The sequence below is a fragment of the Staphylococcus sp. GW823-FHT05F06 genome (genome assembly GCF_058795495.1).
The window spans coordinates 1-57,671 of the sequence record NZ_JBXAHW010000006.1 but is presented as its reverse complement, the minus strand read 5'-3'; the positions used below and the strand labels follow the sequence as shown (position 1 = coordinate 57,671).

Sequence of the window (57,671 nt, the reverse complement as noted above, 5' to 3'; positions counted from 1 at the left end):
GTAAGCCCAACTAGGCAAAACCATTGCTGGCAATCTCTTAACTAGTCGTTTAAGAATTGGATAAGAACTTCCTTTTGCACCAATAATTAAACCTGCACGTAATGTGCTAACTGGTATACCGTAATCACCAAGAATTTTTTCACATTCAAGTCGACTTCTTAAATGTGCAGATAGCTCATCATTTTCTGGTATTAAACCACTCATGTAGACAATATGCTTAACACCCTGCTTTTGCGCCGCACGCGCAAAATTATCTGCTAACAATGCATCCATATCTTCAAAGCTAGCCTGCGTTAATTTTGCTGATGGCATCATAGAGTGTACTAAATATATCGCTGTATCTACATCTTTCATTACTTTTGTAATTTCGTCCAAATCAAATAAGTCTGCTGACTTCCACGTGACATTTTCTTCATCCGTTTTATTATGAGTATTTCTGGATATAGCTATCACTTCATGATCTTTTTTTAATTTATTCTTGAGATGGCTACCAATATAACCTGATGCACCAGTTAGTAAAATTTTAGACATGCACTCCCCCCTAGAATGTGTTTTAATGTTCTATAAAAATAGTTAGATTGTATACTTATTAAATTTGTATTGGTTATCATTGCTATATGTTAAATGTTTACCCAAAAATATGAAACTGAGACAAGAGTCACATGATTCTTGTCTCAAAGTACCCATAATTATATTATTTCCCGGTAAATAACAACTTTCTTTAAGAAATCTGTTGTTTGCAGTTTGATGAACTTGGATATTCTGGTTCCCCAAGAATTTCGGCCATTAACTTTTCACTGCTTTTCGAACTATCTTGTTTCATCAAACGATGAACCACTTTTGAATAATTTATATAATCAGTGCTACAAATTTGTTTAGCTAACATGCGTTCATTTAAAGAGGCTTTAAGAAAATCACCCACTTCAAACAAATCAAAATAAAAACCAACACTTTGTTTATATTGTTGCTCGTCTTCTTGAAGAATAAAGACTGGCTTGTTTAAATGTATATAGTCAAAAATGGTCGACGAGTAATCTGTAATCATACATTCACTCAGAATATACAGTTCTTGAATATCAACAAGTTCATTGAAATAACAGTGAATTCGATTATCTATTTGATTATATCTGGTTCTTAAATGACTTTCATTAGGATGAAGTTTCACAATAATCTCATAATTCTCTGGTAAATATTTAAGTAAATCTTTTAAATTAATCTGAGTGACTTCTTTTCTTTGATTTTCCCTCCAAGTGGGACAATATAATATATATTTTTTATCATCATCTATCTTATACATATATTTAAGCTGTAACTGCTGGCGCTCTTGTAAATTATTATTATTTATTAAATATTCATTCTTAGGTGCGCCGTATTCTAGAACTTTAAGATTTGGATTTTTATTTAGCATAAAAGCAGATTCCAACAACGTCGTATTAATATCTGATGATGTCAAAATGTAATCCCATTTTTTCATGCGTGGTATGAATGCCTCTAGTTGTTGTTGTCTTTCATGTTGTTCATTTAAATCATTAACCATTTTCTTTAATGGAAAACCGTGCCATGTTTGAATAAATATCTGATCTGAAGACTTGTACACTTTATCCCACGAGTTACCATTGATAAAAACATACTTACACTTTCTAAACGTTTTAATATATTTCTCGCTTCCAAATCGAACAGGTGTAAAACCGTAACGTTTGATTTCCATATCAACAAGTGAATTGGTTGAACTCACATATATTTTTTTATGATCATACTGTCTCTTAATAGCAAGAGCAATATATTTAGGATCTCCACTAAAATTCTTGCCATGGAAAGACTCTATAAATATTGAATCGTCGTCTACAGGTATTTGATTTAAATTTTTGATATAGCTCATATGCGTTCTTTTTTCATAGTACGTTTTACATTTATTAAATAAATATTTATTTTTTCTAATTAAATTCATCCAACGACTCTCTTTTAAACGACTTGCTATATCTATTTGTTTTTCACTACCGAGATGTCGATGAATTTTCTTCACTTTTACATGTTGAGATGAAGAGAAAGTTTCAACATTATTTAAAAATTCCTGTCCATAATTAATGCATTTAAACGTACTTTTCAACTGTCGATAATCTTTTTGTCGATCACAGTGACTATATTTATAGTTTAGAAAGTCTTTAATTATTTTACTATCTTTAATCATATCTTTGGTTAAAAAACGTATCGCTTCATATGGTGCATAGATATCCTTTAACACGTTATCATCACCATAGTAAACTAGAGCTTTATTACCCTGTGCAATCGTTTCTAATATAGAATAGCCGAGCGTTTCATATGGCGAACTAGATACATAAATATAACTCTGTGGTTCTTTTTCATTAATATGAATATAATCATTAAGATGATAGTAATTTATCAAATTTTTGTAAAGCATTTCTGAAGGACCATATCCTATTAAATAAAGTTGAGCATCATCAACAATTTGGTTTTTAATGATGTAATTAAACAATTTAATAATATATGAAATATCTTTAACTTCATCCTCAAAACGTGCTTTAATTAAAAAATTTCGTTTAGTATTTATCGGCTCTGATTTTAAATCGATATGTTGTGCATTTACGTATTGATTAAAAACCCGATGATAGTCATATTTAGCTATAAATTCATTTTTAATTCTAGCTGTACTCACTCGAACACAATCAATACAGTCTAATGCTAAATCTATATTCTCATTAATATATTCCAATGGACCATGTATTTCACCAACAATCTTAATCTTGCTATTTAATTTTTTAACTAGATATGCATGATTAAAAAAGGTTTCTCTAGTAATTATAAGTAGGTCTCCATGAGCAAGTTCTTTTCCACTATTAAATTGATGAATATGAAGATGCTTTGTGCTCAAACCTTCGTAAATAATTAGTTTTGTGATATCACTTTTATTATAGTCCTGATAATTAAAGTAGTGTACCTCATGTCCAATTTCTAATAAGCTTTTCACTAAGTTAATATTACTTCTTGATGTTCCGCCCTTGGCGAAGATATTATATCCAAATATGTTAATCTTCATTTAATATCTCACTTCCCAAATACATTAAATTATTTCATCTTTAATATGTAGAACTCGCGAAAGATATTATACTTAATATTTGGAATTTTATCTACTTTGTATATAATTAAAATAATTTTGAATTTTAAAAATAAAAAAGACACGACATGGTCGCAATCGACCTAGTCGTGTCTTCATATAATTATCATTAGTGAATCTTAATATTCAATGTTTGGAGCTTGGTTTACATGATTTTGGTATTTTTTGAAACCATAGAACGCTGCACCAGCTAATGCTAAAATAACTGCTAATTTTTTCATCTTAATAACACTCCTTTCAAAGATGCGGTTCTTGAACAAACAAAATGTTCAATAGTTAGTTACTATTATACACGTTTTATAGTTGTTTTTAAAAACTTGAATTTCAAATTATCGTAATTTTTTCCTTATTTTCTAAAATTCATTATTAATTTTGAAACTACATAGATTTATTTTACAACTTAAATTACGATTTATTCTTATACTATTTCACCACAAAATATATATATCGTAAATTCATACCGCATATTCATTTAAATGTAGTCAACATAGAAACACTATTTTAAGTCAAATTGTTACTTTCACCATAAATTAAGAACTATAAAATATAACATAATCTTAAAACATCTCGTCCTTATCAAGATTTTTTAAGTAAGATATTGTTGTTTATCATTTATTAAAAATGTTTTATGAATACGTTTGATTGATACCTTCATATAATGCATTAATAAATTCTTCCATTGTTGGTGTCCAATTTTCTTTATTGGTACGATTTTTTGTACTAGTATCTCCATTTTTAAAGAATGCTTTTCTTAAAGCAGTCGTTAATTCTAACTGAACGCCAGTGTTATTGTCTTCTCTATTAATGAAGTTTTTATTATTTTGACCACCAAGATACTCTGGTGGAACTTTAACTGTAAATCCACGTGCAACAAGTTGCTTCTCTATAGCATTTCTTAAATCTGAACGGGGCCCACCAAGATAGATAATCTCCTCACTACCTGATGCGCCATGAATCGAAATAGTTGCAGTACGGTTTTTAATCATTTGATTTAATGTCGGATCATCATAATGTGTAGACGTCACATGTAATTCAGAGTTATTTTTAGGTCGAATGCCTTCAAATGAATAATAATCATAATTACCTTTATCCGCTAATGCTTTAGTTAATTCTCTTGTACCTTGTTCAATACTTCCACCATGTGGAGCCACAATGAGTACTTGATTCCCTGTATTTTTTGTGTCTTTTCTCCAATCTACACCTTCAGTTGTTTCTTTTTCTAACTGAGTCATCGATTGGTATTTATCTATTTTACGTTCTGTAGATGCTAAACTTACTAAAGATTTACTGCTATCAGTTTTAGAAGTAGTTGGCGTTGAAAATTGCTTTGCTTTAGTAGTTGTACTAACTTGAGTCGATAAAGTAGGTTGTGCCTTTGTCGTAGAGGATTGAACTGTTTTAGATTTTGTTGACGTTGACGGAGATTTTGTTTTACTTAGTTGTGTAGTGTTTTTCTTAACTGAAGTTGTATGACTTTTAGTTGATTGTTGTGTCTTTGTTGATATTTTAGCTTTAGAAGTTGGCGACACAGTAGTTGCTTTATGAGAAGTTGTGCGTTTCACAGAAGTAGGCATTGTTTTTGAACGTGTTGAAGTTGTTGAACTCTTACGAATGGTAGGCTGAGTCTTGGTTGTTGTGCGCGTTTTATTTACTGTGGTAGATTTTTTTGCTATTGTAGTTTTTTTAGTTGATGACGTTTTGGGTGATATAGCTTGTTTGGTTGATGTAGCTCTTTTTATTGATGTAGCTCTAGATTTAACAGACGTATCTTTAACTGAACGTTTAAAATTGGACGTCGTCTTTTGAGTTGGAGATGACTTAGTTACATGTGTTTGTTGCGTTTTCATACTTGCATCAGCATACTGATTGTATGAACCTATTGTCCCTACTCCAATAAATAAAGTAACGAAACTTAGCGTCACTTTCTTCATTGAAAAGAACCGTGAAATACTTTTGACTTTCATATCAATTCTCCTTATGAATTATTAATATAAAAATTATACTAACTTATTTTTGCAAAAAACAATATTTTTATTAAGTCGCGGAATGTTTTTTATATTATATCAATATTTTTAAAACATTGATATTACTAAATATTTTCACTAAAAAAATTTTTTAAACAATAACAAAGAGTTTAAGATATAAATCCTTAAAAAATAAGACACCTTCATATATTTTAATAAACACCACCAAATTAAATTAACAGAGGGCTTACATATAAAAATTATAACAAGCCTCAACTTAAAAGCTTATGCTATCAATGGGAAGTTATGTTAGAACTGCTCAAAAATATATCGCGATATGTTAATAAAATTTTTGGAACGAAACCCAATGGTGATTTTAACTAATCTCTATGTCTTAATAGTAAAAGAATAGATTTTAATCATATGTATATCGAAATGGTGGAAATGGCTTTAAATGTGATTTTAATATAAATAAATGTGATGATTGTTCAGCATGTTCTTTGAAACGGCTATACATAAAACCGTGTTCATAATAAATAAGAAAATCATGAAAAATGATAATTAGAAATACTTTAAAATTCAAACTAATTAAAACCTTTCTTAACTAGAAATGAAAAACTATAGTCATAGAAAATTGGCTGTAGAACCTATTTGGGGATTTATGAAGGTTATTTTGGGTTTCACTCAAGTGTCAGCTCGATCTATAAATAAAGTCAAAGGGAAAAAATTTTTATTAATGGTGCTTAATATTAAGAAAAATAGCGACTCAGAGATTTGAATACTTATAAAGTATCTCTTTTGTCTCTGAATATCAAAGAAATAAACCTCACTATCATTACATAAAATAACTTATCGGAAGTTACCTATTATCGAATATTCTGAGATGATATAATATACAGGTCGCCTATCTCTCAGGCGTCAATTTCGACGCAGAGAGGAGGTGTTATTCATGCTAGAAATTCTTGTTCACATCACGACCACAGTCATCAATGGTTGTATTGTTGCGTTATTTACGCATTGGCTACGTAATCGCAACAATAAATAGGCGACTATAGCCACACCTAAAAAATCCCCTCACTACTGCAATAGTGAGGGGATTGGTGTATTCACACTAGAATTCTTGTTAACCATATTATAACACTGATTAATAGAGGAATGCAAAAACATAAGAAAAGTAAGTGCAATTCTATAATTAGAATTATTGATTTTCTTTGATACTATAAAATTGCTAATATTAAGGCTAATTAGTTGAATACAAAATCAAGGTGGGAGTATTAAATGGAAAAGGTTAAATCATATTTAAAAGACATTCAAAACAACGAAAAGTATCAAAAAGATATAGAATTTCTTGAAAAGAAAAGTAATGGAAGGGAAGACAGAAAATTTATATTAGATATATTCTTTTTATAGATAATTCCCTTGATTTCAATTTATATTACATATTTTTTAAGTTTTTCCAATCCATTTGCAATTTTTATATTAATAATTACAGCTGTGTCAGTTTCTTATAAAATTGCTAAAAATCTATTGGATCACATGTACAAAAATGAGGATAGATTTCTAGCATTACATAGAAACTACGAAAAGGAAAAACTATTATTTCTTACTTTACCTATTATTGGACTCATAACTATAATAGGAAGTTCATTTCTCTTCGATTATTTAATATTTAAACTGAATAATACGTCTGTAGAAATATTAGGGTCCATTCCTACTGTTATATATCAAATTATTATTTGTTTTATTCAGTTTATGTTCACGGCTATGTTTTTAATAATATTTATTTATACCATTTGGTTTTTTATATATGGAAGGTTTACAAAATAAATGATTAGAGTACACCCTAATCATACTGATATAGTAGTTGAATTTATAATGACTCAAACGTATGATTTGGGTGTATATTAATTATGGAGTGAAAATAAATGTCGGCTATGCGAGGGTATTATCCATGGATCAAAATTTAAAAAGACAACTGGATAATTTGAAAACGTTTGGTGTGAAAAACATTTACAGAAAAACAGTCTGGGGAATCTATTAAAAATAGATTGTTATTTCAATAATTTCTTAGTTTTGTGAGGGTGGAAGATGAGGTTGTAGTGTAGTCATTTGATCGTTTAGGCCTTAATTACGATGAAGTGATCAAGACAGTTAATTATTTAAAAGACAAATAAGTTTAATTAATGATTACTAGCATACCTATGATGAATGATGAGATTGGCAATTCATTATTAGATAAATTTATGAAAAATCTATTCATTCATATATGAGCAATGGTTTCAGATTTTCTCACTCCTAAATATTTTCTATTGAATACAAACGCTCTTCTCCATTAATTTCACAACTAACGTCAAATTTATTAGGCCTTTGACTATTCTCGCTATATTTCACTTCAATTTTAATATTTTTTACTTCTCTCCCTTTTTAATTGCTTTTTGCCATTCTTTCTTCATGTTATACCATTCTCCGTTCTCTTTAAATGAGCGGTTGATGTATTTACTTTGGGGGACGAGATTATCTATATCTTTAGAACCTCCGAATCCGCGCGCAATTAAATGACCGCCGTCATCATCTGGTAATCGGTCTTCTCTTCCTACTGTTCGTTGCGCATATGAATTACGTCCGCCATCTAGAAGTGATAGGTCATCCGCATATACTTCTTTAATACGGCCTTTGTGATCCGTTCGATACACGTGTCCATGCGGTGTTGTATATTCGATGTTGGCCTTCAATTTCTTAGGCTTCATAAATCTGCGTTCATAATGGTCACCATATTCAACCTTTGTAAGATTTGGGGCTTCTTGATAATGAATATGATTTTATAGTTTTCAATCAAAACCACCCGTATGAACGGGTGGTTTGTTCTACGGCTATAAGCCTTTCTTACTGGCCAGCCCTAAAAGGGCACTGATAGGTCAGCCAACTGCACTACTTTCCCAGCACCCCTAAAGGGGTACTATTTTTTTCGTCTTTTTTTAATTTCTTCTCCTGTAAAGGGATCTAGGTATTCTTCCATTGAAATTTGATCTGCAACGATCTCTTCTTGTAATTGATTACGAATGTAATTTTCAATTACCTTTTTATTTCTACCTACTGTATCTACATAAAATCCTTTACACCAAAACTTTCTATTTCCATATCTATATTTTAAATTAGCATGTCTATCAAAAATCATTAAACTGCTTTTACCTTTTAAATATCCAACAAATGAGGATACTCCTAATTTAGGTGGAATACTAACTAACATATGAATATGATTTTTAGATGCTTCTGCTTCTATTATTTCTACGCCTTTTCTTTCACATAGTTGACGTAAAATAACTCCAATATCTCTTTTGATTTTTCCGTATAACACTTGTCTTCTATATTTTGGTGCAAAGACTATGTGATACTTACAATTCCATTTTGTATGTGCTAAACTGTTTGTGTCAGATGACATAAAAAAGCATCTCCTCGTGTTGAATATTTTGGTTGGCTGACCAATATATATTCTAGCATGATGAGATGTTTTTTTAGATAACGGTAAAACCTTTTCTGAACCATACGCATAGCGCATGGTTTTCTTTATACAATTATAAAAAAGACAATTTCTATTGAATAAATATAGAAATTGTCTTTTTCTTCTTCTAAGACCTTTATGTTACAAAATCTTTGTTAATCTTCTTTCAAATGTTCAATTGTTTTGAATCCTTCACGATAATTAGCTAGTTCTTCCATCATCGCGTACCAATCATGGCCTACTTTTTGTAGTGTCTGTTGAATTAATTCATCTTGTGCTTGGTTTAACTTACCTATTAAATCATCACCCGCTTCAGTGGTAAAAAGTTTTTTTACTCGTCTATCCTGCTTAGATGTTTGTTCGACGATTAAACCTTCTTCTTTTAATTTACGTAACGTTGCATGCGATCCTTGTTTAGATATTTCAAGCGTAATCAAAAGTTCTTTAATTGTTATACCCGGTAATTTATTAATGAAAAATAAGAATCGATGATGTTGGCGACTCATGCCATATTGCTCAATAATTTCATCCGCTGTAGTAATAAAAGTCTTATACGCGAAGTAAAACAGCATATGTTCGTAATCATTTTTATTTTTAGACATTTAACACTATCCTTTTTTTATTCAATATCGTTATTATAATAAACTTTTGACTGATAGTCATATATTTCAGAAACTGTTCAAACTTTTAATAGGTCAACTTAGTTGACTTTATTTCAAATTGACGTTAATATGATACTTGTAAGATAAAAGAAATCAAAGGTGGAATTATATATGAAACAACGCGTAGGACAATATTTAATGGACGCGGTTTATTCAGCAGGTGCTGACAAAGTTTTTGGTGTCCCAGGAGATTTTAATCTAGCCTTTTTAGACGATATTATTGCACATAATGATATTAAATGGATTGGTAATACAAATGAGCTTAATGCAAGTTATGCTGCCGACGGATATGCACGTATTAATGGCATCGGTGCAATGGTAACAACATTTGGAGTGGGTGAATTAAGTGCTGTCAACGGAATCGCTGGATCTTATGCTGAGCGTGTGCCAGTTATTGCCATCACTGGGGCACCTACTCGAGCTGTAGAACAAGAAGGCAAATACGTTCACCATTCCCTTGGCGAAGGAACTTTTGATGATTATAGAAAAATGTTTGAGCCTATTACAACAGCGCAAGCTTATATTACACCTGATAATGCTACCACAGAAATTCCAAGAGTAATCAATACGGCGCTTCAACAACGTCGTCCAGTTCACATTCATTTACCTATTGATGTCGCACTAACAGAGATTGAAATTTCAAACCCATTCAAACCAGAAGTCGAACCACAAAAAAACGTTCAAAGTTATATCAATATGGTTCAAGACAAACTTGAATTGGCATCACAACCTGTCATTATTACAGGACATGAAATAAATAGTTTCCATCTGCATAAAGAACTCGAACAATTCGTTAATCAAACTCAAATTCCAGTTGTTCAGTTATCTTTAGGTAAAGGTGCATTTAATGAAGAAAATCCTTATTATATGGGTATCTTTGATGGTTCAATAGCAGAACAAGATATTCAAGATTATGTTAATCAAAGTGATGCTATTTTGAATATTGGTGCTAAATTAACAGATTCTGCAACAGCTGGGTTCTCATATCAATTTGATATTAATGAAGTGATTATGCTAAATCATAATGAATTTAAAATTAATGATACATGCATCGAAGCATTTTCATTACCAAATATATTAAATGGTTTAAATAAGTATATTCACTACAAAAACACTAATGATTTCCCACAATATGAGAGACCACAATCACACAATTACGAACTTAGTGATCAGTCATTAACTCAAGAGACTTATTTCAATATGATGCAAGATTTTTTACAACAAGATGATATTTTAATCGCTGAACAAGGTACATCATTCTTTGGTGCTTATGACTTAGCCTTGTACAAAGATAATACTTTTATCGGGCAACCATTATGGGGATCTATCGGCTATACACTACCAGCAACGCTAGGAACACAAATTGCAAATCCATATCGTCGAAACATTCTATTAATTGGTGATGGATCACTACAATTAACTGTTCAATCATTATCTACAATGATTCGTCAAAATTTAAACCCTGTGATATTTGTAATTAATAACGATGGTTATACAGTTGAGAGAATGATTCATGGTATGAAAGAACCTTACAATGACATTCGCATGTGGGATTACAAATCATTACCTTCTGTATTTGGTGGTGACAATGTTTTAGTTCATGATGTAAACACTTCAGAAGAACTCATGCTCACCTTCGAAAATATTAAATCTAATAGTGATCGCATGCACTTTGTAGAAGTGAAAATGGCTGTTGAAGATGCACCAGTTAAATTAAGTAATATAGCTAAAGCATTCGCATCACAAAACAAATCATCTTAATATCTTTTTAAAATTCTATAATATAAGCAATTCAAACACCCGTATAATTCTCTAGTTATACGGGTGTTAAATATATCTTTATAGAAGTTGAAACTTAAAAAATGACGTTTCCCGTGAAACAACATTCATTTAACGTTATATTTTATATCGATTAAAAGTAACATGTATGAATAATCACAAACATTTATGATTCTAATAAATCATTCTTAAGACACCTTTTTTAATGAACTTAATCATATCTTTAGCCATTGCTATAGTTTTAGAATTTGTTTTAACTTCCAAGTTAAAAATTCCAAATATACAAATAAGCCTGCACATTCTTTAATGTGAGGCTTACTTGAATTCTCTATAAACTCCGATTGTCTAAATATTGTTTATCAATAACTGAACGTGTGATATCTCGTAAGTGTGCAGGGCTCATCGAAGAACTATCCATTTGATTGCGACCATGATGAGTGGCATCTTTGTCATTATAGTCATCTAGCATCATCACTTTAAAGTTCGACTTAAGGAACTGGTTTTGGTGTTGAGTTAATTCGTAATAATTCACCATACTTCTCCACTTCACATCTTGAACTTGAAACTGTTTATCTTTCTTACTAATTTTAAAATCTATCCGTCCTAATAAATCATTACTTTCATTCCCTGTTGACTGACCGTTCAAGAAATTCCCTAATGAATATGCTACGAGTGTACGATTCCCTTCTCTACCGTCAACCCATTTTACTGGTTGAATCACATGAGGATGTGTACCTAAAACTACATCAACACCTGCATCAGCGAAAATTTGTGCATATTTTTTTTGAGTGGCGTTAGGCTGATGCTTACCTTCATTACCCCAATGTGCTGAAACAAGTACTACATCACTTTGTTGTTTGGCTTTCTTAACATCTTGCTTAATTTTATTTTCATCAAACGTATCTACCGTATAATCATGAGTTGGTTGATGATCGTTTGTACCAAATGTGTAACTTAATAAAGCAACTTTCACACCTTTAATTGTTTTAATAGGAATTTGACGGTGTGCTTGTTCTGATTCATATACACCCGTGAACAAAACTTGATCTTTAAATTTGTTCCAAGTATGAATATGATTTCTTACACCTTGCTCTCCTTGATCTAAGGCATGATTGTTTGCACCGTTTACAAAATTAAAGCCAGTATCTACTAAATCCTGAGCAATACTACTCGGTGTATTAAAGTTTTTAAATCCTGAATAAGGCCTATCATCCCCACCTAATGGTGATTCTTGATTAACAAAAGAAATATCTGCGTTTTGAATGTCTTTTTTTACTGGTTGATACATAGGTTTAAAATCAAAACTATTCCCCGTAATTTGTGCATCTTTATATACAACTGGGTGAATTAAATTATCACCTACAGCAACCACACGTATTGTTTTATTTGTATTTTGTTTATCGCTAAAAGATTGATTAATCGAACACCCACTAACAACTATGAAAAACGTAACTAATATCATCATATATACAAAATATTTAGATACTGTTTTCATTTTCTAATACTTTCTCTCCTTCTATAAACCTTTGTATTTATTTTCATCATATCGCTATACACTTTAATAAACAATATACGATATGTGAACATGTCGATTTTAATAAATAACTATAGTTGACTTACCTTTCATCTGGATTAACAGTAACACCGCACAAAATCAATAAGTGAAAATACTAAGACGAGTAACAATCATTTTCATATTCGTTTAATAAGATGTCCGCCTAAATATCCAAATTCAACCCTTTGTATCATTACTGGACAAACCACTCAATCGCACGTTTAATAGCTCTATCCCAATAAGCATAATCATGATCTCCTGGACCATCTTCAAACTTATAAGAAACCCCTTTTTTATTTAATGTCTCAATAAATTGAAGGTTATCATGATATAAAAAGTCTTCTTTACCACACATGATAAACAATTCAGGAATATCTACATTAGCATCGATGGCTTGATCAAGTAAGTAGTACGTATCGAGTTCTGTACCTTTAATTTGAGTATTGTTGCCTGTGATAGATTGAGGGGAAAAATCAGTCCAATCCAAGTCAATGAAACGTTGTGCTTCGAAAACTGCTGAAAGTGGTGCAGCTTTAGCAAATTTATCACTTTGAGTTAGCGCAAATTTAATCGTTCCATAACCGCCCATTGAATGTCCTGCAATAAAATTATCTTCTCTGTTTCTAGATAGTGGTAAAATTTGATGTACATATTCGTAAATTTCTAATATGTAATCATAGTAACTATGTCCATATACCATATTTGCATAGCCACTATGATCGACGTTAGGCATTATAATCGCAAGTTGATGTTCATTTGCATAACGCTCGATACTTGTATATCTTATGTAAGTTGTTTCATCGCTAGACAATCCATGCAATAACAACATTGATTGCAATTGTTTCGCTGTTGTTGAACTATCAAAGAATGTTACATCCTCCGGTAAAATAATCGTTAAATTTTGATGCATTCCTATCGTTGGTGAATTGTAATTCATTGTTATTAAAGCCATATATGTCACTCCTCTACTGTATTATCTATTATTTTACTTATTCTTTTCATTAATTTATAGAAAAAACGCAACTTTGACTATAGATTATATAAATTTCTATACTTTCCAATGCGGAACTAAAATTTTATTCTCTATATTAAACAAGTTGATTCAGTATCGATTGTCTAACCTTTAAATATGATGTATTTCTAAAACAATAAATCATGAAATAAAAAAACGATAGTGAATGATTTCATAAAAATCTATCCGACCATCGCTGATTTTCAATTATGTATGAGTGATACGCACTCATTATAAGTCTTTACTAACCAACCAATTTTTACTGTTTTTAAAGAGTATTTTCTCTTCTTTAAGTTCATTTATGATATGACTCGTCGTTTCTCTAGATATTCCTGCCATATCACTCAATAACTGTATTGTCATAAAATGCTTAATTTCATAAAACTCGTCATGATCATAACCTACTGTTTGACATAGGTAACGTAAAATCTTAGTCACGCGTTCTTTAGCTAATTTACTCGTTAAAGCCATATTGTATTCAATATGTTGACACTGTGTTTCGCTTAATAAGGAGAATAATTTCACAAAAATCTCTTCGTGATTTTTGCATAAATATTCTATTAAATCTCTTGGTATTCCAATCATTTCGCAATCTGTTAGGGCTGTACACATTTCATTAGGAACTTTATCTTGAAATAAGTTATTTAAAGGAAAGAGCACTTTTTCTCTATTCAGATATCGATATACATCACCATTCAAATTAAAATTTTCTCTCATAATATTACCTTTTAAGAGTAGATAAATATGCGTGGTTTCATCAGACGAATAGTAGACAATTTGTCCTTTGTTGTAATGTCTCACAAAACATTGACTTTTAAATGGCAGTAATACGCCTACAGGAATATTGATATAAGATGCTAATTGTTTAAAACTTTCATCAAGTTCATTTTCTCTACAAAACATTTGATTTCCAGTCATAAAAATAACTCCTTACTGCCTTAGACTATGGTCAAAGAGGATGCTAAAATATCTCCGATTTAAAATTTATTACAATTCTGTATATACCCATGGACCACTGTTCTTATTATACCAATAGTTTAAATATCAAATATTTTCTTTGTTTGATTTTTATCGATTAAACTCCCTTTTAACTCATGATTAATCAATATCTATAACATTTAGAAATATGAATTACATCATCGTAATAACCCTATCAATGCTAAAATAACGATAAGACTGAAGAAAATATAGTCAAATTGTGTAAGTCGCTTTTGATTATTTTTCTGAACAACAATATAGACGATAATCCCCGGAATATAGAGCAACATGGTAAGTAACAAGTAATCTATACCTGACGCGTATACCAGCCAAATTGCATAAATAGATGCTAGAATTCCTATAATCCATTGTTTAGGCGTTGCAGTTAACTTGTGTTCTATTGTATATTTCACCTGATAAAACGCACTGAACATGTATGGATAAAGTATAGCACTTGCCGCGAGAGAAAATGCAAAATGATAAGCACTTTTGGTAAACAGCATACTAATAAGGAATATTTGAACTAACACATTAGTAATGAATAAGGCGTTCATAGGTGCCCCATTTTTATTTTCTTTTGCAAACCACTTAGGAAACAAACCATCTTTAGCTACAATAAAAGGCAACTCTCCGGCAAGTAATGTCCAACCTAGCCATGCACCTAATACTGAAATAATAAGACCAATATTGACAAATGTTGCTCCCCAATCACCAACAATATAAGCTAAAATTTGTGCCATTGATGGTGCCTCAAGTTTAGAAATATGATTTTGAATTACAATACCTTGTGCTAATACAGTCAGCAAGAAGTAAATGAGCAATACTGAAATAAGTCCGATAACAGTGGCAGTTCCAACATCTTTTTTATTTTTAGCTCTTCCGGAGAATACAACAGCACCTTCAATACCAATAAATACCCAAACTGTCACTAACATCGTACTTTTAACTTGTGACATCGTATTAGCGAAATGAAATGATAATGATCCATATCCATCCATTCCAAAGAAACCTATCTTGAATGTATTAAAATTAAAGGCTACAATCATACATATAATCACTAATAAGATAGGAATTAATTTTGTAATAGTGACAATACTATTGATTAAAGCAGCCGTCTCAACTCCTTTTAATATTAAAAAGTGCACACTCCACAATAATATTGATGCCACTATGATACTAGGAAATGTGTTGCCCCCTTTAAATATTGGAAAGAAGTTCCCTATAGAAGACATTAATAACGTTGCATATGCGACATTACCTAAAAAAGCTGAGAACCAATATCCCCAAGCACTTGCAAACCCTATAAAATCACCAAAACCTGCTTGAGCATAACTATAAATACCACCATCTAAATCAGATCGTTCATTAGTTAGGTTTTGAAAGACAAGTGCTAATGAAATCATTCCTATAGCAGTAATCAACCATCCAATTATAATTGCTAATCCTCCAGCGTGGCCTCCCATATCAGATTGAATATTGAAAGCACCGCCACCAATCATCGAACCTATAACAAGACCGATTAATGATGTTCGACTTAATTTTTTATCTCCTGTGTCATTCATATTCATTTCTCCTTTAGAAGGAGGGATTGAAAACGTATATGCCTTTTAAAATACATATGCATATATATAGATGTATAGCGGAAAGATATAGATGAGTAACGACACATCTTTGATAGTCATTGTCAAAAGTTCTATATCATCCTCTCAACATGATTTTGAAAAAAATTATTTTTATTATGTGACACAATTTGCAAAATTAAATATTCGTTTATTTAATGAAGCATACACGTGATCTTATCCCTATTTATTTTTCTTGTAGTAAATCTAGCCTAAAGTTGCTGCCATCACGGCTTTAATCGTATGCATTCGATTTTCAGCTTGATCAAAAACTCTAGAATGCTCACTTCTAAAGATTTCGTCTGTCACTTCCATTTCAGTTAAGCCATATTTTTTAAAAATATCCTGTCCATATTCTGTTTGTGTATCATGAAAAGCTGGTAAACAATGTAAAAATATCGTATCTACTTTACCGGTTAAATTAAGCATTTTTCTATTAACTTGATAGTCTTTCAATAAATGAATACGTGTTTCGAATTCACTTTCTTCACCCATTGATACCCAAACATCAGTATAAATAACATCTGCATCTTTGACGGCAGTATGAATGTTATCAGTTATCTTAACTGAACCTCCATAATTAGACGCTTGATCTTTAGCAATATTAAAATATACATCTCTCGGTGTTAATGATGAGGGTGTACAAATACGTACATTTACACCAAGCATCGCACCCGCCACCATAAGCGAATGTGCAACATTATTACGTCCGTTTCCTACATAAGTTAGGTTGATGCCTTTTAAATATCCAAAATTTTCTTTAATTGTCATATAATCAGCTAACATTTGTGTAGGATGCCAATCATCAGTTAACCCATTCCATACTGGTACTCCAGAGAATTCGGCCAATTGTTCAACAGTTTTTTGGGAAAAACCTCTAAATTCAATTCCATCAAACATTCTGCCTAAAACTTTAGCAGTATCCTCAACAGATTCTTTTTTTCCTAATTGAATATCATTTTTCCCTAAAAATTCAGGGTGTGCACCTAGATCAATAGATGCAACTGTAAATGCGGCACGCGTCCGAGTAGATGTCTTTTCGAAGAGTAAAGCAATATTCTTACCCTCTAAATATCGATGTGGTGTGCCTTGTTGTTTATATTTTTTTAATGTCATAGCAAAATCGATTAGACCTTCAAATTCTTCACCTGTAAGATCATACTCTTTTAGCAATGACTTACCTTTTAAATCAAAGGGTTTCTTGATGTTTTTCATGGGATGCGCCCCTTTCATTTTATAAGTCGCTATCAAATTTAATAGCATAAGTGAATGTATTTCGTGATGTTCAAGCTATATCTATTCAACACCCTATCTTATATCTATAGATCTTCTCTTATTAAAGGTTGACTCATACATCGAGGGCCTCCTCGACCACGTACAAGTTCACTTCCAGTTATTTCAATAACTTTGATACCATGCTCACGTAACAATTGATTAGAAACATAATTACGATCATAAGTTACAACCACACCGGGACGTATGCATAAAGTATTCGAACCATCATTCCATTGTTCACGAGCACCGTCGATGATATCACCATTTCCAGTTGGTATTAATGTAATTTCATCAACATCGAGCACTTCTTCTAATGTTTGTTTAAGATGACTAGAATGTTGGATTTTGATATCTTCAGCTTTATCATCATATTCGATAATAAAGATATTCATGTTTCCTTCTGATTTAAGAATTGCTGAATGTGTAGTGAATTTGTCGTAATCAATCATTGTACAAACAGTATCTAAGTGCATAAATGTTCGACTAGTTGGAATCTCAATCGCCACCACCTTTTTAAAAGTAGATAACGGATCTTTAAAAATACGTCGTGCTAAACGTTCAATTGCTTGTGCAGAAGTACGTTCAGATATCCCTATTGCAAGTACATCTTTAGATAACACCAGTTCGTCTCCACCTTCGATGTTGAACGGACAGTCACGATCCACCCATAAAGGAATATTCTCATCTTTAAATCTAGGATGATGTTTTAAAATATATGAAATGAAAATCGATTCTCTGCGTCTCGCTCTCCAAAACATACGATTTACTGTCATACCTCTACCAATTGAAGCTTGAGGATCACGTGTGAAATATAGATTAGGCATTGGGTCAAGATAAAACGGATATTTATCATCCATGTACTCTACAAGATGTGTCGATTCAAGTTGTATTTCTTCTTTGCGTACGCCAGCCATAATCTTATTAATTAATGCTTGATTTGACAAAGTTGAAAAGAGTTTTTTTATTTCTTTTTCATGACCTAGGATAGTTTTTCTAGATTCTGCTAAAACGTCATCTATAAATTGCTCTCTGACATTTGAATCTTCTATACTTTGTGCTGCTAATTTTTCTAAATAAAGCACTTCTATTCCTTCATCTTGAAGAACTTGAGCAAAATGATCATGCTCTTGTTGAGCTACCTTTAAAAATGGAATATCATCAAACAATAATCCATCTAAGTAATCAGGCACTAAGTTTTCTAATTCCTTCCCTGGTCTTTTAAGTAATACCGTCTTTAATTTGCCGATTTCACTGTTAACTTGAATAGGTCCATTTGTCATACTCATTTCCTCCTTTTCTTCGCTACATTATCAGTATAAAACTGATCAATAACTTAGTTCGTGATGATTATCACATGCTAAATGTAAAAAGTTTCGCAACATTTGGTTATTCAATACATAATTGTGTTTGAATATACATTACTATTGCATACTTTCGTTGAAAAAATGAATATTTGAGTAATATGAACCTTTACATCTTTATGAATAAAAGTTTTTTATTCATAAATTTGAATACTTAGTCAAATAACAACACTCATATTTATTGAATTAAAAAAACACCTGATAAACGATGTATACGCTTACCAGGTTATATTTATAATGGACAACTTTATAAATTTTTATGAATAATTATGATTAAATATTTTGTAATAGACATATTCAGCTATAGACTGGGAATGTGTAAGAATCATAATTGTATCATTACCACTTATCGTTCCTATAATCTCTTTCAGTTGTAACTGATCAATATAATAATTTATGCTTTGTGCAAATCCTGGTGTCGTCTTTATTAGTATATACGATTCTTTAATCATAGTGTTAATAATTTCTGTTTCTATATAATCATTTAGTCTTACTCTTGAGTCTAATTGAGATTGTTGCGTAAGTAATTTGTATTCATATTGATTTGCCTTCACAGGCAGGCGATAAATATGAAGTTCTCTTAAATCTCTCGCAATAGTAGTCATGCTATAACGTACACCAAAGTGATCATCAATGTAATCAATAATATCTGCTTTTTTATAAATGTGATTTTGCTTAACAATCATAGTTACTAAATCTTGTCGTTTACTCTTTTTCATTGAATGATCAACTCCTATAGATAACTAATTTATTTTAATTTATAAATTAAAATTTCTTTTTATTTAATTATACTTTATCATTTTATTGTTGATAATTATAAGAATTTTTATGTCGTTTGTGACAAAGTACGTAAACATACATTCAAATTTAAAATTAATTTGTTTATTTAACTATCATTTTATCTATATTTCCCCTTTTATTCTTATTAGGTTTTTTATACTCATTACTATGCAGTCACACTTACGCTAGACAAACCGTAGTCTTACCTCAAGGTAAAGTAAGCGGCTTTGTATTAGTTTAAAAATTCCTGAAGATTTTAGTTCACTATTATGATGAAATAAAAAACCTGAGACAGTTAAGTTTGTCTCAGGCTGAGTCGAAATTAAGTCAACACTCATTTCGATTAAGGCTTTAAAAATTGTAAATATTTAACATTACTTCTTCTTTGTTAAGGCTCTTAAAAATTCATTTTTAGATACTTGTTAACATATTTTTATTTTAAAACGGTTCGCCTACACGCCAACACTGTCCCATGCTTGACCTACTTGTTGAGCAATACCGTCGCCATATAAATCAAATGCTGCTTGTTGTAATGATGCTTTGGCATCTTGGAAATCAGAATTTGAAGTTAAATAAACAGTTAACGCTCTATAATAAATTTGTTCAGAACGTTGTTTACCAATACTACGAATTGTGTTGTAAGCTGCTTTGTTCGGAATACCTGAATTCGTATGTACGCCTCCGTTATCAGAATTTGTATAAACAAAATCATTCATATGAGATGGTTGTCCAAAACGCTCTGGATTAGACATACTTCTTAAGGCATCTCCGCCTACACCAGGTGTGTAAACATCTTCACCCATTAAGAAATCTTCATCATCAATGAAGTAACCAAATACATCTGAAAAACTTTCATTTAATGCACCTGATTGAGAACGGTAAACAAGATTAGCAGTTTGCTGTGTTACACCATGTGTAATTTCATGTGCAACAACATCATTTGCACCAGACAACGCTGTAAATGTACGTCCATCACCGTCACCGTAAATCATTTTATCACCAATCCAAGCTGCATTGTTTCTGTTATCTTGACCTTGGAAGTTATTTACATGTGCGATTGAAATAATTGGGCTACCTTGATTATCATATGATTCTCGGCCGAAAGTATTTTTATAATAGTCATACGTTTCTTTAGCATAATAATTTGCATCTACACCTGCACGTTGTTCATCATCAACAAAATTTTTATCTTTATCTTGCATTAAGTAAGCTTGACCAGTATTCGCATCGTAATTGTAAGCTGAAAGTGTACCTTGTTGAGTTAAATCTTGTAGTGTATAACCACCGCTGACACTATTAATATTAATTTGTTTCGTGTCACCTAGTACACCTTTACCTGTACCTGTAGTAGCTGCTTCTTTGATCATATTTAATTTATCAACCACTTGACCAGTTTCAGCGTCAATTTTCACATTCCAATGAGAGATTTTTGGTGAAGTTGTAATAATTTCTATGTTATAAACATATTTATTTTTTTCTCCATCAATCTCAACTTTATTGGTTTTGATGACATCACTTTTTAAGTTTTTAGCTTTTTGACGGTCAATTTTTATTGCTTCGAAAGCTTTATCTGTGGCACTTTCTTTACTTATCGCTACCTTATTCGTAGGTTGAACTTTCTTAGCATCAGTATCACCATTGACAAGAACTACCTTACCCTCTTTATTCGTATGAACTTTTACTTCTTTGTCTGGTGCATACGTGTTGCCCACTTTCGGTTGCAATGTGTAATGCGTAAATCCTTTGTTATCTTTTTCAGTATCAGTGACCTTATAATCTTTGTAATGCTTTTTTATATTTTCAGATTTTGGTAACTCTTTCAATGCGTTAGTTGCTTGAGATTCTTGGGTTACTTTCGCATCGATGTTTTGAGTTGCTGATACTTTATCCTTAGCGTCAACCTCCGTATTGACTAAAGGACTTGCCACAGTTAATGCGGCAATACTTGTAAGTGCGAATTTAGAAAAATTCTTCATTTTATTACCTCCTATAAATTAATGAAAAACAACTTACTATATAATAGTAATTAAAATTTTCTGAAAAGTAAATGAAAATTTCATTTAATTCACATAATCATCACTTATAATTTTTTTGTATAAATAATTTGTACAATACTTAAAAAAATTATGTTAAAGTTTAAATTTAGAATTAATGTTATAATACACTCAAGTTAATTAAAATGAAATAAAATTAATTTTTATATCAAATAGTTAAAACGTTTCACTTCAAATGCTATATTTTGAGAAATAGATTTAAAAAGTCGTCACTTTCTGAAGAATCAACAATTCTAGAACAATATGGTACGGCGTATTTTTTAAATACTGTTTAGTTTTACGATGTTATATTAAAAACACCCTCCAAGTTGAATATTTTAAATTCTACTTGGAGAGTGTAACGTCACATCTTTATTACTCATTCTCTTCATTTAAATATGAAGTGATAAACTCTATATAGTATTCCACAAATTCTAAATAATTGGCTTTTTCTACGCACTCATTTATTTGATGAGGTCCATTTCCTGGGCCAAACATTAAAAATGGAAAATTTTCATCTTTTCCTTTTAATAAGTTGGAAGCATCAGTAACTGCTACAGTAGGAGTAATGATTAAATCTCTTTCGTTAGAAAAATGGCTTTTTGCAATATCAAACCCTAGCTCTACCAAGCGATTTTGACCTGTTGTTACTACAGGTTCTAAATCAAGATAAAGTTCTTGAGTCAAACTAGCACCATTGTGATTTGCTTGCTCTATATATTCATTAAATAGCGCTTTAACTTTGTTATTATTATATTCTGGTATTGTGCGTACATTAAATTCAGCTGTTGCAAAATCAGGTACTGAATTAACTTGTGTTCCCCCTTGAACAATACTATTAGTCATAACAAGTCCTTGAATAAGCTCTTGTGCCTTTTCCTTTGTTATATGGCTAGGTAATTGATTCTCTAATTTATTAATCATATTTGAAAAATCTAAGGACTCACCTTTTACTGTTTGCATAATTTTTTCATATTCTTGATTTATATTTTGAATAAACTCTAATAATGGTTTAATAGCATTTTGTCCTAAAAATGGTATTGAACTGTGTGATGCACGTCCCTTAGATTTAATTCTAAAATCCATTGAACCTTTATGTGCATACACCAAACTAGGAAATGATGGTTCTGCTATGAGTAAGGCATCTAAATCATCAGCATATCCTTTTTCAAACAACTGTTGCGAACCTGATTGTTCCATTTCTTCACCCACTGTTGCCATGAATTTAATAGTTCCCTGTGTTAACTTACCACTTTCTTTAATTTCAATAAGAGCAATGGCTAAAGCTGCTAATCCAGATTTCATATCCGCAGCACCTCTACCATATAAATATCCTTGATTCTCTGTGAGTGTAAAAGGATCATACGTCCAATCATCATGATTCCCCTCAGATACTACATCCATATGACCAGATATTCCTATAACTGGTTGACTTGAACCAACAGTTGCTATTAAATTTGCTCGACCATCTGTAACTGTATCAATATGTGAACGAATTCCATACTGACTAAATAGTCTTTTAAAATAATGTGCAACCTCTAATTCATTGCTATTTACAGTTTTTATTGAGACTATATCGGATAAGATTTTAACTCTTTCTTCATTAGATAATACGCTCATCGTTATTCCACCTTTCTTAATTTGTAAAACTTTTAATTTAACAATGTAAGTATAACTTTTATTCTATAATGTATCTCATTTATCTATATTGTTTACCTTACAATACTTATATACCATTCATTGTTAAAGTCATATTTTATATTAAATGATTATAACAAGCATAATGGTTCAATCATGACATCATGCTTAGACGTTAAACGATAATTCTAGCTTGTAATATATTACTAATAGAAGAATAAATATAGAATTTCTTTTGTAACTTATAGAATAATTCTACTTACAATAAAAAAAGGATTATAATAAAATATAATTGATAAAAAGGATGGAGGATATACGCTTTGAAAAAATTTTTAGCTACAATAGTGGTAATCATTCTTATATGTGCATTAGGCTTTTCATTATATGCAGCTATTAACCACCATACTAATTCTAATAAGAATGATAAAAAAATAGAACACAATCGCAAAAACAAACAAAATGATACTTCAAATCAAAATCGTGATACTAATCAACACCAAGACCAAACTCAACCAACAAATAATGACTATAACAACGATAATCAATCAGGTACTGAACAACCAGCACAACAACCTAACTACCATCAATACCCAAATAATAATCAACAGTCTGGTTCAAATAAAAATAACTCTTCAGAAAATAACAAACAGAAACCGAATCAGAACAAAACTAATCAATCAGATCATCAACCAGCACAATCAACACCACAACAGTCGTCACAACATAATAATCAATCTGATTCACAACAAAATGGCAACTCAAATAATAATTCCAACAATCAAAATCATGGAACAAATGGTAATCAAAATAAAAATCGTTAATCATATGACAAAGCTTATGCATGTATCAAATTACATTGTGTAAGCTTTTTATTTTTTTATTCGAATATGTTTGAAATTGCTATAAAATCAATATATCTAATATGTGAAAAATGTTATATTTGTTCAACACTTTTATAAATTCCATTTATATAATTTATAAATTAAGTTAAAACTAAAGTAACTAATCTTATATTGAGGTGTATCATGAGAAAACTGATATCTACCATTATCGTTTCAACATTATTAATTGGAGGATGTTCCACAGTGCATAAAGAAGCAAAACATTCATCACAATCAATTCCTGAAGAAGTTCCCGCAAGTCAATACAAAGGTCAAGGTTTCCAACCAGTAGCTGAAAAAAGTGCTATCGCACATGCGAAAAAACATCGTGAAGAATACGAAAAACTTGGCGAACAATTTTTTAAAGATAATTTTAGCCTTAATGTTAAAGCCACAAATGTTGTAGGAAGTGGTGATGGCGTCGAAGTCTACGTTCATTGCGATGATCATGACATTGTGTTTAATGCAAGCATCCCTTTTGATAAGGAAGCAATACATGAAGAAGGCTCCATGCGAAGCAATGATAACGGAGATACCATGAGTAATATGGTTGGAACGGTGTTAAGTGGTTTTGAATATAAAGCACAAAAAGAAAAATATGATAACTTAACAAAGTTCTTTAAAGACAATGAAGAAAAATATCAATATACCGGTTTTACTAAAGAAGCAATACATAAGACACAGAATGTTGGATATCAAAATGAGTATTATTATTTAGCAGGTAACGTTACTAATATTAATAATTATAGAAAATATTATGAACCTTTAATAAAAAAAGATTCTAAGAATTTCAAAGAAGGCATGAAAAAAGCAAATGAAGCAACAAATTTCAAAGCCAAAATTGAAGTTGTTTCAACATTATTCAGTACTAAATCTGATTTCACTAAAAATAACTCTAAGAAAGATTTATTATTCTTAAGTGATGATTTATATCATTACAAAGAAAAACCTGAAAACACAAACATAACTTTACAATTAAGTGAGCCAAAAATTAATTCTACACGCGCATTTTATGATGCTAATAACCCATTAGAATATGGAGTGCATAAACATGAGTAAAATCAATGATAGAGATATTGCTGAATTAAATAGCTTTTGGGCTTGATTTAAATAATGTATTTCATATTAATTAAGATGTAATATTAGTAAAGAAAGGTGTATCATGATAAAAATAATCGCCACAATTATCGTTTCAACACTAATATTAGGAAGTTGTTCGACAATGAATGAAGAAGAAAATTATGCATCACAATCAATTCCCGCAAGTCAATACAAAGGTCAAGGTTTCCAACCAGTAGCTGAAAAAAGTGCTATCGCACACGCGAAAAAACATCGTGAAGAATACGAAAAACTTGGCGAACAATTTTTTAAAGATAATTTTAGCCTTAATGTTAAAGCCACAAATGTTGTAGGAAGTGGTGATGGCGTCGAAGTCTACGTTCATTGCGATGATCATGACATTGTGTTTAATGCAAGCATCCTTTTTGATAAGGAAGCAATACATGAAGAAGGCTCCATGCGAAGCAATGATAATGGAGATACTATGAGTGATATGGTAGGAACTGTGTTAAGCGGTTTTGAGTATAGAGCAAATAAGGAAAAAATGGATAACTTAGAAAAATACCTCAAAGATAAAGAAGATAAATATCACTATACTGGATTCACCGATGAAGCAATAACTAAAACTCAAAATATAGGTTATCAAAATAATTACTTTTACATTACTACTAGTTCCACGAAATTACGAGATTATAGAAAACATTTTGAACCTTTAATTAAAGAAAGTAACGATGATTTTAGAAAGCATATGAAACAATTAAAGTCTAAAAAAGATACGTATCTTAATACAGAAATAACAACTACACTTTTCAGTACTCTTGATGAATATGACGAAAAAATCATTAGAAAAAATAGTATATCCATGGCTAAAGAAATAAGAAAAGAGCCATCTATTCCACATAATTTCACATTCCACTTATTATTTAGCAATAACAAATTAAAAATCAACGATCCAAACATAAATAACAATCAAATTAATGAGTATGGGGTGTTCCACCATGACGGATTTAAAAATTAATGATATGGATATAGCTGAAATAAATGGCTTTTGGGTATATCAAAATACTAAAAATAAAAAATTTACAGTTAATGGTAAAAATTGATTCTTACGATGATGAATCCACATCAAATTCTATAGTAGCAGTTGGTGCTAACTAAGATGTATATTAATAAAAATTAAAATCATTATGTTTGTTTAAATGATAAAGCAATGAACAAATCAAAGTATCAATCTTTGTTCACCTAAAGATTATCTAATAATTGCAATTGCTAGATTTCATATCATTTCTAGATTTGAGAGTAACTATTTTTCTGAGCGTATACCTGTTGTAATAAATATTGACCATTTTCTAATAAGTTAAAGCACCTTAAATAGCTTAAGTTATTTTTACAGGATGGAAGATTGTTATATTTTATACTTAAAAAAGTTAATTCTAGAAATGTTAAATTCTCTAGAATTAACTTTACTCAATTTTTTTATATCTCATTGATATTTATCTTAGTGGAATCTCATACCACCGTCAACGATGATTGTTTGGCCAGTAATATAATCTGAATCGCTACCTGCTAAGAAGCTTACTACATTAGCTACATCTTCAGGTTTAGATAAGCGTTTTAAGGCAATTTGATCTGTAAATTGTTTCCAACCCCATTCCATTGGTTGGTTGTTTTCTTCAGCAAGTTTTTCAGCGATACCTTTCATCATTGGTGTTTCAACAATACCAGGTGCAAATGCATTGACTGTAATATTTTTCTCAGCTAAATCACGTGCTGCTACTTGAGTCAATCCTCTAACAGCAAACTTAGTACTGCTGTATAGAGATAAGCCTGCATTACCTTCAACACCTGCTTGAGATGTGGCATTGATAATTTTACCGCCATGTCCTAATTTATCAAATTGTTCAATTGCAGCTTGGATACCCCAGAATACACCACCTACGTTAACACCTACAACTTGATTAAATTGTTCAGGTGTTACTGATTCAATTGGTGTCATTGGTCCAAGACCAGCATTATTAACTAGGACATTTAAATCGCCAAAGTGTTCAACGACTTGATTTAACACACTAAATACTTGATCGCGATTTGAAACGTCTGCTTTAAAAGCAACTGCCTCTTGCCCTTCTTTTGATAATTTTTCAGCTGACTCTTTAGCTACCGCTTCATTAAAGTCTACAAGCGCGATGCTATATCCATCTTCAAATAGACGCTCAGCAATTTTTAAGCCAATACCTTGTGCTGCACCTGTGACAACGGCTACTTTTTTTGAGTTACTCAACAAAACCACTCCTCAATATTTCTTAAGATTATATATTTAAATTATCATAATTTACGCAATTTGATGTGAATATATTGTGAATAAATGCACAATTTTATTAACATTTAAATTTTCAATGTTTATCTATTGCAATAAATCAAATTATAAGAAGTCACAATATTTCGAATTCATAGCCCTCAATTTTATTTTGTTTTTAAAGAATTTGTTAAAATTTCTCAACTCCATTTACATATATCTATGTGTATGTTAGAAATAATTATGTAAGCGTATCACAAACAACAACAAGGGAGGATTATATTATGTCAGGTATCGTTGAATCATTACATAACGCTGTAAACGCTGGTTTACACGTAAAACAAGATTGGGTAGACATGGGATTCGGTATTGCAGATACAGTTGCAAAAATCGTTGACCAAGTTTTAAAATTTGTTTAATTCAAAATAGCATATGAAACCTCATTGTTTCTAAATACAATAAAACAAGGCTGGGATATATTCGTGTCCTTGCCTTGTTTTATTGTATTTGTAGATGCTAATTAAGTTGAACAAGTGACTATACTATTCATCTTAAAATACTAATTCTATAGCCTTTTTAGAATTTATCATTTTAGCCCTCTATTTCTCTGATAAAATCATTTATTCTAATACTTCATCATCTTCCCTCATATTGATTGTGCTCAATTTTAATAATAGAATTAAAGTAAATTATTAAAGCGTTTTCTCAAAGTTTATATAAAGAAGAGTGATTAATCGTGATTGATAGACAAATCAAACTCATCAAATTGTTATTAAATTATACAGATACGTATATAAGTGGCCATGATATTGCCAAACAGTTAAATGTATCTAATAGAACTATACGTAATGATATTAAAACTATACATACTACATTTCTAAATGAATTAATTTTAAGTGTACAATCTAAAGGTTATATGCTAAATACATGTCTTTATACACCTGATGAGATACAATCTGCTTTAGAGTCAGTTATTGTAAAAGAGAATAAATTGCTTATCACAATTGCTTATAGGTTATTTATGGAAAAGCATACATTCACTATCAAAGAGCTATCTTCAACTTACCATTTAACAAAATCAAAAGTGATTGATTATGTAACACGTATACAAACGTGGGCTATAAAATTTGATATTTATTTATCAATAAAAAAGAAGCAAGGTATCATGATCGATGCGAGTACAACGAGTATCAGTAATGCTGTACTTCATATCAATCAACTTACAGACGATGACTTTAAAGTTGAAAACCTTATTTTACAAGAGTTACCTCAAGCCCATACTAGAAAAATAAAACAAATTATCTCAAAGCATATAGATAATCATCAATTATCAACTTCTGAAAATAAAATACAACAATTACTTGTGCATCTAATTTTAATTATCAAACATTCTCAACCAGAGGAAGAAGATTGGAGCACTGATACAGAATCTTTAACTATTGCGAAAAAGTGTATAAAAGATATCAATGAAACCCTTGGATATCAACTTAACAATAAAACAAGTGAATGCTTTTCCTTTTTTATTAGCTACCATTTCAATAAGTTTGATTTAGGGATCCAACAACTATTTATTCAAAGTTATATCGATCGACTCATTGAATTAATGGAGCAACATATTGGTTTTCCCTTTTCACAAGATACAATTTTAAAAGATAATATGAACGTCCACTTTAGTCGTACATATTTGCGATTAATGAGTCATGTTTATCTAAATAATTCATTAACAAGTCAAATCAAACGACTATATCCCTTTGTCTTTAATACACTATATGATAGTATTCGACAATTATCACAAGATACCAATATCCAATTAAGCGAAGATGAGATTGCCTTTTTAACTATACATTTTCAGTCTTCTATCGAACGCCATAAGTCATCACATATTCATGTTGTAATTGCTTGTTATTATGGCTTAGGCATTTCAACGTTGCTTGCTGAGAAAATCAAACAACTTAATCATGCAATACAGATCGTAGATACATTAAAACTTGAAGATATTAACAACTATCATTTTGAAGGGATTGACTTATTAATTACTACTCACGACTTTGATACAAGTCAACTTTTACAAATACCTAAAGTCATACAAGTATCACCTTTATTTTCAGATGAAGATGCTAAAAAAATCGAATTCTTTGTAAAAGACATGCAAAACCCATTATCAAAAGATGATATATTATCAAAAATTCAGTTGAGTGTTGAGTCCAATTTCAAAATGAATCATTCAAATCACATTCTTCCAATTTTTGAGAAATCCAAAGAAATTTTAGATTATCATCATGCAACTCTAGATGGCTATATAGAAAGTGCCATAGATCGCGAAAAACAATCTTCAACATATATAGGTAAAGGGATAGCACTCCCACACGGCAACCCTGAAAAAGTACTGAAATCACACATGATTATATTTAAACCTTCTCAACCTATAACATGGAAACAACATGAAGTTAAACTTGTTTTCTTTTTAGCAATGAGTAAAAAAGATTTAAATATTAACCGTAAAATTATACAAACAATTGCTCAATTAGAAGAAGATGACATCCATCAATTATGTCTTTTAGATGATTTACAACTAAAAAACACTTTGTATGCACGTTTTAAAGAATAATTGCCACTATTGACGGCAATTATTCTTTTTTATGCTTAAATGTATGCGTTTACAATTATTGTTAGGAAAAGGAGCGTGCATACTATGAAAATACTTGCAATTACATCATGTCCAAATGGAATTGCTCATACATATATGGCTCAAGAAAAATTAGAACAAGCAGCAAAAGATATGGGCGTTGATATTAAGGTTGAAACTCAAGGAGGCGTCGGAGCAGAAAATGTGCTCACTTCTAAAGAAATCAAAGAAGCTGATGGAATCATCATTGCTGCCGATAGACAGGTAGATTTATCAAGGTTTAATGGTAAACCTCTCATCAATGAAAGTGTACGTGAAGGTATTCATAGACCCAAGGAATTAATACAACGTGTGATTGACCAAGATGCACAAATTTACCATGATCAAAATATTTCTTCAAATATATCTAGAGACCAGGAAGAACCTCATAAAAGTAATATTCAAATGGTATATCAGCATTTAATGAATGGTGTTTCCTTCATGGTTCCATTTATCGTCGTTGGCGGTTTACTCATAGCTATTGCCTTAACTCTTGGAGGACACACCACTCCAAAAGGATTAGTTATCACCGAAGATTCATTTTGGAAATCTATTGAAAATATTGGTAGTTTATCGTTTAAATTCATGGTTCCCATCCTTGCTGGTTATATCGCGGTGAGTATTGCTGATAAGCCTGGTCTTGTTCCAGGTATGATTGGTGGTGCCATTGCTGCTGATGGTAGTTTATATGGAAGTGAAGCAGGAGCCGGTTTCCTTGGTGGTATCGTCGCAGGTTTCTTAGCGGGCTATATTGCAAAATGGATTAAACAGATTAAAGTTCCTAAAGCTATGGCTCCTATTATGCCTATTATTATTATACCTATTCTATCTTCTTTAATAGTTGGTCTCATTTTTATATTTGTAATAGGCACACCAATTTCAAATATATTTGGTGCATTAACATCATGGTTAAAAGGAATGCAAGGTGCTAACATCATTATTCTTGCTCTTATTATTGGCGCGATGATTGCTTTTGATATGGGAGGTCCAGTAAACAAAGTAGCATTCTTATTCGGTTCTGCATTAATTACTGAAGGCAACTACACTGTGATGGGAATGGTTGCTGTAGCAGTATGTACACCACCGATTGGTTTAGGTTTAGCTACATTTGTTCGTAAACACCAATTCAATAAAGCAGAACAAGAAATGGGTAAGGCATCATTTACGATGGGATTATTTGGTATTACTGAAGGGGCAATCCCTTTTGCTGCACAAGATCCTCTAAGAATCATTCCAGCCAATATGATTGGCGCGATGATTGCTTCAGTAATAGCGGCGGTTGGAGGTGTCGGTGATAAAGTTGCTCATGGAGGTCCTATTGTCGCTGTACTAGGTGGAATAAGTAATATTTTATGGTTCTTTATAGCTGTTGTCGTTGGAAGCTTAGTAACCATGTTCACAGTCTTGTTATTTAAGCGTCACACCCCTGCTATAGCAAAAAGCAATAATGGAAATGATACTTCTGTTGGAACTGAAAATGTATTTTCTGATGACCAATCTATTAATCACAGCAAACAACTCTCACATCATATGGTGTTCGATAAATCACTCATTGAAATTACCAAGGAACCAATGACAAGAGATCAAGCTATTGATAGATTACTTACTAAGTTATGCCATCGTCATTACATTACGAATATAGAAGAGGTAAGAACCGCAATCCTTAAACGAGAGGCTGAGTCAACAACTGCTATCGGAATGAACGTTGCAATACCACATGCTAAATCTCATGCAGTTAAACGTCCTATCGTCGCTGTATTAAATCATAAAGCAGGTGTAGAGTGGGAAAGTCTAGATGAATCAAATCCTCAGCTCATTTTTCTTATTGCAGTTCCCAATGATAATAACGATACACATTTAAAACTGCTACAACGGTTATCACGAACGCTCATGAAAGATAATACGCGTGATGAGTTAATTCATGCTCAAAGTCGTGATGAAATATTTAATATTTTAAAAGAGATATAAAGGAGCGTATGACAAATGGTACTTTTTCTTCAACCCGTATTTCAAGAACGTTTATGGGGTGGCACCAATCTCACTCAATTTGGCTACGATATTCCGAATAATTCTACCGGCGAATGCTGGGCAATTTCCGCACATAAAAACGGTCCTAACACAATTCTCAACGGAAAACATAAGGGGAAATCTTTAAAACAAGTTTGGGACGAAGATAAAGCACTTTTCGGAAATGACTCACGTAAAGATTTTCCACTTCTCACTAAAATTTTAGATGCACATGATTGTTTGTCAGTACAAGTACATCCTGATGATGAATATGCGCTTAAACATGAAGGCGAATACGGTAAAACTGAATGTTGGTATATTTTAGACGCTCAACCTGGTGCTGAAATAATCTATGGTGTTAATGCTACAAGTAAAAATGAACTTGAACATATGATTGATCATCATCAATTCGACTATTTATTTAAACATGTACCTGTTAAACCGGGTGATTTCTTTTATGTACCAGCCGGTACAGTTCATGCTATTGGTTCCGGAATCCTCATTTTGGAAACTCAACAATCTTCAGATACAACATATCGTATATACGATTATGACAGAAAAGATAAAAATGGTCATACGCGTGAATTACATTTAAACCAAAGTAAAGATGTTATTGATATCACTACAACTGAACCTAATACAACACCTAAGACTGAAATGATAAATGGCAATTGTCACACTCAATTTGTTGCCAATCATTTCTTTACGGTTGAAGAATGGTCTATCAAAGACATATTAGATTTTCAAAAACCACACACTTATTGCCTAGTGTCAATGATTAACGGCCACGGGCAAGTTTCAATCAATAACAAAGTATATAAAATCGATAAGGGCGATCATTTTATTTTAACTTCTGAAGATCAATATATTAAATTTGTTGGTAATATGGATTTAATAGTCAGTTTTAGTAAAGATGAGGCATATTAAATAAACGGGTTGCATCAATTTTTAATTTAAATCAATTGAATAAAACATCATGTTGCTTGAACTGACTTAATCATATATTTTTCTTTCATATAAGAGAAGCATCGATAATTACAACAGTGCCTGTTTCTATAGCAATAAAATCTGTCACTGTTAAATTTAGGATAAACAAAAACGGTTATCCACCTTTTGTTAAGGTGAATAACCGTTTTTTAATTTATCTTTCTAAGATAAGAACAATACAACATGTTTTCCTGTAAGTATCATTTTAAATCGTACTGTTCTAACATTAATTAAGTAAAATCGTTGATCCTTATTCAGTTACTTTACTTTCATCAGCTTTTTCAGCAATTTTACGGATAATAGGGTCAGTCACAGGTTTCAAGCAATAACCTACAACCATGAATCCGATTCCGAATAAACCTAAAATGATCACTTTCGTAATCAGTATCTCTGGAACTATACCTCCAACTGTTTCACGTAATGCGTCGATAGAATACGTGAATGGTAAATATGGAGATATCGCTTGGAAGAATTCTGGCGTTGTTTGAATTGGGAATGTACCTCCTCCACCAGCAATTTGTAACACAAGTAAGATAATAGCAACAGCCTTACCAGGGTTACCTAACAATGATACAGATGTGTAAATAATCGAATTAAATACGAGAGAACTAAACACGGCAATAGAGACAAATAATATCGGTGATTCTATCGATGCTTTAAGGATAACTAAATCACCGATAGATACTATTAATGCCTGTATGATACCTAATAAGAAAAAGAAACCAGATTTACCAAGATACACTTGTCTCTTCGTCATAATAGGTTGTAAGTGTTCATGTTTGTTATCTACAGATAATAAGCTGACCATTAATAATCCTCCAACCCAAATAGACAATGCAGTATAGAACGGCGTCATACCAGAACCATAGTCTTTTACTGGGAACACATCTGTCGTTTTTTTATTAATAGGGTTAGCAACAATATCTGCCTGTTTCTTCAAATCATTTTTCAATGTATCTATTAGCTTATCTACAGCATCATCTTTATCTAACTTTTTGAAGATTTTATTTGCTTTTTTCAAGTCTTTCTCAACATCTGGCAATTTATTTTCTGAGAAATCGGCAAGCGAAGCAAGTGCTTCTTTTGCTTGAGGCTGTTTCTCGTTTAATAAATCTACAGCATTATCATAACGACTAAATAAAGATGGTATTTTTTGGTTTACAGACTGTGTTACATTAGCTAATTCTCTCTCTAATCCAGGCAAGTCATTACGTACAAAGTCTGCAGCTTTCGCGACATCTTTTTTAGCTGTTGGGAAGTAAGCTTGTGCAGTTCGCATTGCATTTATATATGCGTTTTCGATTGCTGGCAATGCAGTTTGAATCGTATCAATTCTCTTTTTACCGCTATTTAAAATATCTTGACCAGCGTTAATCACTCGGTTAATAGTATTTAATTTAGATTGGATTGTCGATAATGTATTTTGACCTTTATTAAGTTGATCAGTAATCTCATTAGAAACAGCTAGTAAATTACGATTAAGTTCTTTTTTAATGTAATTTCGTAATGTATCTAACCTTTTATTTAAGTTAGGTAAGTCACGTAATACATTGACTGCTTCTAATTGTCCGGAGCTACCATTTGACAATGCATCTATTAATTGATTAGTACTTTTTAAATTATCATTAATGCTATTGTTTGCTTCTTTCACTTGCTTAATTTCATTAGATAGATCAACATGTTCACTTTTTTCCAACTCTGACAAGATATCTATAAATTGTTGATTATACTTAGATGCGTTTTCTAAGCGTGATTTTATATTTTTTAATGGTTCTTTAAACTCTGATGGTTTATCTGAAGCGATAACACCATATGCTATATTTTTTAATGACTTAATGTCTTGTTGGGTAGCTTGTGCTTGTTGATCTGTTTGATTAGATAATGATAATAAAGCTTCTGTTAAAGCTGTATTCATTGATTTTACATCACTGTTAGATAAAATGTTATCACCATAAACGGGTTGATTCTCACCTGATTGACTCACAGGTACTGTTTTAATACTTGAATGACTCTTCCCTTCCGAATGCGATGACTTTATAGCGCTTTGGGGTGTAGTTGATGTTTGATTTCTTAGATTTTGATTTGCTTGGTTGTTCACATCTTGAGCGCGGCCAGCTGCTTCTTGATAGTCTCCCACTCTCGCTTTAGCTTGAGTCAAATAACCTTTTGCATCATTTAACTGACCACTCGCTGCATCAATACCTTCACTTGCAATATCGACACCCCTATTGATTCTAGGAAATTGTGCTGGAACGTCATTAGCAGCAACATTTAAAATTCTTTCAATATTAGGCATGTAGCTATCAAGTGCAAGTATCAATTTAGCCCTTTCATTAAGCGCCGGAATAGACGAATTAACAGCATTAAGTTTTTCTTGAGCGTCTAATACATTCCCTTTATACTTTCCTAAACTTCTAAATTGATTAGCATAAGCATCCAAATCGTCTTGATGTTTATTTAGTTCAATAATCTTGTCTGCAAATTGATTAATTTTAGGCAATGAATTATTAGCTTGATATACAGCACTCTTAATTTTATTGATTGTAGGTACATTATCTTCAATTGATAGTCCGACTTTATTAGCTTCAGAAAGTAAAGCGGTTGCTACGGTTTTGTTAAATTGTTTATTTGCTTTATCAATCACAAACGACGATCCCGTATCGGTTAACTTAGCTGCTACGGCATTAATCTTCTGATTTACTTTAAAATCTATATCCGCCTTTTGAGGATGTTTTCTTAAAGTACCAGTGATTTCATGTGTAAATTTCTTCGGTATGTAAATACCTGCATAATATTTTCCCATCTTAATTTCATGGTCGGCTTTTTCTCTACTCACAAATTGCCAGTCAAAACTATCATTCTTTTTTAAAGTTTTGACCATTTTATTTCCTACATTAATATTCTTACCACGAACTTTTTCACCTTGGTCTTCATTCACTACGGCAACTTTGATATGTCCTGTATGACCATACGGATCCCACATAGCCCAGAGGTTAAACCATGCATAGAATGAAGGAAGAATTGCTAAACCAGCTAAGATGACCCATACACCTGGTGTTTTAGCAACTCTTTTTAAATCCGTGATAAAAAGTTTTAGTGCGTTTTTCATTTTCACACTCCTAATTATCATTATTCTTTTTTATTGTAATACATTTCCGTACAGATGATTACTTAAATGTGCATATTTTTTTGCTTACGTAAAGATGATACACATATTATATTAAAATTTGATTAAATGGATTTATTTTTCTAATGTTGATTAGTATAATATTTGTATTAAGGCGTAATTCATTTTTGTTGATACTTGTCAACTATATAAACCATAAGATAAATTATATCAAATTCTCATTTGTTATGACAATAACTAAAAATAATTTTTAAGGGAGCACACATAAGATGAAGAAAAATAAATTTTTAGTATATTTACTATCGACGGCGCTTATCACGCCAACCTTCGCTACACAAACAGCTTTTGCTGAAGATTCATCTAATAAAAATACAAATTCAGATAAAATGGAACAACATCAATCACAAAAAGAAACATCAAAACAATCTGAAAAAGATGAATTTAACAACGATGATTCTAAACACGATTCTGATGATAAAAAAAGCACTTCTGACAGCAAGGACAAAGACTCTAATAAACCATTATCAGCTGACTCAACACATCGTAACTATAAAATGAAAGATGATAATTTAGTTGATCAACTTTATGATAATTTTAAGTCTCAGTCAGTAGATTTTTCTAAATACTGGGAACCGAATAAATACGAAGACAGTTTTAGTTTAACGTCACTCATCCAAAATTTATTTGATTTTGATTCTGATATAACAGATTACGAACAGCCACAAAAGACAAGCCATTCTTCTAATGACGAAAAAGATCAAGTAGACCAAGCAGATCAGGCAAAACAACCATCACAACATCAAGAACCATCACAGTCGTCTGCTAAACAAGATCAAGAATCATCAAACGATGAAAAAGAAAAGACAACTAACCATCAAGCCGATTCTGACGTCAGTGATTTACTTGGAGAAATGGATAAAGAAGATCAAGAAGGCGAAGACGTAGATACAAACAAAAATCAATCTTCTTCTGAGCAACAACAAACTCAAGCGAATGATGATAGCTCAGAACATAACAAGAAATATTCTAGTATTACAGATTCAGCATTAGACTCTATATTAGATGAATATAGTCAGGACGCTAAGAAAACAGAAAAAGATTACAATAAGAGCAAGAATACAAGTCACACTAAAACATCTCAAAGTGATAATGCCGACAAAAATCCACAATTACCAACAGATGATGAATTAAAACATCAATCAAAACCTGCACAATCATTTGAGGATGACATTAAACGCTCAAATACACGTTCAACAAGTCTTTTCCAACAACTACCTGAATTAGACAATGGCGACTTATCTTCTGATTCATTTAATGTTGTTGACAGTCAAGACACACGTGATTTCATTCAATCAATTGCTAAAGATGCGCATCAGATTGGAAAAGACCAAGATATATATGCATCAGTTATGATTGCTCAAGCTATTTTAGAATCTGACTCTGGAAAAAGTTCACTTGCACAATCACCAAATCATAACTTGTTTGGAATCAAAGGTGACTACAAAGGACAATCTGTAACTTTTAATACTTTAGAAGCTGATAGCAGTAATCATATGTTCAGTATCCAAGCAGGTTTCCGTAAATACCCAAGTACTAAACAATCTCTTGAAGATTATGCAGATTTAATCAAACATGGTATCGATGGTAATCCGTCAATTTATAAACCAACTTGGAAGAGTGAAGCTCTATCATATAAAGATGCTACTTCACATCTGTCACGCTCATACGCCACAGATCCTAATTATTCTAAAAAATTAAATAGTATTATTAAACATTATCATTTAACATCTTTTGACAAAGAAAAAATGCCTAACATGAAGAAATACAACAAATCAATAGGTACGGATGTCTCTGGTAATGACTTCAAACCATTTACTGAAACTTCCGGTACATCACCTTACCCACATGGCCAATGTACTTGGTATGTGTACCACCGTATGAATCAATTTGATGCATCCATTTCTGGTGACTTAGGTGATGCTCATAATTGGAATAATCGTGCTGAAAGTGAAGGCTATACGGTAACGCACACACCTAAAAATCATACTGCAGTTGTGTTTGAAGCTGGACAATTAGGTGCTGATACACAGTATGGTCATGTTGCTTTCGTTGAAAAAGTTAATGACGACGGTTCAATTGTTATTTCTGAATCAAATGTTAAAGGATTAGGTGTCATTTCATTCAGAACTATTGATGCAGAAGATGCTCAAGATTTAGATTACATTAAAGGTAAATAGTAAAAATTTAAAATTATTTGAGGTACCATCCACAAAATAATAGCACATAGATGTATTCAAATTTATAATACATCTTTGTGCTTATTTATATTCAATAACTATATTAGAGTAACTTTACATTGAAAAGTCCATTTTTATAATTTACTCAAGTGATTTCTAAAAGTATATTATTCATTATATATATCAATCATTATTGCATGTCAAAAAAGAGTAGGACAGAATTGATTTTAAATTCTTAGTCCTACTCTTTTATACTGACTCTTGTTATAAACTTTGAGTAAGCGTTGCACCAACTCAATCACTAACTGTGAAATAGTTTAACTACACATAAGATTGATGATGCCTATTACTATATATAATTTTTAAATTAATTTTGGTGTTTTTTTCTACGCGCCATAAAGATGAGCGCTCCACCTAATGACATGAGTACAACAGCCACTGGTATCCAATGTTGTTTGATGACTTCACCTGTCGCTGGTAATGAGATATTACCATCGTCGTCAAATAAATCACTTAAAAGGCCACCTTTATTATCTAAAGATAATCCATTCTCCGGTGCCGAATGATCTAATTTATCAAGAATAGATCCTCTTGAGTGAAGTTTATCAAGTAAACTTGGTCTATCAAATATTGAATTAGAATCACCGACACCTTTGTTAATACGATCTAACAAGGATGGTCTATTCTTTATAGGATCTAAAATATATTCTAAATCTTTCTTAGCTTGTTTTGCTCGTTTTTCTATATCTAATAAATCATTTGCCTTGCCTTCAATCGCAGAGTGAATGAGATCCATGATATCTGATTTGTCCTTTTGTACACGCGCAATAACATCGGCGATAATTTTAGCTTTGTCTTTATTGATACGGGTTTGTAATATTGTTTCAATCGCTTGTCTTTTGTCTTTAGCATCATTAATCACACCATTCAATATATCATCAGCTGTAGCTGTTCCTTGACTATTGAAATGACGTTTTAATTGTTCTACGATTTGAGAATTCGACAAGTTTTGGCTTAACAATTTTTTAGCAATACGATCTGCTTCATCATTACCAAGTCGTGTCGTCAACAATTGTTTAATTAAACTTTCTTTATCTTTAGATTGATCTAACATTGATTTTAAAATATCATCACTAGAAGTTAATGCAAGACCATCAATTTGCTTGGCAATTTGATTAGCGATATCTTCATTACTTCGGCCATTTGTTTTAATACGTTTCATTATGTCTTCTACTTCATTTTTGCTGAAAACACTATTTAAGATATCTTCGGTTGCTTGTTTTTTATTACTAGCACCATTGAGTTGATCTATAATAATATTTCTTTGTCGGTCAATACTTTGCTTAGTTTTATCAATTTCTTGTTTAAGCGCTTGTTTCTTATCATCAGATAAAGTGTTATTATCCTCTACTTTTGTATCTAGTGATCTTAAATTCATTAATTTATTATTTATATAATTAGAATCTAGTGGTTGATTGTCAGATTGTACCTTAGCAAGTGCTTTTTCAATCTTATCACTACCTTGTAGTGAACGTGTAATTGCTTGTATATCTTGTTTTTCATCTGTGACATGTTGATCTTTTGAATCCCTAATTTGATCAGTATCTGATGCTATACGTTCTAATGTTGAGCGACGACCATCATTACTTTTATCGTCTTTACTATCACTATCGGATTGATTTGTTGTCGTACTAGATTCTTCTTTGTTATTTTCGTTTTTATTAGATGGTGATGCTTGCTGATCGCTTTGTTCAGAAAGCTTATTATTAGAGTCAGACTTAAAATCTTGTTGGATTTTATCTAATTTATCAATAACCGACTCTTCAGAATCATCAGTAGTTGCATTGCGTGTACTAGCATTTGTATCGTGTACTTTATTATTTGAATCATCTTTTTCATCGGTTGTTGAGTCACTAGGTTTAGAAGCACTATTTTCACCTTGTTGACGGTTATCAACATTTTTAGCAATTGAATCTAAATCCGACAGTATTTTATCTAAGTCTTTAGTCATATCATCATTATCTTTTTCAGATGTATCGTCATCTTCAGTTTTTGATGATGTGGCACTAGAGTCTGTCGATTTTAAATGATTATTTTTATCTTTTGCATCATTTATAATACGGTCAATACTTGATTGATTATCGACTTTATCTAAACGTTCTTCAAAACTTTTGATATCTGCGTCAGAAAGTTCTTTCAAATCTTTAATATCATCTTTAGCTTGTTGGATTTTGTCAGCGATGGAGTTACTATTAGAAGTATTTTCAACATTTGATGATGTACTTTCTGAATCTGCAAAAGCATCTTTTGTGAAGCCATAACCAACCAGCGAACCACTAAGTAACAACGCAGAACATGACAGCTTGAGGTAGACACCAATTTTATCTGTTCTCTTCATTTACACATACTCCTTTAATAAAGTTACCTGTATTATTCTTTAAATAGATTTATATGATTTAATCAAAAATATACATATCACATTATAATACATAATTTCATAGATTTGTAGATAATGAACCTAAAATAACAAATTTAAAAAACAAATTTCTTGTAATTATTAGTAATTTGGTATTACACTTCTTTACACACTTAATTATTTAATTAATATATTAAGTTAAGTGTAATTCAAAAACAAGGAGTTTTTATAATGGCAAATTCTATTTACTCAACTACAATGATTTCAAATGGTGGACGTGATGGTCGCGTTTTTAGTCCAGATAATACATTTGTTCAAAACCTTGCAACACCTAAGGAAATGGGTGGTCAAGGAGGCAACGATACTAATCCTGAACAATTATTTGCTGCTGGATATAGTGCATGCTTTAATAGCGCGCTATCATTAATCTTATCTCAAAATAAAATAAGTGATGCCAACCCAGAAGTTGAAATCACTATTGAATTACTTAAAGATGATACTGACAATGGTTTTAAACTCGGCGCAGATATTAAAGTCACACTTGAAAATATGTCCCAACAAGATGCTGAGAAATTTGTGGAGCAAGCACATCAATTCTGTCCATACTCAAAAGCGACACGTGGTAACATTGACGTTCAGTTAGATGTTACAGCGCAATAAAACTTGTAATCGTACAACTAATTCTTAGCAAATGTTTCTATACAAGATTAAAGAGTAGAATAATGAATTCAAATTGAATTCTGTTCTACTCTTTTTATATACTTTCATACTTCCACAGTCTCTGTTTTTCATTTCCAATCTCTCATTCAATTTACTTTTCATAAACAAAATATCTTTTTTTAAATCAATTTCATACTTTTTAAAAAATTTCACTTTAAAACAACTATAAAAAGGTTAAAATGGGAATAGTATAAGTAAGTAGATTTTTTCTTCATAAAATGTAAAGTTGCTCATCACCGAAGGAGGACTATTTATGTTTACCATATCAATCATCGCTATGATTATTGGTGTTGTGCTTATTGTTTTAAGTCAAATTATCTATCATTCAAAACCGATAGATGCTAAGGAAAAAATGTTTATACCCGGTGTATGCCTTTTTTTAGTAGGACTCTTAAGTTTAATCGGTCACTTTGTTAATGGCTACGTATAATCTTTTTTCAAAACTGTAAAACATACCAACATCTCTATAACAAAACATAGTATTTAAAAATTTTGTAATTATTAAAAGAGTGGCTGGGACAGAAAGTTCCAGGATAAGTAAATAAAGACAATTTCTATTGAAATAATGTAGAAATTGTCTTTTTTATATTTTTTTTGATGATTTTCAGCTCGTTGAGCTTTTACTTTATTATATTAAGCAACGATAATGTCTGAATTTATCGAATTCAGTCTCGGGAATTGTTTCTGCAATAACATTTACATGTCGTGAAATATCATTTGTGGGGATAAGAACTGAAGTTTCCATTAGTAGAGTATGTTTAGTCATTTTATAATTTTTATACATAAGACACCTCGTTAATTTAGTTTATTGGTATTTATTAAATTATACGAAAGGTCCTTATTTTTCAAAGTATTTTAATATAAAATTACATATATGCACAAAGTATTTTGGCGAGACTCTTGAGGGAACAGGACAAGCTGAAGACTACAGGCTGAAGCTGTCAGATAAGAAAGCGAGCCAACAATACGAAGTATTATAAATAAAAAGCTAGTAAATGAATTTATAAAAAACTCATTTACTGGCTATTTTGCTAGGAATTATGTCTCATCCTCTTAGCTATTGACTTTGGATAGCTAAATTTAAAATACGCTTATATTAAGTTTTTAAATTTTTAGTTCTCATTAATGAATCTGAACGACGAATTTAATATGAATATGATTTCATTCTTTTTGATGTATCATGATTCATTATTAGTGTTGTCAAAATTTCGACCTTCAAGTCCAGCCAATTCTTCTTTCGAAGCTGCAGGTGCTTTCATTTCAAATATTTCATCGACAACCGTGTAATCATAATAACCGAGACGTGCTATAGGTCTGATTGACTTAATGTCTAATTTTCCGTTGTCCATAATTACTTTATCGTCAATATGCACTTGTGCTACACGACCGATGACTATATCCACAGTTGAAACAGGGTCTCCAGTGGGAATTCTTACTGTTTGAACATATTCACATTCAAAATGAACAGGTGATTCCTTTACCCTACTTCCAGGAGCTTCGATACACGATTCTTTCGTCACACCAGCAAAGTCAAATTCATCATCTTCTGGAGGTAATGCTTTGGATGATAAATTCACTGCTTCACGCAAATCATATGTTGCCATATTCCATACAAACCAACCAGTTTCTTCCGCATTTTTAACTGTATCTTTTCTTTCATGATCGCCAAGCACTGACTGATTAGCCGCAAACATTACCATTGGGGGATCCCATGTAAGATTTTGATATTGACTGTACGGCGCCAAGTTATCTTTACCTTCTTTAGATACTGTAGAAATCCAACCTATAGGTCTAGGTACTGTGCTACTTTTGAACGGATCATGTGGCAATCCATGACTTTTAACACCTTGTTTTGGTGAATAATTCATTTTATATCCACTCCTATCGTTAATCGTTCTATCAACTTAAGGTTACATGACTTGACTTAGCATTGTCTAATATTTATCAATCATTTCAATATAGTTAAAAGTTATAAATAGTATTTTAAACTTTTAACAACCAATATTGCTTTTATCATTTGAAGCTATTTTCAAGAACGTTGGTCACCTGGCATAAATATTGATACAACTAAAGCAATCAGTCCGACAATAGCAATCATTAAAAACTGTAAGAAAAAGTTAGACAGTTCGCCTACAAATAACATTAAAATAGGTGCAATCGCTGTTCCTAAGAATAATACAAATGTATTAACAGATAAAAAGAAACCTTGATTGTTTTTAACAACTACACCTATTTTTGAAATAACAGTAGGAATCGCAAATGCGATACCTGCAACAAACAACACACTAAATGTTGTAATAAGTATAATATTCGTAGTTACACCCATGAGTATGATCGACACAATACATGTTGTTAATGCGATAGTTAGCAAGCGCTTCATACCTATACGACTGCTTACACGCCCTGCTAATAGAGATAATAACATGCCTATCACACCGAACAATTTCATCATTGAGGACACAGACATGTCTCCCCCAACTTGGTGTGATGTGACATATTCATTTAAAATATCATACATACTTATAAACATAATCAGTAATGTTAGTGAAATAAATAAACAATAGAAAACTTTAAGATTGTCTTTGAAATCTTTAAAGTTATTGAAAAACTTAATGAGTTGTATATCAGGATTTTTATGTGGACTCTCAGGTACATTTTTATAAATAACTAATACGAGAATTAAATATAAGATTGTTAAAATAAAATATACCCACTGCCAATTCAAATAACTTACGACTAATTCACTCATATTTTGCCCTAACACACCTGATAACATAAAACTTGTACTGATGAAACTAATTGCTGTTACACGTTTCACACGTGGATAAGTTTCAGTTGTATAAGTCATGACTACAGGAGAAAATGATGCAGCAAATACGCCTTGTAGTGCTCTTAATATTAATAACACTGTAAATGAATGAACAATACCTATCATAAGACAGATGATAACTAATGCACTCATACCTACTAAAATAGTTTTAATTCTGCCATACTTTTCAGAAATCGTTCCATAAAATAAACAACTGATTGAATATGTTAATGAGAATAAAACACCGTTTAAAGTTGCTATAGATTCAGGAACATGAAAGTCTTCTGCGAAAGTTGCTGTCAGAGGTAGAGCCGTATATAAACTTGCCATTACAATGATACCTGAAATAAACATGATTGTCGTAATGAGATTATAGTTTTTACTTTCTTCCATCGATTTCCATACTCCTTTCTAAATTTTATTCAATACGATTATTATGACAGTTTGTTTCAAATTCCTAAAGAGATATTTAAATTGACGAAAAATTAAAATAATATAAATACACTTGTATCCATTTAATTTCTTTAGACACACATGAGAGCTGAAAAATTGACATACAGATTACTTCAATTTAAGATTACCATTACCTTTAAATATCAATATTTCACAAACCTATGATTAAATCGTTAATATATTACAACATTTATGTTAAATTGTGCATTTAATTTTTATTTTAGGGAAAAGAGATGTCTAGAAGGAATTCATATTTACAGATATATAGGAGGAATCTTTAATGGTTTTACGTTATGCTACAAATTTAAAACTAGCTAAAGAATTATATGATGCAAGTAAACCTAAATTAAAAGGCGATCAAGGTATGATTGATACTTTCACTAATACATTTGGTTTACCGGAAAACTCAGTTAAATTAGCAGGTGGCGTTGAAGCTGCAGCTGCTGGTTTATTTGCTGCTAGTTTTTTAAATAAAAATATTTCACGCTTAGGCTCACTTGCAGCAATTTCAGTACTTGGTGTTGCAGCTTACAAACATTTTGAAGCAGGGCATGGTAAAAAAGGTGCACAACATGCTTTAGACTTATTAGGTTTATCAACACTTAGCTTATTAGATACTTTTTCTTGTAAAAAATAAGTACTTCAACATATAAATATATTAAATAAAATAACAGCGGTAATTCCCTTATTAATCTTATCAAGGAATTACCGCTTCTTTTATGTTATCTATCAATGAAGAACAAAGGCATTCAATTCATCAGTCTAGATGAATACGACAATGATTATTTCTTGTATTTATTAAGCAATGCTGGAGGAACATGACATAAATAATAATCCTCCGGAAATTTCTCAAGATGATTCTGATGTTCTTCTGCACTCTTCACATAATTACTTAGAGGTTGTACTTCGACCATTACTTGTTTCGCGTCTTCCCTGCGCTTAATGTAGCCTTTTACTTCATTTAAATGCTTCGAACTTTCACTATACACACCTGTTCGATATTTTTGACCCTTGTCTTGACCTTGTTGATTTAAACTATAAGGATTTATCATTTCAAACAAATAATCCATCAGCATAAGTATTGAAGTTTTTGCAGGATCAAAGTGTATCTTCACACATTCAGCATAGCCATCATAAGGAGCATCTAAACATTTCGACGTTCCATTTGCCCTTCCAGCTTCTGTTTGAATAACTCCTGGAATCGTATTAAAAAAAGCTTGAGTTCCCCATAGACATCCACCAGCAAAATATACCGTTTCCATATCCTCACTCCCTAAAGCAAATGTGTTAACTCACTTTTCAATCATAAAGAATTCAAAATAAATCTCTCAGTTCATTCAATTACAATCAAAATAAGAAAAGAACCTGTACCTATGATTGATGTATCAGGTTCCATATTATCAACTTGATTACTCTGTTCATTCTGTCTTACTATATCATCAATAATTTGATACCCTTCACAATATTAATAATAAATAATACAAGCGAAGCGATAAGTAGAATACCTCCAATAATTACTCCTATCACTAGTACAGCGACTCCATTTGTCGAATCAATCAAGGATAGTCCAGCAGCAAATGATATAAGTCCTAATACCAAACACACCCAACTCAAAATATGGTTAAATAATGCATTTCTTGAATACGTAGATGCTGGTGGTTGTCCAACAATCCATACGATTAATGGAAACAATACAGGTGCGAAAAATACACTTAGATAACTTAAAGCCCCTAATACATCACCCGTTTTATCATGATAACTTTTATCAAAATTTTCCATACAATTAATCACCTCAATTTAAATATAAACACATTCTGAGAATTCATTTAAGTGATATGGAATACAATTACAATATTGTAAGTTTCGATACAAAAATACTAATGATTAACCACTTAATGCTTGTACTAATGCGTATTTAAATGTTGATACCGGCACAGCATTAGCATGACGTTGTTGTAGTGCTAAACGTGTTTCAAATTGACCACGATGATTTCCTATCTCTTTCAAAGCGTTACTCAACTGACTTATATCATTTACAAGAAACTGATTTTCTATTGCAACGAAATCTTGATTATGAACAACCTCTTTATATCCCATAATTAACAATTGATGATTATATGCGCTTCTTACAGCATTCCCTATTTCGTTCCCCTCATTAATATCTAAATAGATGTCACATTGTTGATATAAGGTTTGAACTGTTTGTTCTTTAATTATTGGATATAATTTAACATTTTCATATTGCGATAAACTTAATAATTTTGAAGACATCTCAGTTTTAGCGCCTATGTGAAATTGATAATCTTTATGCAAACGTACCAACGTTTCAACATGTGGTATTTGATCTGAATTTGTTAATGTTAATACATTCTTAGAATAATGATTCCGTTTATACGTGTCATATAAGTAACCAGATGCATATACTGCCTGTTGTTCCTCCCTAGATAGTTGTTCCTTGATCAATTTGTATTCATTCTGATTAGGGACAATAACGGCAAAGCGACTTTGAAGGTTTGGTGATAACATGACTTTCATATTTCCTGGGACATAACCCTGAGATTGTTCTTGCCAAAATAAAATACCTTTTTTCAATGTCGGCAAATGATAAATTGCTAAAAATGGTGTTGATAAAGTATTAAATATAACTTCTTTTATCTCAATGCCCATTTCACTCAAGTAAAATTTAATCCACTCTGTATATGACTCAAAAAAATAAGATTTCCCTTCATATTCTACAACTACATCGTTAGTTACATAATTCTCATAAATCACTTCTTTACCTTCACGTGTCATATACTTTTTTAATATTGCATTACCTAACAAATCGTAAACTGTTTCAGCAAATTTAAATCCTTCTTTTGTATAATAATCAACCGAACGCAAACGCTGTTTTGAATCAAGCCACTCTACATGGCTAACTACACGTGTCTTATAATGTTCCTTATAAAAGATTTTACCTCTAAGCTCACCCATATCTGTAATGGTAGCCATTGTCGCATCTCCTTTAATTTCCCAAAAAGGCGGCGTATCAATATCATTAAAAAAAGCAGGGGTATCATCTTCATAAATTTGATATGCTGTGAAAAAACGATACGGCGATGTCACATCATCAGGTAAAAATCCATCATCATTAATTACAATCGTAAAGTGATTGTAACCAGCACGCTTAAGAGATTGATGTAATTCCTGTGTTTCTTGATTATAATTTTCGAATAAATTAATCATATAGCACCTCTTCAATGAGTTGTCTCCATAGATCAACAATATGCGATGTTTTAAATGATTCTGCAATGTCATACGATACCTCATGTGCCCTTATGGGACCATCTTCAAAATATCGAATAATCATATGAGCGATTTGCGTTGTGATATCATCAGTAGACGCTTGTTCAAAATCTATCGGTATCAAATAGCCATTTTGATGATGTCGAATAAATGTCGGACTGCCATAATTCACATCAAATCCAATCATACCTAAACCAGAGCCAACCGCTTCCATTAATGTCAGTCCGAACCCTTCACTTTGTGAGGCCGCTATGAATAATTCATATTGCTGATATATTGTACGAAGATTTCTATGTCCTTTAATTTGTATGTAATCCTCAGCACGATGTTTGGTAATAATATTTTTAATTTTTTCTTGTTCTTCTCCTTGTCCGTAGATATCAAAACTCAATTGAGGTAACTGATGTTTAGCTTTAATCACAGCTTCCACTATCCAATCAACATGTTTTTCGTTAGCAAGACGTGATGCGGTCATGATGGAATATGGTTTTCTTTCTTTTTCAGGATATTGTAACGATTCTATACTACCTACTGGAATTGTACGTATACGTGGACAATCATTCTTATATTGTTTAAATTGTTCACTTAGTGTCTGCCTTTGCAAATCTGTCGCTGTGATAAAGAAATCAATATGCTGTGCATTTTCGAATTGATACTCATAATAATTATTCCATAAAATGTGAGTCCCATCAGTCGCACCTTCACTGAAATGTTCAGCGTGAACGACTACGCCAACTTTACTGGATCCCTTGTTTTCTAATATGGCTTGTCCCACATCAGTTGCTCGATCAATAATAATGATATCCTCTGAATTCAATCGCAATTGACGTATAAAGTATGCGACGAGTGCTTGTTTACTGTATAAACGTGCATCATCAAACACAAAAACATGTTCATCTTCATCTATATATTCGCGATATGCAATTGATCCATTTTCATTATAAAATTGACGCATATATATTTTAGCTTTATTGTCAAAAGGAGCATAATACTCCGAGAATGTTCTTACATAGCTATAAAAATCTTTCCTAATTAACATTCCATTCACCACAAACTCTGCACGATCAACGTAATGTTCGTTAGCATTTTTTAAATAGCAGGTTACGAATGTTTGCTGATTATTTAAATAGAGTCGTAATACTTTACCGTTTTGTTCTTTTCGAGTAACCTCATTACCTAACTCTGAAATTAAATCATCAACTGTGTACGTTGTAGGAGCGATTTTTACGTCTGTGAAGTATTGATATAGCCAAATAACTTCATCATCTTTAAACCCTATGTTGCTTGTGAGTGTTTGAATATTTTCTGATTGAATAAAATCTAAAAATATAAATTTTGTTGGATAAGGTAATTGCCTTAATAGTTTTGCTCGATACACTTGTGCATATTCAACACCACTACTGGCCCAACCGATTCCAAAATTGATATTATAAATCGTCATGTCTAACACCTCTTTGTTTATGGGAAATGAATGACCATATCTCCGTCCTTATCAAAGGCTAGAATACTTAAACATAAATTTCTAACCATCTTCCTTTTTATATCTTCAGACATATATTCATACGTTTCAAGAGCCACTTTATGATATTCAAAAATGACATTACGCTGTCCATTTTGTCGATTGTTTACACTGGCTTTAAGTTGTTGTAAGTTATCTACTTGTTCAATCCATTCGCTATCTATCGCTTTCAAAATTGATTTTTGAATGAAACGAAGTTTTAAATATGAATCAGCAGCAACTTCTAAACGATTGTTAAATTGTTGAGTAAATTGTTGTATTAAGAATTGTATGATTTCTTCATCATTTTGCATATTAATATTTGATACATCTTCATCGAAGACAAAACTTAAGTTTTCGTATATATAATTCACAAGTGCACGTTCACTACTTAAGTCAAGATTTTTAACGTCTTTTGTAAACACATCTCGTGCAAGCTGTTCAAAATTAAAATCATCAAAATCGCTTGCTTCAAGTATGTGATTACATTCAGCATAAATTTTATCTCGTTGAACACTAATACTTTTTTCGAATTCATTTGCCATTTCTCTATTTTTCATAGCAGTCTCTTCAGATACACGTTGCGCTTTATTAACAATTGACTTTACACGTTTTTTAAAGAGTGCACTACTTTCTAGTTTAGATGCATCCATCGTTTGGAGGTTTTTATTTTCTGCCAAGTTAGAGTTACTCCAACGTTTTACTAAATCATCATCAAGTGATACAAAAATCTGTGAATATCCAGGATCTCCTTGGCGACCTGAGCGTCCTCTTAATTGACGATCAACACGGCTATTATCCATATGTTCATTAATAATCACTGCTAAGCCACCGATATCATGAACCTCTTTTGATAACTTTATATCAGTTCCACGCCCTGCCATACTTGTAGCAACAGTAACTGCAGATAATTGTCCCGCCTCAGCAATCATTTGTGCCTCTTTAGCTACATTTTGAGCGATTAATAAATTGTTGGGTATATCACGTTTAAATAACTCAGCTGAAAAATATTCTGCCGCTTCTGCAGTACGTGTAATTAGTAACACAGGTTGTTGAGTTTCATGTATACCAATCACTGTCTTTAAAATTGCATCGTTCTTTTTGTCACCATTAGCAAATACTCTATCAGGTCTATCATCTCGTTCAATCGGACTGTGAGTCGGAATCTCTATAACAACTTTTGAATATAAATCAAAGAATTCTTTTTCCCCTAATTTACCTGTTCCAGTCATACCTGAAAATTCATCAAATTGCTTAAATAAGTTTTGGAATGTTATGGTTGCCATCACACTCATATCTTGAGAAATTTCAACATTTTCCAGAGCCTCTATAGCTTGATGTAAACCAGACTGAAGCTTTGTTCCAGGTAGCATACGACCAGTTATTCTATCTATAAGCACAATCTCACCATCAAAAATAAAATAGTCTAAATTATATTTGAATAAATACTTAGCTCTAAGCGATAAATGAATCATCCTAACTAAATCAAAATATTGCTGTTGGTATATACTATTCACTTTGAAATAATGGCTTGCTTTTTCCGAGCCCTCATCAGTGAGCCACACTTCTTTTTTATTAAAATTAACTATGAAGTCTTTATCTTTCTCAAGTGTTTCAACAAACGTTTTAACGATGTGAAATAAATTAGATTGTACACGTGGTGCACCAGAAATAACTAAAGGCGTTTGGGCAGCGTCTAATATAATAGAATCGACTTCATCAATAATAGCAAAGTTTAATTTCGGTAAAAATTTGGCACGAATATCATCAGCTAAATTATCAATTAAATAATCAAACCCTAGTCGCCCATTAGTCGTGTAAACAATGTCATGGTGGTACAGTTCATATTTTTCATTTTCAGCGTATTCATATTCTGGAATGTCCACAAATCCTAATGATACAGACAAGCCTAGCCATTCATATAGTGGTTTCATTTCTAAAAAATCGCGTTTTGCTAAGTAATCATTTGTTGTGATTAGATAAGCACCCTTACCTGTAAGTGCATTTAAGTACAGAGGCATGGTAGCTGTAAGCGTCTTACCTTCTCCTGTTTGCATTTCTGCAATATTCCCCTGATGCATAGCGATTGCTCCTAAAATCTGCACATCTTTTGGATACATACCTAAAACGCGCTTAGAAGCCTCTCTAACTGTTGCATAAGCTTGTGGCAGAATGTGATTGAGTGAAGCTTTATTATCATTTAAATAAACTTTAAATTCTTTTGTCTTCGCTTGAAGTGCTTCATCACTAAAATTTGAGAACTCCTCACTAAGCGCATTAATTTGATTTAATATTTTGCGCAATTTTCTTAACCTAATATTATTAATAATTTGGTTAACACCTTTAGCCATTCGTATCACTCCTGTGATAGTTTGATGTGTCTAGATGATGTGTCCTTATATTGGTTATTATTTGATTAATTACTTTAAGTTTTTTCTTAGGATCTATATATTGCGTTGCCTCATAAGCTTGATTACTATCTTCTCTTAATTCTTGCACAATTATATTGTGAAAAGATAGATGATTCATGCCAGCATTAATAAGTTCTAATTCATATGAATATGCTTCTCTAGGATAGACAATATTTTCTTTTTTATTTTTTAGAATTTGATGACTAAGAATTTCTTTATTCTTACGATAAAATTTCATTTTAAAATAAGCCGCACCCTCAGGTTCAACTTCAAAATTAAATTGAAATTGATATTGGCGCCCTTTTTTTAAAATAGGTAGCTTAGGGCTTACACGGTCTTCTGCAAAATCAGTTAACATATACCAACTGTGAATGATTGTACCGGATGGCATCAAAGGGTTCTCAAAATAGATATTATCTTGATTAAAACGTAATTTTGTACCATACATAAAAGTTGATGAATTAACTAGTCGCCATTTGACTTCAAATTTCCTATCTTCTTGCATGTGTTACCCTCCCAAATCGCTCTTCCATGATTAAATGATAAAAATTAATAAACCAATGAGTAACAGTAGCAGAATCATCATTATGTCTACCAGGAATTCTTTTACTTATCACACGTGCATGTTGTTTTGTAAGAACAGGCAATAAATCTTGAAATGCATATTTGTCATAATCATCATGCTCCATGTAAGCAATCGCAAATGTGGTCATTGACAAATCACTATGCTGAATTTGCTTCCAAAAATGATTATCTAACTGAACAACATCTTTGTTAGTTATGCCATTTTGATTCAATCGCAAAATATCAAGTGACGTTCCAAAATCGTTTGGACGAACGAGTTTCATATTATTAGCAATAGTACCGAGATTTATCAAAGGTTTTCCTACAATAACAGCCGCTGGATTTAATTTTGTAGCGTAATAAAGTGCGCCAAATGATCCCATTGATAATCCAGAAAGAATTAATTGGTTGTTCGCAAATCCCAAATAATCCAAAGCATTTTGGATGACCTTACGGATTGCCTGTTCATAATTCTCTGACCCTAGGTAAAAGGCACCACCTTCGATTCTAGGATCAGCTATTAAAATAAATGGAGCATTCATACGTTTCATCATAAAGTACCCTTCAAAGCCCTCAGCAGTACGATACCCACTAAAATATACATTGAGTGGTGGTTTTAAATCTCCAGGATGGAAGTAATGTATAAATTCTTGCTTATTTTCATCACTATATCGTTTTCCGCCTAATATGAACTGCCCTAATTCCAAGCGTGACCAACGTTTATGAATAGCACCTATAAATAATGTTCCTTTACCTTTAGCTTTGATTGATACACTCACATATGTTTGATAAGGACGAGCAGGTAGTTCTATGGGAGTGTCTAAATCGTCTTGTTCATATATTAGCTTTTCTACTGGTTGATCAGTTGAATAAACAGGCGTCAATCTCAATGTATATTGGATTTTAGCATCACCTTCAACTTTAAATTCTGGCCATATTTGATTCACCTTATTGGCATCAGCAATGATATTTTGACTCCATGTAATGAGGGGTTGGTATGATTCCCCAAATCGTCCTGATACTTCAATAGACTCATTTCCATTAAATTGATAAGAACCATCAAAATGAATACTAACGCGACAATGAATAGGTTTAACTTTATCTCCATATTGCCCAGGAAATGTAACTGCCTCTAGTTTTTGTTGTAATTGTTCTTCATTTTCATAAATGAGTGGTTTTATAAAATTACGTTGTATTGTCTTATCTTGTTGGTATTGATTATCCCAATACTCATTGTCAATCACAGTATTATACGGTGTACTGACTAATGATAAAAGTTTCATTAATGAATCAGAATATTTTTCACGTACAAAAACAAAATCAAATTGTCCTTTTTCATCTAAAATATGTACTACAACATCTTGATAGCCACTTTCAAAATCAAACAAACCAACATCAAAATAATCCCATTCGACATTACTTTTTTGATTAAATAAAGAACCTAAATCATGACCACCTACTTGAAGTACTCTAAATTTACGTGCCACTTGAAACATCACCTTTAAATAACTGATTAATTTGATGAATAATATTAATTGAACTAAAATCATCCGTTAATCTCATGGAATATGCATAAGAATAATTCCAATTTTTTAAATGTGCCAAAAAATAATCTAAAGATTCTACAGTTTGCGATATGTCATCAATAATATATCCATTATGCATATGTTTAACATAATCTGTTCTCTTTTTATTAATTTGTGGTATACCCGCGCCAATACAACAGATTTGTAAAAAAAGTTTCGGCTCTAAAGATAAATCTACTACAACTCTTAATTTTGAAATAACGCTTACAAGATCTTCTTCAAACGGTACTGTTTCAATATCAATGATTGTTTCTTTTTTATTCTGTATCACGTCTTCAATTACATCACTTATTTCCTTTTTCTCTTGGTGATATAAATCATTGAGATGAGCAACTTCATCTATAAGATTTTCCGTAAGATTATCTCTACTCTTAGTTAAAATTTTCAACTTATAGCCATCTTTATGTTGAATATATTGAAATAAGCTGTTTACAATCTCTCGTATTTCAATCTCGTCCAAACCATCTATCCATAATCCAATATAAGTGTCATACAATTGACTACTTTGGTTAGGTAATGACTTCGCATCAAAAGGCGTTACCCTTAAAAGATTAATATCATTCATGTTCAATCCTGCGTAGTGTTCAATCATATTTTGATTAGCTTGTGTATCAACGAGACAATAATATGCTCTAGAAATAGAGTCATATAAATCTTGTGTCACCACTTTATTTCGCTCAGTAAAAATAGAAAAACATAAAGACGATGCATCAATAGTGCGTGCCATCATTGAATTATGACGTTCATCAGATGCCACTATAACAGAATCATCTTCATTCAATTCTCTTTCTACATATGATTGGAATTTCTCTTCTATCAACTCAGCCATAGATGAATACGTAACCCTTTTAAATTTTGATTGGAAATTTTTATTAATCGTTACTGTATTAACATTTAAGTCTTCAACAAATATTTCTTCCCCATCTTTTGAAAAATAGTGTTTTTTATTGTTATCACCATCAGGTGTATAAGTACGCACTGCCGATATAAATCCTCTGTCATCGAATACAAATCGTCTTTGAATTGTACTATACTTGTAATCCTCTACCCACATCAGGTACCCCTCTTGGCTGAAGTGAATTTTAGAAAACGTGTTATCACCTGTAATCGCTTGAATTTGAAAGGGAGTAAAAATAAATTCAGTGCCTTCTGGCCATGAAAGATCGCGATAATCAATAGCTTGAGGCGTTTGATGTCCAACGCCCTGTATCTCATCAAATACAGACCAATAATGACTTTCATACAAATCATATCGATGGAGGAATGTTCTAAGATATGGACTAAAATTTAAAACTATCAATTGATAATCCACATTATTCGAACTATGCATTGTCATTAAACTAATCATATCGTCAAAATCTGTATACTGTTTTTTTAGATAGAATGGTCTTGAGGTACTTTCCCACCATCTGTTACGGCTATACCAAGCTGGTATAAATCGTTTCATATTCCAAAACCTCCTCCCTACCAATATTTATTTAAAATTTGCTTATAGCTGTCAAAGTATAAGTACGCTCTAATTGTTTCAGCGATATTAATTCCAATATAGACAAATACAATCATTTGAGTTGTAAAGTAAACTTCTTTAAGTAAGTGGGGGACAAGCAGCGCTGAATACATTGGTATAGCGAGTACAATCGCTACTACTATTGAACCGAACCAACAAATACGACGTGCTTTACTCCCTAGAAATTTTTCTGTCTGCTGTCCAGGTTGTATACCCTCGAAGTAATTCCCATTTTTAAGAAATTCCTTTGATTTACGTTTCGTATTAATTAATAATCTTGATAAAAAGTAACCCAAAATCATTTGTAACAGAAGATATATAGTAATTCCAACTGGATTTGTAAAATTAAAGACATGTGTTTCAAAATTATGATTCACGATAAAGCGTCCTATGAAATTAACGATATTATTCGTTAACATAAATAATGACAAACTCACCATGATAGAGATACTACCAGCTGGATTAAGTTTCCATGATAAATATGATGGTATATCTTTAGCAGAAATATTCATAATATCATTATATTCTATCCGATATTCTGTTAACTCAATAAAGAAGAGTATAAATAAGGCCAGCACTAATAAGACAATAATCATAGTAATTAAAGATGCGCTTGAATTTAATTTAGGAAAAGGTGTATTAAATATAGATTTAACAAGACTCATTAAAACAATTGGCATAGGTCCCGAAATGCCATACGTTGTATTTTGATCTGCTAACCACACCATTAACAACGTTCCTGTAATTAAGACTAATAATAAAATGAGCATATTACTATCTTTAATCGCATGTTTATTAATATATGAATGAATAATGTAAAATCCTTGAGCAGCACTAATGATAAGTGTTAACGCTCGCTCTTTGAAATGTCGTTCCCTACGAGTTTGTGTTTTAACCTTATCATTACTTTTGTGGTTTATTAGTGTCAAAATAATCATCGAACTTAACCACGGCCCAAGTCCTAGTGAAAATATATTTAATGTATGTAAATCCCCACCTACATTAGTAATAGCTAACTTAAAAAAGGAGTCTTTATGAGTTCTTAAATTTTCATTACTTACGATTGAAATATTACTTCCTATAATATATATAACTAAAATTAAGCATGTAAAAAATATTCTTTTATATAAGATTTTATATTCGAATTTCTTAAACATTTTTTCACCCTAATTATTAAATAATTAATCACTTGAATCATATCTAAAGAGGCTAAGGATAATCTAAAGTTGGATTTAGTTGTCATGTACTTATCCAATCAATTATTGTTCCCTAGCCTCTTAATATGATTAAAACTATCTGTTATTTACTACCATCTTGATCATCATCGTCTTTTCTAGATTTTTTTGCCAAACCGAAGATAGCCAATACTATTGCTACTGCTACTATAAAACCGTTGCTTACAACTCCATCTTCTCCTTTAGTCGGTTGTTTAACGACTTTATCTTGTAAACGATTTTGATGAAGTAAATCGAGGTTGTTTGAGTGATTATCAGCTTGATTACTTTGTGTTTCATTGTGTTGTTCTGAATCAGTATAACCTCTTTGTTCTTGTAAATCATAATCTTTTCCAGTTTTATTAAGCATATTCGTATTTTTTGATTGAGTCACGATTGTATCTTCAGACAAGCTATCACCAATAAATTGACTTTCACTATTTATAGGAGATTGAGAAGTGAAAGTTTCAGATGTACTCATTGATGTGGACGTGCTTGATGAATCTGAAATGCTTGTACTTGATGATTCACTTACCGATGTACTTTCACTTGTTGATTCACTCTCGCTTGTTGACGTTGATGCACTTTCTGATGTTGACGTACTTGTTGAGTTTGAAAGACTCGTACTTGTCGATTCACTTAATGACGTACTTGTACTATTTGA

The 57,671-nt window shown here is 31.6% G+C and carries 44 protein-coding genes and 3 pseudogenes (1 of these 47 running past the window's edge); 15 read left to right on the top strand and 32 right to left on the bottom strand.

Annotated elements, in window-relative coordinates:
* The 4 genes from AC1Q7N_RS05535 to AC1Q7N_RS05520 all read right to left on the bottom strand — a co-directional run.
* Positions 1 to 531, bottom strand: partial view of an NAD(P)H-binding protein gene (locus tag AC1Q7N_RS05535; RefSeq protein ID WP_002489712.1) — the beginning only. Its footprint begins 1,014 nt before the window's first position; only the first 531 of its 1,545 coding nucleotides appear in the window; the start codon lies at positions 529 to 531; its stop codon lies off the left edge, out of view.
* A 190-nt stretch (positions 532 to 721) separates the two neighbouring features.
* Positions 722 to 3,055 carry a CDP-glycerol glycerophosphotransferase family protein gene (locus tag AC1Q7N_RS05530; protein ID WP_002456722.1) on the bottom strand — a complete coding sequence of 778 codons (2,334 nt, stop codon included), beginning with the start codon at positions 3,053 to 3,055 and terminating at the stop codon, positions 722 to 724.
* Positions 3,056 to 3,252: 197 nt separating this feature from the next.
* Positions 3,253 to 3,354, bottom strand: coding sequence for an SE2200 family small protein (locus AC1Q7N_RS05525; RefSeq protein WP_002437978.1), 102 nt, complete (start codon positions 3,352 to 3,354; stop codon positions 3,253 to 3,255).
* A 405-nt stretch (positions 3,355 to 3,759) separates the two neighbouring features.
* Positions 3,760 to 5,097: a poly-gamma-glutamate hydrolase family protein gene (locus tag AC1Q7N_RS05520; protein ID WP_049387481.1), complete on the bottom strand. Its 1,338-nt coding sequence runs from the start codon at positions 5,095 to 5,097 to the stop codon at positions 3,760 to 3,762.
* A 949-nt stretch (positions 5,098 to 6,046) separates the two neighbouring features.
* On the opposite strand from AC1Q7N_RS05520, the gene AC1Q7N_RS05515 reads away from it, so the two are divergent.
* From AC1Q7N_RS05515 to AC1Q7N_RS05505, 3 genes and pseudogenes are all read left to right on the top strand, one after another.
* Positions 6,047 to 6,142 carry a type I toxin-antitoxin system Fst family toxin gene (locus AC1Q7N_RS05515; protein ID WP_002494655.1) on the top strand — a complete coding sequence of 32 codons (96 nt, stop codon included), beginning with the start codon at positions 6,047 to 6,049 and terminating at the stop codon, positions 6,140 to 6,142.
* A 233-nt stretch (positions 6,143 to 6,375) separates the two neighbouring features.
* A complete protein-coding gene (locus AC1Q7N_RS05510; protein WP_001832932.1) occupies positions 6,376 to 6,507 on the top strand; it encodes a hypothetical protein in 132 nt (43 codons plus the stop codon).
* A 511-nt stretch (positions 6,508 to 7,018) separates the two neighbouring features.
* Positions 7,019 to 7,364, top strand: a pseudogene (locus AC1Q7N_RS05505) (recombinase family protein); the annotation flags it as partial.
* 28 nt (positions 7,365 to 7,392) lie between these two features.
* Here the strand turns inward: AC1Q7N_RS05505 and AC1Q7N_RS05500 are convergent.
* From AC1Q7N_RS05500 to AC1Q7N_RS05490, 3 genes and pseudogenes are all read right to left on the bottom strand, one after another.
* A pseudogene (locus AC1Q7N_RS05500) lies at positions 7,393 to 7,916 on the bottom strand (DNA/RNA non-specific endonuclease); the annotation flags it as partial.
* Positions 7,917 to 8,053: 137 nt separating this feature from the next.
* The gene (gene tnpA / locus AC1Q7N_RS05495) at positions 8,054 to 8,536 is read right to left on the bottom strand and encodes an IS200/IS605 family transposase (RefSeq protein WP_002469023.1); all 483 of its coding nucleotides are present in this window, start codon (positions 8,534 to 8,536) and stop codon (positions 8,054 to 8,056) included.
* A gap of 215 nt (positions 8,537 to 8,751) precedes the next feature.
* Positions 8,752 to 9,198, bottom strand: a complete 447-nt coding sequence (locus AC1Q7N_RS05490) for a MarR family winged helix-turn-helix transcriptional regulator (RefSeq protein WP_001831825.1) — start codon at positions 9,196 to 9,198, stop codon at positions 8,752 to 8,754.
* 171 nt (positions 9,199 to 9,369) lie between these two features.
* Here AC1Q7N_RS05490 and AC1Q7N_RS05485 point away from each other — a divergent pair, with 171 nt between their 5' ends.
* On the top strand, positions 9,370 to 11,019 hold the full coding sequence (locus tag AC1Q7N_RS05485; protein WP_002495556.1) for an alpha-keto acid decarboxylase family protein: 1,650 nt from the start codon (positions 9,370 to 9,372) through the stop codon (positions 11,017 to 11,019).
* Between the two features lie 346 nt (positions 11,020 to 11,365).
* Here AC1Q7N_RS05485 and AC1Q7N_RS05480 read toward each other — a convergent pair whose 3' ends face one another.
* From AC1Q7N_RS05480 to AC1Q7N_RS05440, 9 genes are all read right to left on the bottom strand, one after another.
* Positions 11,366 to 12,532 (bottom strand): CapA family protein, encoded by a 1,167-nt coding sequence (locus AC1Q7N_RS05480; RefSeq protein WP_001831857.1) that lies wholly within the window; start codon positions 12,530 to 12,532, stop codon positions 11,366 to 11,368.
* 253 nt (positions 12,533 to 12,785) lie between these two features.
* On the bottom strand, positions 12,786 to 13,544 hold the full coding sequence (locus AC1Q7N_RS05475) for an alpha/beta hydrolase (protein WP_002437945.1): 759 nt from the start codon (positions 13,542 to 13,544) through the stop codon (positions 12,786 to 12,788).
* Positions 13,545 to 13,835: 291 nt separating this feature from the next.
* Positions 13,836 to 14,522 carry a Crp/Fnr family transcriptional regulator gene (locus tag AC1Q7N_RS05470; protein WP_002486086.1) on the bottom strand — a complete coding sequence of 229 codons (687 nt, stop codon included), beginning with the start codon at positions 14,520 to 14,522 and terminating at the stop codon, positions 13,836 to 13,838.
* Positions 14,523 to 14,740: 218 nt separating this feature from the next.
* A complete protein-coding gene (arcD, locus tag AC1Q7N_RS05465) occupies positions 14,741 to 16,144 on the bottom strand; it encodes an arginine-ornithine antiporter (protein WP_002437941.1) in 1,404 nt (467 codons plus the stop codon).
* A gap of 264 nt (positions 16,145 to 16,408) precedes the next feature.
* Positions 16,409 to 17,416: an ornithine carbamoyltransferase gene (argF, locus tag AC1Q7N_RS05460; RefSeq protein WP_002467833.1), complete on the bottom strand. Its 1,008-nt coding sequence runs from the start codon at positions 17,414 to 17,416 to the stop codon at positions 16,409 to 16,411.
* Between the two features lie 104 nt (positions 17,417 to 17,520).
* Positions 17,521 to 18,756 carry an arginine deiminase gene (gene arcA, locus AC1Q7N_RS05455; RefSeq protein WP_002495557.1) on the bottom strand — a complete coding sequence of 412 codons (1,236 nt, stop codon included), beginning with the start codon at positions 18,754 to 18,756 and terminating at the stop codon, positions 17,521 to 17,523.
* A 338-nt stretch (positions 18,757 to 19,094) separates the two neighbouring features.
* Positions 19,095 to 19,556: an arginine repressor gene (locus tag AC1Q7N_RS05450; protein WP_001831858.1), complete on the bottom strand. Its 462-nt coding sequence runs from the start codon at positions 19,554 to 19,556 to the stop codon at positions 19,095 to 19,097.
* 513 nt (positions 19,557 to 20,069) lie between these two features.
* A complete protein-coding gene (locus tag AC1Q7N_RS05445; RefSeq protein WP_002437929.1) occupies positions 20,070 to 21,593 on the bottom strand; it encodes a M4 family metallopeptidase in 1,524 nt (507 codons plus the stop codon).
* Positions 21,594 to 22,025: 432 nt separating this feature from the next.
* Complete coding sequence (locus AC1Q7N_RS05440) at positions 22,026 to 23,270, bottom strand: ArgE/DapE family deacylase (protein WP_002437925.1); 1,245 nt, start codon at positions 23,268 to 23,270, stop codon at positions 22,026 to 22,028.
* Between the two features lie 338 nt (positions 23,271 to 23,608).
* Here AC1Q7N_RS05440 and AC1Q7N_RS05435 point away from each other — a divergent pair, with 338 nt between their 5' ends.
* The 3 genes from AC1Q7N_RS05435 to AC1Q7N_RS05425 all read left to right on the top strand — a co-directional run bounded on the left by AC1Q7N_RS05435 (position 23,609) and on the right by AC1Q7N_RS05425 (position 26,246).
* Positions 23,609 to 24,109 carry a hypothetical protein gene (locus tag AC1Q7N_RS05435; RefSeq protein WP_002437921.1) on the top strand — a complete coding sequence of 167 codons (501 nt, stop codon included), beginning with the start codon at positions 23,609 to 23,611 and terminating at the stop codon, positions 24,107 to 24,109.
* Positions 24,110 to 24,313: 204 nt separating this feature from the next.
* Complete coding sequence (locus AC1Q7N_RS05430; protein WP_002470706.1) at positions 24,314 to 25,228, top strand: DUF1672 domain-containing protein; 915 nt, start codon at positions 24,314 to 24,316, stop codon at positions 25,226 to 25,228.
* 103 nt (positions 25,229 to 25,331) lie between these two features.
* Complete coding sequence (locus tag AC1Q7N_RS05425; RefSeq protein WP_002487793.1) at positions 25,332 to 26,246, top strand: DUF1672 domain-containing protein; 915 nt, start codon at positions 25,332 to 25,334, stop codon at positions 26,244 to 26,246.
* Between the two features lie 480 nt (positions 26,247 to 26,726).
* Here the strand turns inward: AC1Q7N_RS05425 and AC1Q7N_RS05420 are convergent, their stop codons facing one another.
* The gene (locus tag AC1Q7N_RS05420; RefSeq protein WP_001831826.1) at positions 26,727 to 27,506 is read right to left on the bottom strand and encodes a (S)-acetoin forming diacetyl reductase; all 780 of its coding nucleotides are present in this window, start codon (positions 27,504 to 27,506) and stop codon (positions 26,727 to 26,729) included.
* Between the two features lie 299 nt (positions 27,507 to 27,805).
* On the opposite strand from AC1Q7N_RS05420, the gene AC1Q7N_RS05415 reads away from it, so the two are divergent.
* The 4 genes from AC1Q7N_RS05415 to manA all read left to right on the top strand — a co-directional run bounded on the left by AC1Q7N_RS05415 (position 27,806) and on the right by manA (position 33,120).
* Positions 27,806 to 27,940: a beta-class phenol-soluble modulin gene (locus tag AC1Q7N_RS05415; protein ID WP_001831873.1), complete on the top strand. Its 135-nt coding sequence runs from the start codon at positions 27,806 to 27,808 to the stop codon at positions 27,938 to 27,940.
* A 317-nt stretch (positions 27,941 to 28,257) separates the two neighbouring features.
* Complete coding sequence (locus AC1Q7N_RS05410; RefSeq protein WP_049371814.1) at positions 28,258 to 30,129, top strand: BglG family transcription antiterminator; 1,872 nt, start codon at positions 28,258 to 28,260, stop codon at positions 30,127 to 30,129.
* Positions 30,130 to 30,213: 84 nt separating this feature from the next.
* Positions 30,214 to 32,154, top strand: a complete 1,941-nt coding sequence (locus tag AC1Q7N_RS05405) for a fructose-specific PTS transporter subunit EIIC (RefSeq protein ID WP_001831840.1) — start codon at positions 30,214 to 30,216, stop codon at positions 32,152 to 32,154.
* 15 nt (positions 32,155 to 32,169) lie between these two features.
* Positions 32,170 to 33,120, top strand: a complete 951-nt coding sequence (gene manA, locus AC1Q7N_RS05400; protein WP_001831892.1) for a mannose-6-phosphate isomerase, class I — start codon at positions 32,170 to 32,172, stop codon at positions 33,118 to 33,120.
* A gap of 310 nt (positions 33,121 to 33,430) precedes the next feature.
* Here manA and AC1Q7N_RS05395 read toward each other — a convergent pair whose 3' ends face one another.
* A complete protein-coding gene (locus tag AC1Q7N_RS05395; RefSeq protein WP_002456326.1) occupies positions 33,431 to 36,289 on the bottom strand; it encodes a YhgE/Pip domain-containing protein in 2,859 nt (952 codons plus the stop codon).
* Positions 36,290 to 36,576: 287 nt separating this feature from the next.
* On the opposite strand from AC1Q7N_RS05395, the gene AC1Q7N_RS05390 reads away from it, so the two are divergent.
* Entirely contained in the window at positions 36,577 to 38,544 is a 1,968-nt protein-coding gene (locus AC1Q7N_RS05390; RefSeq protein ID WP_002469034.1) for an amidase domain-containing protein, read from the top strand.
* A 367-nt stretch (positions 38,545 to 38,911) separates the two neighbouring features.
* Here the strand turns inward: AC1Q7N_RS05390 and AC1Q7N_RS05385 are convergent, their stop codons facing one another.
* Positions 38,912 to 40,942 carry an LPXTG cell wall anchor domain-containing protein gene (locus AC1Q7N_RS05385; protein ID WP_002470364.1) on the bottom strand — a complete coding sequence of 677 codons (2,031 nt, stop codon included), beginning with the start codon at positions 40,940 to 40,942 and terminating at the stop codon, positions 38,912 to 38,914.
* 249 nt (positions 40,943 to 41,191) lie between these two features.
* Between AC1Q7N_RS05385 and AC1Q7N_RS05380 the strand changes: the two genes are divergently transcribed.
* Positions 41,192 to 41,620 carry an organic hydroperoxide resistance protein gene (locus AC1Q7N_RS05380; protein ID WP_001831844.1) on the top strand — a complete coding sequence of 143 codons (429 nt, stop codon included), beginning with the start codon at positions 41,192 to 41,194 and terminating at the stop codon, positions 41,618 to 41,620.
* A gap of 313 nt (positions 41,621 to 41,933) precedes the next feature.
* Complete coding sequence (locus AC1Q7N_RS05375; RefSeq protein WP_001831885.1) at positions 41,934 to 42,110, top strand: hypothetical protein; 177 nt, start codon at positions 41,934 to 41,936, stop codon at positions 42,108 to 42,110.
* 198 nt (positions 42,111 to 42,308) lie between these two features.
* On the opposite strand, the gene AC1Q7N_RS05370 is transcribed toward AC1Q7N_RS05375, so the two are convergent.
* The 3 genes from AC1Q7N_RS05370 to AC1Q7N_RS05360 all read right to left on the bottom strand — a co-directional run bounded on the left by AC1Q7N_RS05370 (position 42,309) and on the right by AC1Q7N_RS05360 (position 44,882).
* Positions 42,309 to 42,464 carry a hypothetical protein gene (locus AC1Q7N_RS05370; protein WP_001831859.1) on the bottom strand — a complete coding sequence of 52 codons (156 nt, stop codon included), beginning with the start codon at positions 42,462 to 42,464 and terminating at the stop codon, positions 42,309 to 42,311.
* 394 nt (positions 42,465 to 42,858) lie between these two features.
* On the bottom strand, positions 42,859 to 43,548 hold the full coding sequence (locus AC1Q7N_RS05365; RefSeq protein WP_002468475.1) for a flavin reductase family protein: 690 nt from the start codon (positions 43,546 to 43,548) through the stop codon (positions 42,859 to 42,861).
* Positions 43,549 to 43,709: 161 nt separating this feature from the next.
* Complete coding sequence (locus AC1Q7N_RS05360; RefSeq protein WP_001831878.1) at positions 43,710 to 44,882, bottom strand: MFS transporter; 1,173 nt, start codon at positions 44,880 to 44,882, stop codon at positions 43,710 to 43,712.
* 340 nt (positions 44,883 to 45,222) lie between these two features.
* Between AC1Q7N_RS05360 and AC1Q7N_RS05355 the strand changes: the two genes are divergently transcribed.
* Entirely contained in the window at positions 45,223 to 45,579 is a 357-nt protein-coding gene (locus AC1Q7N_RS05355; RefSeq protein ID WP_001831851.1) for a hypothetical protein, read from the top strand.
* A 145-nt stretch (positions 45,580 to 45,724) separates the two neighbouring features.
* Here AC1Q7N_RS05355 and AC1Q7N_RS05350 read toward each other — a convergent pair whose 3' ends face one another.
* The 10 genes and pseudogenes from AC1Q7N_RS05350 to AC1Q7N_RS05305 all read right to left on the bottom strand — a co-directional run.
* The gene (locus AC1Q7N_RS05350; RefSeq protein ID WP_001831852.1) at positions 45,725 to 46,204 is read right to left on the bottom strand and encodes a peptide-methionine (S)-S-oxide reductase; all 480 of its coding nucleotides are present in this window, start codon (positions 46,202 to 46,204) and stop codon (positions 45,725 to 45,727) included.
* A 169-nt stretch (positions 46,205 to 46,373) separates the two neighbouring features.
* Positions 46,374 to 46,721: a magnetosome magnetite crystal formation protein family gene (locus tag AC1Q7N_RS05345; protein ID WP_001831842.1), complete on the bottom strand. Its 348-nt coding sequence runs from the start codon at positions 46,719 to 46,721 to the stop codon at positions 46,374 to 46,376.
* A 105-nt stretch (positions 46,722 to 46,826) separates the two neighbouring features.
* Positions 46,827 to 48,167 (bottom strand): accessory Sec system glycosylation chaperone GtfB, encoded by a 1,341-nt coding sequence (gtfB, locus tag AC1Q7N_RS05340; RefSeq protein ID WP_001831861.1) that lies wholly within the window; start codon positions 48,165 to 48,167, stop codon positions 46,827 to 46,829.
* The gene (gtfA, locus tag AC1Q7N_RS05335) at positions 48,160 to 49,668 is read right to left on the bottom strand and encodes an accessory Sec system glycosyltransferase GtfA (protein ID WP_001831876.1); all 1,509 of its coding nucleotides are present in this window, start codon (positions 49,666 to 49,668) and stop codon (positions 48,160 to 48,162) included. The genes gtfB and gtfA overlap by 8 nt, the downstream gene beginning before the upstream one ends.
* A 17-nt stretch (positions 49,669 to 49,685) precedes the next feature.
* The gene (gene secA2 / locus AC1Q7N_RS05330) at positions 49,686 to 52,076 is read right to left on the bottom strand and encodes an accessory Sec system translocase SecA2 (protein WP_049387491.1); all 2,391 of its coding nucleotides are present in this window, start codon (positions 52,074 to 52,076) and stop codon (positions 49,686 to 49,688) included.
* Entirely contained in the window at positions 52,069 to 52,641 is a 573-nt protein-coding gene (gene asp3 / locus AC1Q7N_RS05325) for an accessory Sec system protein Asp3 (protein ID WP_002468471.1), read from the bottom strand. Before asp3 ends, secA2 begins: the two co-directional genes overlap by 8 nt.
* A complete protein-coding gene (asp2, locus tag AC1Q7N_RS05320; protein ID WP_172643077.1) occupies positions 52,628 to 54,196 on the bottom strand; it encodes an accessory Sec system protein Asp2 in 1,569 nt (522 codons plus the stop codon). Before asp2 ends, asp3 begins: the two co-directional genes overlap by 14 nt.
* Positions 54,177 to 55,733: an accessory Sec system protein Asp1 gene (asp1, locus tag AC1Q7N_RS05315; RefSeq protein WP_001831836.1), complete on the bottom strand. Its 1,557-nt coding sequence runs from the start codon at positions 55,731 to 55,733 to the stop codon at positions 54,177 to 54,179. Before asp1 ends, asp2 begins: the two co-directional genes overlap by 20 nt.
* A gap of 17 nt (positions 55,734 to 55,750) precedes the next feature.
* Positions 55,751 to 56,950, bottom strand: coding sequence for an accessory Sec system protein translocase subunit SecY2 (gene secY2 / locus AC1Q7N_RS05310; RefSeq protein WP_002494662.1), 1,200 nt, complete (start codon positions 56,948 to 56,950; stop codon positions 55,751 to 55,753).
* A 142-nt stretch (positions 56,951 to 57,092) separates the two neighbouring features.
* A pseudogene (locus tag AC1Q7N_RS05305) lies at positions 57,093 to 57,671 on the bottom strand (lectin-like domain-containing protein); the annotation flags it as partial.

Excerpts from the sequence above, each read along its gene's own strand:
- AC1Q7N_RS05480 (WP_001831857.1), bottom strand. The coding sequence starts at position 12,532 with ATGAAAACAGTATCTAAATATTTTGTATATATGATGATATTAGTTACG.
- asp3 (WP_002468471.1), bottom strand. The coding sequence starts at position 52,641 with ATGCAAGAAGATAGGAAATTTGAAGTCAAATGGCGACTAGTTAATTCA.
- secA2 (WP_049387491.1), bottom strand. The coding sequence starts at position 52,076 with ATGGCTAAAGGTGTTAACCAAATTATTAATAATATTAGGTTAAGAAAA.
- AC1Q7N_RS05350 (WP_001831852.1), bottom strand. The coding sequence starts at position 46,204 with ATGGAAACGGTATATTTTGCTGGTGGATGTCTATGGGGAACTCAAGCT.
- AC1Q7N_RS05440 (WP_002437925.1), bottom strand. The coding sequence starts at position 23,270 with ATGAGCGTATTATCTAATGAAGAAAGAGTTAAAATCTTATCCGATATA.
- manA (WP_001831892.1), top strand. The coding sequence starts at position 32,170 with ATGGTACTTTTTCTTCAACCCGTATTTCAAGAACGTTTATGGGGTGGC.
- AC1Q7N_RS05345 (WP_001831842.1), bottom strand. The coding sequence starts at position 46,721 with ATGGAAAATTTTGATAAAAGTTATCATGATAAAACGGGTGATGTATTA.
- AC1Q7N_RS05365 (WP_002468475.1), bottom strand. The coding sequence starts at position 43,548 with ATGAATTATTCACCAAAACAAGGTGTTAAAAGTCATGGATTGCCACAT.
- AC1Q7N_RS05525 (WP_002437978.1), bottom strand. The coding sequence starts at position 3,354 with ATGAAAAAATTAGCAGTTATTTTAGCATTAGCTGGTGCAGCGTTCTAT.
- AC1Q7N_RS05375 (WP_001831885.1), top strand. The coding sequence starts at position 41,934 with ATGTTTACCATATCAATCATCGCTATGATTATTGGTGTTGTGCTTATT.
- asp1 (WP_001831836.1), bottom strand. The coding sequence starts at position 55,733 with ATGAAACGATTTATACCAGCTTGGTATAGCCGTAACAGATGGTGGGAA.
- AC1Q7N_RS05475 (WP_002437945.1), bottom strand. The coding sequence starts at position 13,544 with ATGGCTTTAATAACAATGAATTACAATTCACCAACGATAGGAATGCAT.
- AC1Q7N_RS05520 (WP_049387481.1), bottom strand. The coding sequence starts at position 5,097 with ATGAAAGTCAAAAGTATTTCACGGTTCTTTTCAATGAAGAAAGTGACG.
- asp2 (WP_172643077.1), bottom strand. The coding sequence starts at position 54,196 with ATGTTTCAAGTGGCACGTAAATTTAGAGTACTTCAAGTAGGTGGTCAT.
- AC1Q7N_RS05485 (WP_002495556.1), top strand. The coding sequence starts at position 9,370 with ATGAAACAACGCGTAGGACAATATTTAATGGACGCGGTTTATTCAGCA.
- AC1Q7N_RS05445 (WP_002437929.1), bottom strand. The coding sequence starts at position 21,593 with ATGAAGAATTTTTCTAAATTCGCACTTACAAGTATTGCCGCATTAACT.
- secY2 (WP_002494662.1), bottom strand. The coding sequence starts at position 56,950 with ATGTTTAAGAAATTCGAATATAAAATCTTATATAAAAGAATATTTTTT.
- AC1Q7N_RS05450 (WP_001831858.1), bottom strand. The coding sequence starts at position 19,556 with ATGAAAAAGAGTAAACGACAAGATTTAGTAACTATGATTGTTAAGCAA.
- AC1Q7N_RS05470 (WP_002486086.1), bottom strand. The coding sequence starts at position 14,522 with ATGACTGGAAATCAAATGTTTTGTAGAGAAAATGAACTTGATGAAAGT.
- AC1Q7N_RS05490 (WP_001831825.1), bottom strand. The coding sequence starts at position 9,198 with ATGTCTAAAAATAAAAATGATTACGAACATATGCTGTTTTACTTCGCG.
- tnpA (WP_002469023.1), bottom strand. The coding sequence starts at position 8,536 with ATGTCATCTGACACAAACAGTTTAGCACATACAAAATGGAATTGTAAG.
- AC1Q7N_RS05425 (WP_002487793.1), top strand. The coding sequence starts at position 25,332 with ATGATAAAAATAATCGCCACAATTATCGTTTCAACACTAATATTAGGA.
- AC1Q7N_RS05370 (WP_001831859.1), bottom strand. The coding sequence starts at position 42,464 with ATGTATAAAAATTATAAAATGACTAAACATACTCTACTAATGGAAACT.
- gtfB (WP_001831861.1), bottom strand. The coding sequence starts at position 48,167 with ATGATTAATTTATTCGAAAATTATAATCAAGAAACACAGGAATTACAT.
- AC1Q7N_RS05395 (WP_002456326.1), bottom strand. The coding sequence starts at position 36,289 with ATGAAAAACGCACTAAAACTTTTTATCACGGATTTAAAAAGAGTTGCT.
- AC1Q7N_RS05510 (WP_001832932.1), top strand. The coding sequence starts at position 6,376 with ATGGAAAAGGTTAAATCATATTTAAAAGACATTCAAAACAACGAAAAG.
- AC1Q7N_RS05385 (WP_002470364.1), bottom strand. The coding sequence starts at position 40,942 with ATGAAGAGAACAGATAAAATTGGTGTCTACCTCAAGCTGTCATGTTCT.
- gtfA (WP_001831876.1), bottom strand. The coding sequence starts at position 49,668 with ATGACGATTTATAATATCAATTTTGGAATCGGTTGGGCCAGTAGTGGT.
- AC1Q7N_RS05355 (WP_001831851.1), top strand. The coding sequence starts at position 45,223 with ATGGTTTTACGTTATGCTACAAATTTAAAACTAGCTAAAGAATTATAT.
- AC1Q7N_RS05380 (WP_001831844.1), top strand. The coding sequence starts at position 41,192 with ATGGCAAATTCTATTTACTCAACTACAATGATTTCAAATGGTGGACGT.
- AC1Q7N_RS05360 (WP_001831878.1), bottom strand. The coding sequence starts at position 44,882 with ATGGAAGAAAGTAAAAACTATAATCTCATTACGACAATCATGTTTATT.
- argF (WP_002467833.1), bottom strand. The coding sequence starts at position 17,416 with ATGAAAAACATCAAGAAACCCTTTGATTTAAAAGGTAAGTCATTGCTA.
- AC1Q7N_RS05415 (WP_001831873.1), top strand. The coding sequence starts at position 27,806 with ATGTCAGGTATCGTTGAATCATTACATAACGCTGTAAACGCTGGTTTA.
- arcD (WP_002437941.1), bottom strand. The coding sequence starts at position 16,144 with ATGAATGACACAGGAGATAAAAAATTAAGTCGAACATCATTAATCGGT.
- arcA (WP_002495557.1), bottom strand. The coding sequence starts at position 18,756 with ATGACAAATGGACCTATTCAAGTTAACAGTGAAATCGGCAAATTAAAG.
- AC1Q7N_RS05515 (WP_002494655.1), top strand. The coding sequence starts at position 6,047 with ATGCTAGAAATTCTTGTTCACATCACGACCACAGTCATCAATGGTTGT.
- AC1Q7N_RS05405 (WP_001831840.1), top strand. The coding sequence starts at position 30,214 with ATGAAAATACTTGCAATTACATCATGTCCAAATGGAATTGCTCATACA.
- AC1Q7N_RS05530 (WP_002456722.1), bottom strand. The coding sequence starts at position 3,055 with ATGAAGATTAACATATTTGGATATAATATCTTCGCCAAGGGCGGAACA.
- AC1Q7N_RS05390 (WP_002469034.1), top strand. The coding sequence starts at position 36,577 with ATGAAGAAAAATAAATTTTTAGTATATTTACTATCGACGGCGCTTATC.
- AC1Q7N_RS05430 (WP_002470706.1), top strand. The coding sequence starts at position 24,314 with ATGAGAAAACTGATATCTACCATTATCGTTTCAACATTATTAATTGGA.